This window comes from Streptomyces sp. NPDC001393 (assembly GCF_053597455.1).
Window position 1 is genome coordinate 56,150 of the sequence record NZ_JBSFIH010000022.1, and the last position, 57,671, is coordinate 113,820.

Consider the following 57,671-nt stretch of genomic DNA (forward strand, 5'->3'; position numbering starts at 1 on the left):
CGCACGGCGAGCGTCCCCCTCTACAGGGGCGCGGGGCCGTGGCCGACAGGGGGAGCGGCCGGCCGCAACGGACCCGGACGCGACGACGGATCCCCGAGCCCCCGAACCCCGATCCCCAAACCCCGGGCCGGGACCCGGCCCCCGGCGGGGGGTAGGCTCAACAACCTCCCGCACCCCCGATCCCCGCCACCCCCGGAGGGCCACGTGAACCTGCGCGACAACCTGCGCAGCCTGCTCGTCAGGCTCTACGCACGCCGGGTGGAGGGCCACCTGGACCACGCTCAGGTGCCCAAGCACATCGGCGTCATCATGGACGGCAACCGCCGCTGGGCGAAGGCGTCCGGCTCCACCACCGTCCACGGCCACCGGGCCGGTGCGGACAAGATCGAGGAGTTCCTCGGCTGGTGCTCCGAGACCGACGTCGAGGTCGTCACCCTGTGGCTGCTGTCCACGGACAACTTCGACCGGCCCCAGGACGAGCTCGTCCCGCTGCTCGGCATCATCGAGGACGTCGTCCGCACGCTCGCCGCCGACGGCCGCTGGCGCGTGCACCACGTCGGCACGATGGACCTGCTGCCCGGCGGCATGCAGCGCACCCTGAAGGAGGCCGAGGAGGCCACCGCCCACATCGACGGCATAGTGGTCAATGTCGCGATCGGGTACGGCGGGCGGCAGGAGATCGCCGACGCCGTACGCTCCATGCTGCTCGACGCCCACGACAAGGGCGTGACGATGGAGGACCTCGCCGAGTCCGTCGACATCGACATGATCGGCCGTCATCTGTACACCGGCGACCAGCCCGACCCGGACCTCGTCATCCGCACCAGCGGCGAGCAGCGGCTGTCCGGATTCATGCTGTGGCAGACCGCGCACTCCGAGTACTACTTCTGCGAGGTCTTCTGGCCCGCCTTCCGCAAGGTCGACTTCCTGCGCGCCCTGCGCGACTACGCCGCACGTCACCGCCGTTACGGCGGCTGAGCATCACCGCCACACCGACGCCCCGCCGGCCACCGCGCCGACGGGGCGTTCGGCATACCCGGAATTCGGGCGGACGTAACGAGGAGTTCACCGGCACGCCGGTGGCCACTTTTGCATGGCGGTGCATGTTCGAGGGCATAAGCCAGTCAGGTCGACACCCGAACCACGGGTGTCGGATCTCAGCGGGCGGCACGGGGCCGTCCGCCCGGGAGGCCCGTTGCACCAGCCCGACCGTGCCCTCACTGCACGGAAGCAGACGCGGAGGGCCGGTTCTCGGCCCGCGCGCACGCATCGCGGCCGTCGACCGGTCCAGCTCGATCTCGTCGCTCCCCGACCTCATCCGAGGGGGTACGTCCTTCCGTGGTGACCAGTGCAAAGCGCCACAAGCCAGACCGGCGCACCTATGTTCTCGACACCAGCGTCCTGCTGGCCGACCCGAACGCCCTGACCCGCTTCGACGAGCACGAGGTCGTGCTCCCCATCGTGGTGGTCACGGAACTGGAGGCCAAGCGGCACCATCCGGAGCTCGGCTACTTCGCCCGCCAGGCCCTGCGCCTGCTGGACGACTACCGGGTGAAGAACGGTCGCCTCGACGCCCCCATCCCGATCGGGGAGCTGGGCGGGACCGTCCGTGTCGAGCTCAACCACTCGGACCCCAGCGTGCTGCCCACCGGCTACCGCCTGGGGGACAACGACTCCCGCATCCTCGCGGTGGCCCGCAATCTGCAGGCCGAGGGGTACGACGTCACCGTCGTGTCGAAGGACCTGCCCCTGCGGATCAAGGCGTCCTCGGTCGGCCTGCTCGCCGAGGAGTACCGCGCCGAACTCGCCATCACGGAGAACTCCGGCTGGACCGGAATGTCCGAACTGACGCTCTCCGGCGAGCAGGTGGACATCCTCTTCGAGGAAGGGCATCTCTACGTCCCCGAGGCCACCGAGCTGCCGGTGCACACCGGGCTGACGATCCACTCCGAGCGCGGCAAGGCGCTCGGCCGGGTCACCGCCGAGGGCAACGTCCGCCTGGTGCGCGGCGACCGGGAGGCGTTCGGCATCAAGGGCCGCAGTGCCGAGCAGCGGATCGCGCTCGACCTGCTGCTCGACCCGGACGTCGGGATCGTCTCGATGGGCGGCCGGGCCGGCACCGGCAAGTCGGCGCTGGCGCTGTGCGCGGGCCTGGAGGCGGTCCTGGAGCGCCGCCAGCACCAGAAGGTGATGGTGTTCCGGCCGCTGTACGCGGTAGGCGGGCAGGAGTTGGGCTATCTGCCGGGCACCGAGGCGGAGAAGATGAGCCCGTGGGCGCAGGCCGTCTTCGACACGCTGTCGGCGGTCACCAGCCGCGAGGTCATCGAGGAGGTCACCGCGCGCGGCATGCTGGAGGTCCTCCCGCTCACCCACATCCGGGGCCGCTCGCTGCACGACGCGTTCGTGATCGTGGACGAGGCGCAGTCGCTCGAGCGGAATGTGCTTCTCACCGTTCTGTCCCGAATCGGCGCGAATTCAAGGGTTGTTCTGACCCACGATGTGGCACAAAGGGACAATCTGCGCGTGGGTCGCTACGACGGAGTGGTCGCCGTCGTTGAGAAGCTCAAGGGGCATCCGCTGTTCGCCCATGTCACGCTGACCCGGTCCGAGAGGTCCCAGATTGCGGCGCTTGTGACCGAAATGCTGGAAGACGGTCACATCTGACCCCACCCGTACGGCAGTTGGCGCCGTCCGGCAAAGGCCAAGAGCCTAGCCGGGCGGCGCCTCGGCGTGTGGAGCTTTCCGGAAATCCCCAGGGCCAAACGGGATGTGAGCTTTCACACGCAACACAGAATTGCCACCCGGCGTCCGCTTACGGCAGAGTCTCAGTCCTGTCAGGCCCCGCATACGACACACCTGTTCCCCCAGCGGTACAGCACCACAGCAGCACCACCAACTCCATAGAGTTCGTCGTATGCCGCCCGAGCACTACGCGGCGCTCCCCGAAGGGGGAGTTGCCCACCGGGCCCGTGCCTCCCGTGACCCCGCAGTTGGGAGGCCAGTGCCAGGGGCACGATTGCGTCCGCCAGGGTCACCGAAGCGGGCGATGCTGGAAGGAAACCGTGTGAGCCGGATTTCGGTCCGGGGATTCGCAGTGGCCTCGGCCACCGCGGTCACCGCCGTCGGAAGCGTCGTCGGAGTTGCCTCGGGCAGCGTCGCGCAGAACAACAACGACGCCGAGGCGACGGCAGCCGACACCACGCTCCTCGCGGACATACCCGCGGGTCAGCAGGCCCAGGTCCAGTCCGCGTCCCTGACGCAGCAGGCCGACGCCCAGGCCATCGCCGCGGACGCGAACGCCAAGAAGGACGCCGAGGAGGCGGCCCGCAAGGCGGCCGCGGAGACCGCGATCGCCAAGAAGCAGGCGGCCGAGCAGGCGGCCAAGGACGCCCAGGCGCGCGCCGAGGCCAAGACGGCGGCCAGCCGCGACAGCACCCGCGACTCCTCCAGCTTCCCCGTCCAGAGCAGCTACACCATCGCGCAGATCCAGGCGATGGCGCGTCAGATGGTGGCCGGCGACCAGTTCCAGTGCTTCAGCAACATCGTGAACAACGAGTCCAGCTGGAACTACCAGGCGGTCAACGCCTCCTCCGGCGCCTACGGCCTCTTCCAGGCCCTGCCCGCCGGCAAGTACGCCTCGGCAGGCGCCGACTGGCAGACCAACCCGGCGACCCAGATCAAGTGGGGCCTCAACTACATGAACAGCCGGTACGGCAGCCCCTGCCAGGCCTGGTCGTTCTGGGCCGCCAACCACTGGTACTAGACCCGGCCGGTCCCGCTCAACCTCGCGCAGCCCCTCCCCGTCCATAGGTGAGGGGCTTTCGCCCTGTACGGTCGTACCCGGGCCTCCAGGGGGAGGAGAGGTGGCGAGCACGCGGGGACGCGGGGGAAGAGGACGCATCATGTCGCGAGTGCCAGGGTGGCTCGGCAAGCTCGGTGCCGGTCTCACCGAGATCAGCGAGCGCCTGGACGAGCGGCGTGCGGAGGTGGAGCGCGAGCACATCCCGGAGCCCTCTCGGACCCCGGCGCCCGCGGAGACTCCAGTGCTCTCGGACACCCCGCCCTCGGCCCCTGTGCAGACCCCGCCGCAGCCGGCCGCCCCCGCCGTACCGCACGCCCGTCGGCCCGCACCGCCGGCCGCTCACCGCCCCGACCCCGCCGCGGCCGTGCCCTGGGGGGTGCGGGTCGCGGCCGAGGCCGGCTGGCGGCTGCTGGTCCTCGCCGGCACGGTCTGGGTCCTGATGAAGGTCATCAGCGCGGTCCAGCTGGTGGTCTTCGCCTTCGTCATCGCCCTGCTCGTCACCGCGCTGCTGCAGCCGACGGTCGCCCGGCTCACCCGCCGCGGGGTGCCGCGCGGTCCGGCCACCGCGCTCACCGCGATCAGCGGGTTCGTCGTCATCGGGCTGATGGGCTGGTTCGTGACCTGGCAGGTCATGGAGAACATCGACACGCTCTCCAACCAGATCCAGCACGGCATCGACGACCTGCGCAACTGGTTGCTGAAGAGCCCCTTCCACGTCACCGACAAGCAGATCAACCAGATCGCCAAGAACCTGCGCGAGGCGATCGGGGCCAACACCGACCAGATAACGTCCGCCGGACTGGAGGGCGTCCAGGTCATCGTCGACTTCCTCACCAGCATCCTGCTGGTGTTCTTCTCGACGCTGTTCCTGCTCTACGACGGCAAGCGCATCTGGCAGTGGTTCCTGAAGCTGGTGCCCGCCGCGGCCCGCCCGGCCATCGCCGGCGCCGGCCCGCGCGCCTGGCGCACCCTGACGGCGTACGTCCGCGGCACGGTCCTGGTCGCCCTGATCGACGCGACCTTCATCGGCATCGGCATCTACTTCCTCAACGTGCCGATGGCCGTCCCGCTGGCCGTGTTCATCTTCCTGTTCTCGTTCATCCCGCTGGTCGGCGCGGTCGCCTCCGGCGCGCTCGCGGTGATCGTGGCGCTGGTGACCCAGGGCGTCTTCACGGCCGTCATGACCCTGATCGTCGTCCTCGCGGTCCAGCAGATCGAGGGCCACGTCCTGCAACCGTTCATCCTGGGCCGCGCTGTCCGCGTCCACCCGCTGGCCGTCGTCCTCACGGTCGCGGCCGGCGGCATGGTGGGCGGCATCGGCGGCGCGGTGGTGGCCGTACCGCTGGTGGCGGTGACGAACACGGTGGTGGGGTATCTGCGGCAGTATGCGCAGGAGGGCCAGGGCGCGGCCCCCGGTGCGGATGAGAACGCCGAGAACCCCGCGCACCAAGGGTGAGCGGGGTTCCCTGAGCGACGGCCGGACTACTCGGAGAGAACCGCTTCCGCGTCGAGGGTGACGCCCACGGCCTGCACCACGGAGGCGATCTTGAACGCCTCCTGGACGACCTCGCGCTCCACGCCCGCCTTGCGCAGCACCTGCTCGTGCGAGTCCAGGCACATGCCGCAGCCGTTGATCGCGGAGACCGCGAACGACCACAGCTCGAAGTCGGCCTTCTCCACGCCCGGGTTGCCGATGACGTTCATCCGCAGGCCCGCGCGCAGGGTGCCGTACTCGTGGTCCGACAGCAGGTGGCGCGTCCGGTAGAAGACGTTGTTCATCGCCATGATGGCAGCGGCCGACTTGGCGGCCGTGTACGCCTCCGGCGAGAGGTTCGCCTTCGCCTCCGGCTCCAGCTCACGCAGCACGATCGGGGAACGGGAGGCGATGGCGGTCGCCAGCACCGTGCCCCACAGCGCTTGCGCGGGCAGGTCGGAGTTGCCGATGACCGAGCCCAGGTTGAGCTTCAGGTCCTTGGCGTAGTCCGGGACGCGGGACTTCAGCGAGTCGAGCGACATGGGTCACTCACCGGCCAGCAGCGCGACCGGGTCCAGGGTGTCCTCGCCCTTGGTCCAGTTGCACGGGCACAGCTCGTCGGTCTGCAGGGCGTCCAGGACCCGCAGGACCTCCTTGGGGTTACGGCCCACGGAGCCGGCGGTGACCATGGTGAACTGGATCTCGCGGTTCGGGTCGACGATGAAGACGGCGCGCTGCGCGAAGCCGTCCTCGCCCTCGATGCCCAGGTCGCGCATCAGCTCGTGCTTGGAGTCGGCCATCATCGGGAACGGCAGGTCGGTCAGGTCCGGGTGGTCCTTGCGCCAGGCGTGGTGGACGAACTCGGAGTCACCGGAGAAGCCGAGGATCTGGGCGTCGCGGTCGGCGAACTCGTCGTTCAGCTTCCCGAACGCGGCGATCTCGGTCGGGCAGACGAAGGTGAAGTCCTTCGGCCACGCGAAGACGACCAGCCACTTGCCCTCGTAGGACTTGTGGTGGATCTGCTCGAACTCCTTGCCCTTCTCCAGCGAGACGCAGGCGGTCAGTTCGAACTCGGGGAACTTGTCACCGACAGTGAGCACACGCTCTCCTTGCAGCGAGGAACACCCCTTTTGAGGGCGTTTCCCATGGGTTGGACTTTGTCGATGTTGGCACAGGGTGCATTGATTAGTGAAATAGCTACACTCGGTCATGTTGATCGGAGGGAGTTATCAGTGACCGTGAGTAACGGCAAGCGGAGGCAGCCGAGCCTCGCACAGCTGCGTGCCTTCGCCGCCGTGGCCGAGCATCTGCACTTCCGGGACGCGGCGGCCGCCATCGGGATGAGCCAGCCCGCCCTGTCCGGCGCGGTCTCGGCGCTGGAGGAGACCCTCGGGGTGACCCTCCTCGAGCGTACGACGCGCAAGGTGCTGCTCTCGCCCGCCGGTGAGCGCCTCGCCGTACGGGCGAAGGCGGTGCTGGACGCCGTCGGGGCGCTGCTGGAGGAGGCCGAGGCGGTCCGGGCGCCGTTCACGGGCGCCCTGCGCCTCGGCGTGATCCCGACCGTGGCGCCGTACCTCCTGCCGACCGTGCTGCGGCTGGTCCACGAGCGCTATCCGCACCTCGACCTCCAGGTGCACGAGGAGCAGACCGCCAGCCTGATCGACGGCCTGGGCTCCGGCCGTCTCGACCTGCTGTTGCTGGCGGTGCCGCTCGGTGTGCCCGGAGTCGTCGAACTACCGCTGTTCGACGAGGACTTCGTGCTCGTCACGCCGCTCGACCACTGGCTCGGCGGCCGCGAGGGCATCCCGCGCGAGGCGCTGAAGGAGCTGAACCTGCTGCTCCTGGACGAGGGGCACTGCCTGCGCGACCAGGCCCTGGACATCTGCCGGGAGGCGGGCCGCGCGGACGCCCCGGTGACGACCACGGCCGCCGGGTTGTCCACCCTGGTCCAGCTGGTCGCCGGCGGCCTCGGCTGCACCCTGCTGCCGCGTACGGCCCTGAAGCTGGAGACCACCCGCAGCAGCCAGCTCCTCACCGGCTCCTTCGCGGAGCCGGCCCCGAGCCGCCGGGTCGCCTTCGCGATGCGGGCAGGGGCGGCACGATCCGCGGAGTACGAGGAGCTGGCCGCGGCGCTGCGCGGGGCGCTGGGGGCGTTGCCGGTGCGGGTGCTGGACTGAACTACTCCGTCCGCAGCCCCTCGGGGCGCATCATCCGCACCAGCGGCGGCAGGCTGAGCAGCGTGACCGTGAGGACCACCGCCGCACCCGCCCCCGTCATCGACAGCAGGCTCGGCCAGTCCACGCCCACCGTCGCGCCCACCATCTTCAGCAGCACCGTGCCCAGCGTCAGCCCCACGGCCGCGGCGAGCAGCAGGCCCAGGGCGATCGGGATCGCCGTCTGCCACAGCACCGACATGCTCAGGGTGCGCCGCCGGGTGCCGAAGGCGACCAGCGAGGACAGCAGCTTCCTGCGCTCGCGCAGCTGCTCCAGCTGGGAGACCAGCAGGCTCGCGCCGATCAGCGCCAGCACGCAGATGGCGCCGACGGACGTTCCGGTGCGGATGGAGGTGAACTTGTGCGACAGCTCGGTGGACGACCACACCATCGCGTCCGCGAGCGGGTCGATGCGCGCCGCGGTGTTGCGGACGTACTCGTGCACGTCCGGCACCGACTCGTCGAGCCTGAGGTACACCGCTCCGGTCAACGCGCTGCTCATGCGGCCGGACACCGCGGCCGGGGTCATCAGCACCCCGCTCTCCTTGAGCCCGTCCGGCCCGGTGATCACGCGGGCCTGCTTCAGCCCGCGCGGTACGGCCCACACGACGTCCGGTCCGCCGCCGCTGGCGTCGCTCGTGTCGACGTGGAGGCTGCGGCCCGGCCGGGCGAGCGTGTCCACGTCGGTGTCCCGTTCCCCGCCCTTCGCCGCGAAGACGTCCCCGTCGCGGCAGGACGGCAGGTCGGCCAGCGTGCGCAGGGCGGCGCAGGTGCCGACGGTGAGGCCGACGGTGTGCTCCGGCCCCTTGTCGGGGCTCCAGCGCCCGTCGCCCAGTTCGGTGCTGCCGAGCGCGGTGGCCTCGCGGACCCCCTGCGTCGCGGCGAACGTCTGCGCGGCCGACCCGAAGGGCAGGCCCCGCGAGAGGTTGACCTGCATCTGCACCCGGCCGGTGTCCTTCGCGGTGGACTTGGTGTAGTCGCCCTGGACGCCCGCGAACAGCATCTGCAGCGCGATCGCCCCGGCCACCGCGACCGCGATGCCGTTGACCATGCGGGCCGCCGAACCGCTGCTCAACTGAAGCCGCCGTACGGCCAGTTGCCAGGACGGCCCACCGTGGCCGAGCCGGGCCACGACCGCCTCGACGACCCACGGCAGCAGCGCGGTCACACCGACGAGCAGCAGCAGGACGCCGCCGATCACCAGGTACTCGTTGAAGCTGCCGTTGTTGCGGCCCTGTCCGATCATCGGTGCGAGGCACGCGAGGCCGCCCACGGGCAGCAGCAGCCGCCACCACAGCCGGCGGCGCGCCGGCCGGGCCGTACGGACCACGCCGAGCGGCTCGATGACCACCCCGCGCAGCGCGAACAGCGTCACCAGCACCGCCGCCGCCGGAACGGCGACCGCGGCCAGCGCGGCCAGCGCGGGTGAGGGGTCGAGGTAGCTGGGGAACACGCTGATGCCCACGACCTCGACCGAGCCCGCGAACTGCCGACCGAGCAGGAAGAAGACGGTGCCGAAGGCCAGTCCGACCAGCGATCCGGCGAGTGCCTCGCCGGCCGCGATCCGCCGGGTCATCCGGCTGTCGGAGCCCACCAGCCGCAGCGCCGCCAGCCTGCGGTCGCGCCGCTCGCCGCCGAACCGCACGGCCGTGGCGATGAACACGGCGACCGGCATCAGCAGCACCACGAAGACGACCAGCACCAGCAGGATCAGCACCGGGTCGAGCCCGTCCCGCTGGGACGACTGCGTGGGTCCGAAGTGGGTGATCCGGGCCGTCCGCCAGCCGTTGATGCGCGGGGCGAGGTCCTTCGCCCCGGCGTAGTAGGCGAGTTCCTGCGAGCCGACGAGTCCCGGCTCGGCGATCGTCCCGACGATCCGGTACGGCAGCCGCTCGCGCAGCAGCTTCCCGTCCGCCGAGCCGAGGAGCCGCTTCAGTGCGGGGGAGACGACCATCTCGCCCGGCGCCGGGTACTTCGTAAGGCCCGGTGCGAGCGGTGCCCGCGGCCCCTCGGGCTCCACCAGCCGGCCGCGCACGTCGCTGCCGCGGAAGGTGCTGTCGGCGTCGGAGATCACCAGGGTGTTGGCGGCCTTCGGCCGGTGCGGGCCGTAGGTGTAGTCCAGGCGGTCCTGGTTGCGCTGGTCCCGTACGGCGAGGGCGGTCGGGATCGCGGTCGTCAGCAGCAGCAGCGCCACGCCGAGGCCGACGCCGACCGCCGTCAGCAGCAACCGCACCCAGCCCTCGCGCCCGCCGGTGAAGGCGAAACGGACCCCCATGCCCAGGTCTTTGGACCACTTGGGATTGAAAGGGGCGGCGCGAAGCGCCTCAGGCAGGGTGGTGGTGGGTGACGGGCGGGTACTCATATGGCCCGCTCCATGTCCCGGGACTTGCCGTCGCGTACGACGATCTCCCGGTCGGAGTAGGCGGCCACCCGGGGCTCGTGCGTGACCAGGACGACGGCCGCGTTGGTGGAGCGGGCAGCGTCGGTCAGCAACTCCATCACGCGCTCGCCGTTGAGGGAGTCGAGGGCGCCGGTCGGCTCGTCGGCGAAGATCACCCGTGGCCCGGTGACCAGCGCCCGCGCCACCGCGACGCGCTGTCCCTGGCCGCCGGAGACCTCCCCGGGCCGTTTGGCCTTCAAGTCGTCCACCTCCAGGCGCTCCATCCAGCTCAGCGCGGCCTTCTCGGCCTGCTTGCGGGAGGTGCCGTTCAGCCTGAGCGGCAGGGCCACGTTCTCCACACAGGTCAGCTCGGGCACCAACTGGCCGAACTGGAAGACGAACCCGAACTCGGAGCGCCTGAGGGCGCTGCGCTCGGCGTCGCTCATGCCGGCCAGTTCGCGGCCGTTGTAGACGATGGAGCCGGAGTCGGGTGGCACGATCCCGGCGAGGCAGTGCAGCAGGGTCGACTTGCCGGAGCCGGAGGGGCCCATCACGGCGACGACCTCACCGGGGTGGATGGAGAACCCGGCGCCGTCGAGCGCGACCGTGGGGCCATAGGTCTTGCGCAGGTTCTCCGCGGTGAGCAGCGAGCCGGGCGGAGGGGGAACGCTGGTCATGCGGTCACCTCCGCGCGGAGCTTGTCGAGGCGCGCGGCGGTCAGTTCCAGCCAGCGCAGGTCGGCCTCCAGGTGGAACAGGGCGTGGTCGCAGATCAGCTGGTCCGCGAGGTCGCCCTTGCGCTTGCGGTCGGTCAGGATCCGCATGCTGCGCAGGTGCTCGGCGCGCTGGGTGTCGAGGATGACGGAGGCGTCGCGGTGGGTGAGGAGGGCGAGGACGACCTTGGTGTACAGGGTCGACTGCAGGTACTCCTCGGGCTTCTCCGGGGTGGCGAGCCAGTTCACCACGTCGGTGATGCCGGCGTCGGTGATGGCGTACCGCTTCCGCTCCGGGCCGCCGCCCGCCTCGATCCCGTCGACTTCCACGAGCCCGTGCTTCAGCAGCCGGGACATCGTGGAGTAGACCTGGCCGTAGTGCAGCGGCCGGTCGTGACCGAACTTCTCGTCGAAGGCCCGCTTGAGGTCGTAGCCGTGGCGCGGGCCGGACTCCAGGAGTCCCAGAAGGGTGTGACCTATGGACATGCCAGCACTCTACACACGGTGTATACGCCGCATGTATACACGGAGTGGGGAGATCATGGCGGGGTGTACAGGGGTGCAGGTGGGAGCCGATTGTCACGGTTCCGAAACAGGGGGCCGGCCCCGACGCGGCAGCGGTCCCGTCTCCTTCGGCAGCCGTCCCGCATCCGCCAGCGCCTTGCGCAGCAGGAACTCGATCTGCGCGTTGGCCGACCGCAGCTCGTCCCCGGCCCATCGGGCAAGTGCCTCGTACACCGACGGGTCCAGCCGCAGCAGCACCTGCTTGCGCTGCTGCGGCCGTCGCCTCGGAGTCTGAGAAGGCTCCGTCACTGGTAGAGCGTCCCGGTGTTGAGGACCGGCTGCGGGGCCCGGTCGCCGCACAGCACCACCATCAGGTTGGACACCATCGCCGCCTTGCGCTCCTCGTCCAGTTCCACGATGTCCGCCTCCGCGATCCGGCCGAGCGCCGCCTCGACCATGCCGACCGCGCCGTCCACGATCTGCCGCCGTGCGGCCACGACCGCACCGGCCTGCTGCCGCTGGAGCATCGCCGAGGCGATCTCGGGAGCGTACGCGAGATGCGTGAAGCGCGACTCGACGACCTGCACTCCGGCCGCCTCCACACGCGCCTGGAGTTCGACGGCCAGCTTCTCGGTGATCTCCTCGGCGTTGCCGCGCAGCGACAGGCCGTCCTCCTCGTGGGCGTCGTAGGGGTACTCGATCGCGATGTGCCGTACGGCCGTCTCGGTCTGCGTGGCCACGAACTCGGCGAAGTCGTCCACCTCGAAGGTGGCCTGGGCGGTGTCCTGGACCTTCCAGACCACGACGGCGGCCAGCTCGATCGGGTTGCCGTAGGCGTCGTTGACCTTCAGCACGGCGGTCTCGTGGTTGCGCACCCGGGTGGAGATGCGGGTCCGGGAGGTGAAGGGGTTCACCCAGCGCAGGCCGTCCTGCCGGATGGTGCCCCGGTAGCGCCCGAAGAGCTGGACCACCCGGGCCTCGCCGGGTGCGACGGTGTTCAGTCCGCGCAGCGAGATGATCGCCGCGAGGAAGACGACGATCCCGGCGACGATGAGCCCGGCCTTGGCGCCGGCCGCGGTGACGGCCGAGGCGGTGGCGAGCAGTCCGGCGGTGGCGCCGAGCCCGAGCAGGCCGAGCAGCAGGGCGAGCCCGCCGCCGATGCTGTGCGCGGTGAACTCCCGCACGTGTGGCGCGGGCATCTCGGGTACGTCGAGTGCGGTGTCGTTGGCGGTCATGGTGATCCCCGTTCCGGTCTTGCTTACGCCGATCTAGCTAAGTGATATCACTTTTACGCCTGTCGCTGCCCGGAAGCAACCCTGTGACCTCCTCAGCCGTCGGTTCCCTTGGGGCAGGTGCTGATTCTCACGTCCGTAAAAGAGCGGATCGGACGCCCTTTGTCATATAGACGGGTGTTAGCTTTCGGAGCTGACCACTGAGACGGAAGCGGAGCGAAGGACCCATGGGACGAGCGGAAGAGAGACGAGCGCGACAGCGCGGTGGCCGCCGCGCGGCGCCCAAGCGCCGCCGCTCCACCCCCTCGGCCAGTGCACCGGCCGGCGGCCGGCCTCCCAAGGGCCGAATACGCCGGCTGTTCACGTGGAAGAAGGTGCTCGGCACCTTCTTCGGGCTGTGCCTGCTGGTGATCGCGGCCTTCATCGGGCTGTACATGTACGTGGACATCCCCGAGGGGAACGCCGCCGCCCAACTGCAGAGCAACATCTACAAGTACAGCGACGGCACGATGCTCGCCCGCACCGGCCAGCTCAACCGGGAGAGCGTCGACCTCGCCGAAGTCCCCAAGGACGTCCAGCGCACCTTCGTCGCGGCCGAGAACAAGACCTTCTACCACGACTCCGGCGTCGACCTCAGGGGCACCGCCCGCGGTGTGCTCAACACCCTCATGGGGCACGGCACACAGGGCGGTTCGACGATCACTCAGCAGTACGTCAAGAACTACTACCTGGACCAGAACCAGACCGTTTCGCGCAAGCTCAAGGAACTGGTCATCTCGCTGAAGCTGGACCGCCAGAAGTCCAAGGACTACATCCTCGCGGGATACATCAACACCAGCTACTACGGCCGCGGCGCCTACGGCATCCAGGCCGCGGCACAGGCGTACTACCACAAGGACGCCAAGGACCTCTCGGTCCAGGAGGGCGCCTACCTCGCCGCGCTGCTCCAGGCGCCCAACCAGTACGACTGGGCCATCGCGAGCGACACCGGCAAGAAGCTGGCAGTCGCCCGCTGGAACTACGTCCTGGACAACATGGTCAAGCAGCACTGGCTGGACGCGGGCAAGCGCCAGAGCCTGCAGTTCCCGGTGCCGAAGGCGCCCAAGGCGGCGCCCGGCATGAAGGGGCAGACCGGCTACCTGGTGGACGCGGCCAACGCGCAGCTGGAGAAGCAGCTCGTCGCCCAGGGCCGGGCCAACTCCCTAGGTGACGCCGAGGCGTTGGTGCGCAAGGGCGGCTGGACGATCACGCTCAACATCGACCGGAAGAAACAGCGCGAGCTGGAGCAGTCCGTCACGCAGGAGCTGACCAGCAAGCTGGATGCGACGAAGCGTTCCGTCGACGCCGACGTCCAGCCCGGTGCCGTGTCCGTCGACCCGAACACCGGCAAGGTCCTCGCCATGTACGGCGGCGCGGACTACTTCAAGCACTTCACCAACAACGCGACCCGCCGCGACTACCAGCCCGCCTCCACCTTCAAGCCGGTGATCCTGGCCGCCGCCCTGGCCGAGGGCGCCACGACGCAGAACGGCCAGCCCATCACGGCGAACACGATCTACGACGGCACCAGCGGCCGCCAGGTCGTGGACCACGGCAGCAAGGTCGGCTTCGGTCCGCCGAACGAGGACCACCAGGACTACGGGCCCATCACGGTCCAGACGGCGATGAACGACTCCGTCAACTCCGTCTTCGCGCAGATGGGCGTCGACGTGGGCATGAAGAACGTGATGGATGTGGCCGGCAAGCTCGGCATGGACACCAAGGGCATGGAGGCGGTCCCCGCACAGACCCTGGGCTCCATGGGCGCGAGCCCGCTGGAGATGGCCGGCATCTACGCGACCCTCGACAACCACGGCAAGAAGGTCACCCCGGCGATCATCAAGTCGGCCGAGCACAAGGACACCGACCTCACCCTGCCGGACCCGATCGGCGACCAGGTGATCCCCCGCGAGGCCGCCGACACGGTCACCTCCGTGCTCACCGGCGTGGTCGACGACGGTACGGCCCACGACTCGGTGGCGGGTAACTCGGCGCGCAACGGCCAGCAGGTCGCCGGCAAGACGGGTACGTCCGACAACAACAAGTCGGCCTGGTTCACCGGCTACACGCCCGGTCTGGTCACCTCGGTCGGTCTGTTCGGCGAGGACTCCAGGACCCACGCGCAGGTTCCGCTGACGGGCGCGACCGGTCTGCTCGACCCCAAAACCGGCCTCCCCGCCCGCATCAACGGTGGCAACTACCCGGCGAAGGTCTGGGCCGCGTACACCTTCGAGGCGATGGGCGACGTCAGCACGTTCGACCTGAACACCACCCAGGGCGCGGCCGTCCAGCCGTCCCAGACGCCGACGGCCTCCCTGACCCCGTCGCAGACGCCGTCGCACACGGCGACCAGCAAGCCGCCGACGTCGTCCGCGCCGCCGACCAGCAAGCCGCCGACGTCGTCCGCGCCCCCGACCAGCACGCCGCCGACGAAGCCTCCCACGCAGCCGCCGACGCAGCCGCCGACGGGCGGTGTCACGGACAACCCGCTCGATCCGGGCGGCGGCCAGAACGCCGGCCAGTAGGAGCGCACAAGCGAAGGGCGCCCGGGAACTCCCCGGGCGCCCTTCGCACACCTGACGCTTCCTCAGGCCCGGTGCACCCCTCAGCTCCGGTGCAGCTCGAACCACACCACCTTGCCGGTGCTCAGCCGGGTCGCGCCCCAGCGCCGGGCCAGCTTGTTGACCAGGTACAGGCCGCGCCCGCCCTCGTCGTCGGCCCGGGCCTGCCGCAGTCGCGGCAGCTGCGGCACGTCGTCGCCGACCTCGCAGCGCAGCACGTCCGTGCGCAGCAGCCGCAGCGTCACCGGCCGGGACGCGTACCGTACGGCGTTCGTGACGACCTCGCTGACCAGCAGCTCCACCGAGTCCGTCAGGTCCTCCAGGTCCCAGCGGGCCAGCGCGCGCCGGGCCAGCCGGCGGGCCTGGCCGGGGGCCGTCTCGTCCGGCTCCAGCTTCCAGTACGCGACATCGCTCGGCGCGATCCCGTCGAAGCGGGCCGCGAGCAGCGCGATGTCGTCGTCCCGGTCGCCCGGGCCGAGCATGTCCAGCACCTCGTCGCACAGGGCTTCCAGGGGCGGCGGATGGTCGGGTCCGGTCAACCGGGCGGTCGCGGCGAGCTTCTCCCGCAGCTGCTCTATGCCGGTCCACACGTCCCGCAGCCGGGACTCCACCAGTCCGTCGGTGTACAGCAGCAGCGTGGCCCCTGCGGGCGCGTCCAGCTCCACGGCCTCGAAGTCGACCCCTCCGACGCCGATCGGCGCGCCCGGCGGCACCCGCAGCACCTCGGCCCGGCCGCCCAGGTGCAGCAGCACGGGCGGCGGATGACCCGCGTTGGCGATGGTGATGCGGTGGGTGACCGGGTCGTAGACGGCGTACAGGCAGGTCGCCATCCGGTCGGTGCCGAGCCGCTGCGCCTGCTCGTCCAGGTGGTGCAGCACCTCCTGCGGCGGCAGGTCGAGACCGGCGAGGGTCTGCGCGGTGGTGCGCAGCTGACCCATGATCGCCGCCGAGGTCATGGAGTGGCCCATGACATCGCCGACGACCAGCGCCACCCGGCTGCCGGGCAGCGGGATCGCGTCGTACCAGTCGCCGCCTACCCGCGCGGTCTCGGCGGCCGGCAGATAGCGCGACGCCAGCCGCACACCCGTCGGCCGGGGCAGGGTCTCGGGCAGCATGGTGCGCTGCAGCTCGTCGGCGATGTACGCCTCCCGGCCGTACAGCACCGCCTTGTCGATGCCGAGCGCGCTGTGCGTGGCCAGCTGGGCCGCCACCAGCAGGTCGTCGCCCTCGAACGCCAGCCGCTCCGGACGGCGCAGGAACAGCGCCGCGCCGATCACCCGGCGCCGGCCGCGCAGCGGCGCGAGGATCGCATGCTGCCCGGACGGTACGACCGTCTCGGCCGAGTCGCCGAGCAGCTCGGGCAGCGCGGCCCGGGCGGCGGGCGCGTCGGCGAACACCGGCCGCACCCCGCGCAACACCTCGTTCAGCGCACCGCCGGGGCGCACCTCGCACAGCTCGGTGGTGAGCGAGGACAGCTCGGCCAGCGCGCTCGCCTCCGGCTCGCAGCCGAAGGAGTCGAAGGCGGGCGGCAGCAGCACACCGTCGGTGTCCCGGTCCTCCGGTATCCGGTCGGTACGGCGCAGCCGCAGCACCACCGGACCGGTGGGCCGCTCGTCGCCGACCGGCAGCGGGTCACGCAGATAGACCAGGATCGCGTCCGAGAAGGTCGGCACGGTCGCCCGGCACAGCCCCATCACGATCTCGTCCAGATCGAGGCCGCGCGCGATCCGCCGGGTGGCCGCGCCCACGAACCGCAGCCGGTCGCCGTCGCGCCGCATCGGCATCGGCCGGCCCGGCGGCAGTCCCTGCCCGGTACGGCGCTCCTCACCGCCCGGCGCCCGCTCCTGCTCGGCGCCGGGCTGCGGCGGGATGGCCTCCGGCCCGGGGCGCGGCGAGACGGCCTCGGGCGCGGGCCGCGGGCGGTGCGCGCCGGGTTCGGTGGTGGCGGGCTGGGAGTGCTCGGGGCCGTTGACTTGGGGCTCCTTCCCCTTGTTCCCCCTGCCGCAGGGCGTGGTCGTCCCCGGGCCGGAGGGCGTGCCGTCGGTCCGGGCCTGGACCGGTAAGGCGGCGGGCCCGCCGAGCTGCTTCGAGGTATGCCGGAGCGCCCCGCGGCCCTCCGCGGGGTCGGCGCCCTGGGGGCGCTCGAAAGAGGTGGGCTGCTCCGTCACGCGTGTCGCATCCATCCGTACGGCACTGCGCGCCGGGCGCGCAGTTGCTCCCGCAGAAGTCCCGATACCCGCAATACGTGTCCCAGGAACGGAATTCCCGCGTGGTCAGAGGTGGTTCCTGTGCCCTGGTGCCCCTCGCTCACGTGCTGCCGCCCCTCGATGACGTTCGGTCAAACCCGGTGCATGCTCCGGGAGTTGCACTTGTGCGCCCTCCCGCCACCCCGGCCACCACCCCTCAACGACAGTGCTTCGCACTGACCCTGACTACATGTTTGCGGAGGACGATCCTACGTTTCCGGCCCGGGGGCGCATCAAGGGTCTCATGAGGACACATGCGCGGGCGTACGGTCCCAGTCCTCGGGGAGAGACGGTACCGCCCAGGACGGATCCGGGCGCCAGTGCTGCCAGCCGTCCGGGAACGGCGCCCCCCAGGCCTCGATCACCTCGACCGCGTCCCGCCCGGCCGCCCGGACCCGCTCGGCGGTCCCGGCGTCCATCAGGCCGTCCCGCTGGGCCTGCGCGAACTCGTCCTCGTCGCGCCAGTGCCAGCTGCGGTCGGGCTGCACGGAGATGTCCAGGAAGTAGTCCTCGGAGTCCACTCCGTCCGCCCAACGGGCCAGCGGCTGCTCCAGGTTGACGTACCAGTTCTTGAACCGCCAGCCCGGCTCCCAGAACAGCCACACCGACCAGGGCCGGCCGGGCTGGGCCAGCTTCAGCACACCGGTGCCGAACCAGCGGTCCCGCTGCACCGTGCGCGGCTTGGTGTAGCGGGACCGGAGCGGCTCCAGGTGCACGGGCGTGCCGTCGGCGAGGACCGGCTTCACGCACTCGGTGCCGGGGGCCAGCCACACGGCGAGCAGTTCGGCGTCGTCGCGGACGACGGTGACGGGCCGGGCGATGTGAATGTGCGCGCCGGCGTTCTCCCGGTAGCGCCACAGGATCTGGGTGCCCGGGGTCCAGTGGGCCGCGGGTCCCGTGTCCGCCAGGTCCGCAGAGTCCGCCGAGTCCACGTGTGTCGTCGCTCCGTCGTCCGTCATGGACAGATATTAGGTGCCGCAGGCATACGACGCTGCGGCGCGCGTCACGGTTCCGGGCCGGTGGCCGGAATGGTTCGCTCGTGGTTACGGGTGCGTCATGCGCAGGACATCCAGGGCTTCGTCGAGCTGTTCCAGCGTCAGATCACCGCGCTCGACATAGCCGCTCTCGAGTACGACCTCACGGATCGTCTTCCGCTGCGCGAGGGACTTCTTGGCGACCTTCGCGGCCTCCTCGTACCCGATGTACTTGTTGAGCGGGGTCACCACGGACGGCGACGACTCCGCGTACTCCCGGGTCCGTTCCCGGTCGGCGGTGATGCTGTCGATCGTCCGGTCGGCCAGCAGCCGGGAGACGTTGGCGAGCAGCCGGATGGATTCGAGCACGTTCTTGGCGATGACCGGCAGCATGACGTTCAGCTCGAAGTTCCCGGCCGCACCGGCGGTGGCGATGGTGGCGTCGTTGCCGATGACCTGGGCGGCCACCATGAGGACGGCTTCGGGGATCACCGGGTTGACCTTGCCCGGCATGATGGACGACCCCGGCTGGAGGTCGGGCAGCCGGATCTCGGCGAGCCCGGTGCGCGGGCCCGACGCCATCCACCGCAGATCGTTCGCGATCTTGGTCAGCCCGACCGCGATGGTCCTCAGCTGCCCGCTGGTCTCCACGATCCCGTCCCGGGCACCCTGCGCCTCGAAGTGGTCCCGGGCCTCGGTGAGCGGCAGCCCGGTGGCCCGGGCGACCTCCTGGATGACGGCGGCGGAGAAGCCGGGCGGGGTGTTGATGCCGGTGCCGACGGCGGTGCCGCCGAGGGGGAGTTCGGCGAGCCGCGGCAGGGACGCCTCCAGCCGCTCGACACCGTGACGGACCTGTGCGGCGTACCCGCCGAACTCCTGGCCGAGCGTCACGGGGGTGGCGTCCATGAGGTGGGTCCGCCCGGACTTCACGACATCGGCGAACTCCTCCGCCTTGCGGGAGAGGGAGGCGGCGAGGTGGTCCAGGGCCGGGATCAGGTCGTGGGTGACGGCGGCGGTGGCGGCGATGTGGAGGGAGGACGGGAAGACGTCGTTGGAGGACTGGGAGGCGTTGACGTGGTCGTTCGGGTGCACGTCCCGGCCGAGCCGCTCGGTCGCCAGGGTGGCGACGACCTCGTTGGTGTTCATGTTGGAGGAGGTGCCGGAACCGGTCTGGAAGACGTCGACGGGGAAGTGCTCGTCCCACCGGCCTTCGGCGACCTCCGCCGCGGCCTCCTGGATCGCTTCGGCCGTTTCCTTGTCGAGCACACCGAGTTCGGCGTTCACCTTGGCGGCGGCGCCCTTGATCCGGGCCAGCGCTTCGATGTGCGCGCGTTCCAGTCGCTGACCGGAGACCGGGAAGTTCTCGACGGCCCGCTGGGTCTGGGCCCGCCACTTGGCATGCGCGGGGACCCGGACCTCGCCCATGGAGTCGTGCTCGATGCGGTATTCGCTCATGCGAGTCATAGCGACCGGGCACGCCGGGTTGTTCCCGCTCATTACGCTGAGTGAGGATGTGACTGCCTACTGGGGCAGGCCGGGGTCCAGGGGCGGAGCCCCTGGGGATGGGACGGGCAGGGGCGGCGGGGGTGCAGTATCCATCAGCGGCTTCGCCGCGGGCATTCCCCGCCGCACCACAGGCACTACGCCAGCCCGGGACCCCGCACCGGGATCGAGGTGAACGTCGGCTGGGGCGCGGGATCCTGGAAGAAGTCGTTGCCCTTGTCGTCCACGACGATGAACGCCGGGAAGTCCTCGACCTCGATCTTCCAGACGGCCTCCATGCCCAGCTCCTCGTACTCCAGGACCTCGACCTTCTTGATGCAGTCCTGGGCGAGGCGGGCGGCCGGGCCGCCGATGGAACCGAGGTAGAAGCCGCCGTGGGCGTTGCAGGCGTCGGTGACCTGCTTGGAGCGGTTGCCCTTCGCCAGCATCACCTTGGAGCCGCCCGCCGCCTGGAACTGCTCGACGTAGGAGTCCATGCGGCCGGCCGTCGTCGGGCCGAAGGAACCGGAGGCGTAGCCCTCGGGGGTCTTCGCCGGACCCGCGTAGTACACCGGGTGGTCCTTCAGGTACTGCGGCATCTCCTCGCCCGCGTCCAGCCGCTCCTTGATCTTGGCGTGCGCGATGTCACGGGCCACGACCAGCGGGCCGGTCAGGGACAGGCGGGTCTTCACCGGGTACTTCGTCAGCTCGGCGAGGATCGTGTCCATCGGCTGGTTGAGGTCGATCCTGACGACGTCCGAGGACTCGTCCAGGTGCTCGTCCGTCGTCTCCGGCAGGAAGCGCGCCGGGTCGGTCTCCAGCTGCTCCAGGAAGACGCCCTCGGCGGTGATCTTCGCCACGGCCTGGCGGTCGGCCGAGCAGGAGACGGCGATGGCGACGGGGCAGGAGGCGCCGTGCCGGGGCAGGCGGACCACGCGGACGTCGTGGCAGAAGTACTTGCCGCCGAACTGCGCACCGATGCCGATCTTCTGGGTCAGCTCGAAGACCTTCTGCTCGAGCTCCTTGTCACGGAAGCCGTGGCCGAGCTCCGAGCCCTCCGCGGGGATCTCGTCCAGGTAGTGCGCGGAGGCGTACTTCGCGGTCTTCAGGGCGTACTCGGCGCTCGTGCCGCCGACGACGATCGCCAGGTGGTACGGCGGACAGGCGGCCGTACCGAGCGAACGGATCTTCTCCTCCAGGAACTTCATCATGGAGGCCTCGTTCAGGACGGCCTTGGTCTCCTGGTAGAGGAAGGACTTGTTGGCGCTGCCGCCACCCTTGGCCATGAACAGGAACTTGTACGCGCCGCCGTCGGTGGCGTACAGCTCGATCTGCGCGGGCAGGTTGGAGCCGGTGTTCTTCTCCTCCCACATGGTGAGCGGAGCCATCTGCGAGTAGCGCAGGTTGAGCTTGGTGTAGGCGTCGTAGATGCCGTGGGAGAGGTGCTTCTCGTCCTCGCCCGCCGTCAGCACGTTCTGGCCGCGCTTGCCCATGACGATCGCCGTGCCGGTGTCCTGGCACATCGGCAGCACCCCGGCCGCCGCGATGTTCGCGTTCTTCAGCAGGTCCAGGGCCACGAACTTGTCGTTGCCGGAGGCCTCGGGGTCGTCGATGATGCGGCGCAGCTGGGCGAGGTGGGCCGGGCGCAGGTAGTGCTGGATGTCGTGGATGGCCTCCTCGGCCAGCTTGCGCAGCGCCTCCGGCTCCACCTTGAGGAACGTCCGCCCGTCCGGGCCCTCGACGGTGGAGACGCCCTCGGACGTCACCAGCCGGTACGGGGTGGTGTCCTCTCCCTGGGGGAGCAGATCGGTGTACGCGAACTCAGGCATCGCAGCCCATTCCTCACTCTGACGGACGGCGCCCGCCGACGCTGGCGGGCCTCACCAGCCTAGAACCTGCCGCCGACACGGAACCTGTGAGGTAAGGCTCAGTTCGGCACGCCGGGGCCGCAGAGGGTTTTCCACAGTCCCTAGTCGCGATCTATCGCGTTTCGGTACGCTGTCTTTCGTGGACCTTCAGAAGCACACCGACGCACCCGTCGCCGAGCTGCGTGCCTCGGACGCCGACCGTGACCGCATCGCCGAGATCCTCCGTGAGGCCCTGGCAGAGGGCCGGCTGACCGCCGACGAGCACGCCGAGCGGGTCGAGGGTGTCCTCGCCGCCAAGACGGTGGGCGAGCTGGAGGTCTTCATCCGGGACCTGCCCGCGGCCCACCAGCGCGCGGCCGGCCCCGCCTACACGCCCGTGCCGCCCCGCCCCACCCCGGGCGCGATCCCGCCCGAGGCCGACGCCAACGTTGTCGCCGTCTTCAGCAGCGCCGTGCGCCGGGGCCGATGGCGCGCCGGCCGCCGGATCCACGCGTACTCGGTCTTCGGCAGCGTCGAGATCGACCTCAGCGAGGCGATCTTCGAGTACCAGCAGGTCGTGATCAAGGCGGTCTCGGTCTTCGGCGACGTCCAGATCCGCGTCCCGGAGAACGTGTCGCTGCGCGGCACCGGAGGCGGCGTCCTCGGCAACTTCGAGGTGGACACGCTGGACTCGGTCGAGTCGGACGCGCCGGTCGTCTACGTCGACGGCTGGGCCGTACTCGGCAATGTCGAGGCGCACCCCAGGCGCGGCAAGCGCGTGGCGGACATCCTGGAGCGGGTGCAGAGCAGGGTCGACCGGAAGCTGGAGCGAGTCCAGGACAAGGTCGACCGGAAGCTGCGCAAACACCTGGGGCATTGACGGTCGCGAATCCGCCGGTGAGCGGAAGGTTCCGCTCCTCCCGGATGACCGCACAGGGGGCGCGAACGAGCCGCCGCGCGCCCGCGGCTGGGAACGCTGTGCATAGGCGCGCGCACAGCGGGTAGGGCTTGCTGCATCGTCTCTCGCTCGCGAAGCCGTCGTCAGGAGTAGACCCGTGCTGCAACCGCCGCATTCGTCCCTGCAGGTAGCTGCCCTTCCGGTGCAGCGGGTGCCAGCGCGAGACAGGGACCAAGACGCTCCCTGGCACACCGAGGCCGTGTGCCGGCGCGACGAGGCGGGCCTGTTCTTCGCGCCGTCGAAGGAGCCGACCGCTGCGCGGCTGTCCCGGGAGGAGGCGGCCAAGCGTGTCTGCGCCCGCTGCCCGGTGATGGTCGAGTGCCGCGAACACGCCCTCCTCCAGCCCGAGCCGTACGGCGTCTGGGGCGGCCTCACGGCAGCGGAACGCCGGGTGGTCCTGGCGAGGCGCCGCCGCAGGGAGATGGAGCTGAAGAAGGCGGCGCGGGCGACGGCGGCGAATCGCATAGCTGGTTAGCAGAGCGGAGGGAGGGGCGCCCTCTCCGCACAGAGGGCGTGTCCCTGCCTCAGGGGCGCGGGCCGTGTTCGACATGCGGTTCCGCGGCGCGGTCGCGACCAGCCACGGACGAACCACACGCGCCGACGGCCCCGCAGCCCCCTTTGATCAGGTGCTGCCCGCCGCCGGAACTACTTGGCGCGGTCGAAGTCGATCGCGCTGTAGGCCCGCAGCTTGCTCAGCCGGTGCTCGGAGTAGATCCTCCGCACCGTCCCGGACTTCGACCGCATCACGATCGACTCGGTGAGCGCGGTCTCCGACCGGTACTGAACACCCCGCAGCAGCTCACCGTCGGTGATACCGGTCGCGACGAAGAACACGTTCTCGCCCGACACCAGGTCGTCGGTCGTCAGCACCCGGTCCAGATCGTGCCCGGCGTCGATGGCCCGCGCACGCTCCTCGTCGTCCTTGGGCCACAGCTTGCCCTGGATGGTTCCGCCCAGGCACTTCACGGCGCAGGCCGAGATGATGCCCTCCGGCGTACCGCCGATGCCGAGCAGCAGGTCGACGCCCGTGCCCTCGCGCAGTGCGTAGATCGAGCCCGCCACGTCACCGTCGGAGATCAGCTTGATGCGCGCACCGGCCTCGCGGACCTCCCGGATCAGACCCTCGTGCCGCGGCCGGTCGAGGATGACGACCGTGACGTCCTCGGGCGTGGCCTTCTTCGCCTTGGCGATCCGCTTGATGTTCACGGCCACGGGCGCGTCGATGTCGACGAACTCGGCTGCCTCCGGGCCGGTGACCAGCTTGTCCATGTAGAACACGGCGGACGGGTCGAACATGGCGCCCCGCTCGGCCGCGGCGAGCACGGCGATCGCGTTGGGCATGCCCTTGGCGGTCAGCGTGGTGCCGTCGATCGGGTCGACCGCGATGTCCACCTCGGGACCGGTGCCGTCGCCCACGTGCTCCCCGTTGAAGAGCATCGGGGCCTCGTCCTTCTCGCCCTCGCCGATGACGACGACGCCGTTCATCGACACGGTGGAGACGAGGGTCCGCATGGCGCGCACCGCGGCACCGTCGGCGCCGTTCTTGTCACCGCGCCCCACCCAGCGGCCGGCGGCCATGGCGGCGGCTTCGGTCACCCGGACGAGTTCCAGGGCGAGGTTGCGGTCGGGAGCCTCGGAGGGAACATCGAGCTCGGACGGCAGGTGATGATTTTCGGTCATCGGAGCGCACCTTTCTGATACGACGACGGCCGGATGAGGGTGTTGCCCCCGACTCTATCGTTAGGCAGACAAAATGAGCAGGGGACCCCACGGATGAGCGCTTGGGGCACCTGCGACGATAGGGGGCGTGGCAGGTTCGAACGGCAAGCAGAAGACGGCCCGGGACATGATTCTCTCCCTGGCCCTGATCGGCATCGCGGCGTTGGTCGTCTACTTCCTCGCCATCCCGCACGACGATCACTCTCCGGACCTCAAGCGGGTCGACTACCGGGTCGAGCTGCTCACGGCCCGTCGCGCGGCGAGCTACCCGGTGGCCGCGCCCGAGGGCCTGCCGAGTACGTGGAAGGCGACCTCCGTGCGCTTCCAGGGCGAGAGCGGCGACCGCTGGCACCTGGGCTTCCAGACCCCGGACAGCCAGTACGTGCAGATCGAGCAGTCCACGCAGAAGCCGGCCGAGTTCGTCGACCAGGCCAGCCAGGGCGCGTCGGCGACGAAGCGGACCGAGACGATCGGCGGCCGCACCTGGACCCGCTACACCGGCGGCCGCTACGACGCCCTGGTCCTGAACGGCACGCCCGGCTCCACCACGGTGGTGGCCGGCACGGCGTCCTTCGCGGAGCTGACGACGTTCGCGGCGGCGCTGAAGATGCAGTGACCTCCCGCAGGACCTGCGCCGTCCCGCAGGGCATGCGCCCTCCCGCAGGGCATGCGAAGAGGCCCCCGGCGGTACTGGGGGCCTCTCGTCGTACCGGGGTGGCTCAGACGGTCGTGACGACGTCGTCGTACGCCAGGCGGGGCGAGCGCGGGAACCAGGCGTCCGGGCCCGGCTTGCCGATGTTGACCACCATCAGCGGGGTGTGGTCGTCGTCCAGGAACTCCTTCTGGACGCCCGCGAAGTCGAGGCCGGTCATCGGGCCGGCGGCGAGGCCCGCGGCCCGGACGCCGATGATGAAGTAGGCGGCCTGGAGGGCGGCGTTCAGGGAGGCGGCGCCCTCACGGGCCGGACGCTCGCTGAAGAACACGTCCTTGGCCTGGGGGAAGTGCGGGAAGAGGGTCGGCAGCTCCTCGTGGAACTCGTTGTCCGCGGAGAGGATCGCGACCAGCGGGGCGGCGGCCGTCTTCGGCTGGTTGCCCTCGGCCATGTGCTTCACCAGGCGCTCGCGGGCCTCGGGGGAGCGGACCAGGGTGATGCGCAGCGGGCTCTGGTTGAAGGCGGTGGGGCCGTACTTGACCAGGTCGTAGATCGCCTGGACCTGCTCCTCGGTCACCGGCTCGTCGGTGAAGGTGTTCGCGGTGCGGGCCTCACGGAACAGCAGGTCCTGGGCGGCGGCGTCGAGTGCGAGAGACATGCGTGAACTTTCTGGGTGGCGCCTTGATCCGACGTACCGGACCACGGTCCGGATCGGCTGACGACATGACCCTACGGCAATGAAGTTCAACCTTCAACAAAGGTCCGGTTGTGGTGACCCGCTTCACAGCCGTCGGACCGGCGCCTACTCCGCTGCGTCCTCCTCCTCTTCTTCCGCCTCCTCCTCGGCCAGCGCCGCGTCCAGCCGGGCCCGCGCCCCCTCCAGCCAGCGCCGGCACACCCTGGCCAGCTCCTCGCCGCGCTCCCACAGTGCCAGGGACTCCTCGAGTGTCGTACCGCCCGCCTCCAGGCGCCGTACGACCTCGATCAACTCGTCCCGCGCCTGCTCGTAGGAGAGAGCCTCGTCCACCTTGCCGGTCATTCGCCCACCTTCACTGTGAAATCGCCGTCGGCGACGCGGGCCCGCAGAGCCTCGCCCTCCGTCACCTCGTCCGGATCGCGCACCACGTGCCCGTCCACCTTCTGCAGCACCGCGTAGCCGCGCTTGAGCGTCGCCGCGGGGGAGAGGGCCACCACGCGCGCGTGCGTGTGCGACAGCTCCGAGTCCGCGCGGTCGAGGAGATGGCCGAGGGTCCGCCGGCCGCGCTCGACCAGGGAGGCCACATGGTCGGCGCGCTCGTCGATCATCCGGTGCGGATCCTCTATCGAGGGGCGGGCCAGCGCGTGCGCCAGCCCCCGCTCCTCCCGTTCGACGAGCGCGTTCATGCAGCGCCGGGCCCGGTCCCGCAGCATTTGCACCCGCTCGAACTCCTCGCCCACGTCCGGCACCACCTTCTTGGCCGCGTCGGTCGGGGTGGAGGCGCGCAGGTCGGCCACGTGGTCGAGCAACGGGTTGTCCGGCTCGTGGCCGATGGCGGAGACGACGGGCGTACGGCACTCGGCCACGGCCCGCACCAGCTGCTCGTCGGAGAAGGGCAGCAGATCCTCGACGCTCCCGCCCCCACGGGCGACGATGATCACATCGACCTCCTCGATCTCGTCCAGCTCCTTCACCGCCTGCACGACCTGCGGCACCGCGTGCACCCCCTGCACCGGCACGTTGCGCACCTCGAAGCGGACGGCGGGCCAGCGGTGGCGGGCGTTCTCCAGCACGTCCCGCTCCGCGGCGGAGGCGCGACCGCAGACGAGGCCGATCAGCTGCGGCAGAAACGGCAGCGGCTTCTTCCGCTCCGGCGCGAACAGTCCCTCGGCCGCGAGCGCCTTCTTCAGCCGCTCCAGCCGGGCCAGCAGCTCACCGACGCCGACGGGCCTTATCTCGGCGGCGCGAAGGGACAGCTGCCCCCTGGGCGCGTACCACTCCGGTTTCGCCAGTACGACGATCCGGGCGCCCTCCCCGACGACATCGGCGACGGCATCGAACACCTGCCGGTAGCACGTCACGCTCACGGAGATGTCGTACGACGGGTCGCGCAGCGTCAGGAACACGACCCCGGCGCCGGGCCGCCGCGACAACTGCGTGATCTGCCCCTCGACCCACACCGCCCCGAGCCGGTCGATCCAGCCCCCGATCAGCCGGGAGACCTCACCGACGGGGAGGGGGGCTTCGGGGGTGGTTTTCGCAGCCATGCGGTTGAGAGTAACGGGGGGCACTGACAGGGGAGCGCCGTCGAGCCCGCGTGGCCTGCCGCGCTCGCGCGCAGCGGCGTGAACGCCGTCAGCGCGCCGATGTCCACCACGGACACCGGCGGTCACCGGACACGCGATCCCGGCGCCGCCGAACGCGGCCTTACGATGGGACGCATGACCGCTTCGCCTGGCCGCCGTGTCCTGCTCGCCGCCCCCCGAGGCTACTGCGCGGGTGTGGACCGCGCCGTGATCGCCGTCGAGAAGGCCCTCGAACAGTACGGGGCCCCGATCTACGTCCGGCACGAGATCGTTCACAACAAGTACGTCGTGCAGACCCTGGAGAAGAAGGGCGCGATCTTCGTCGAGCGGACGGAGGAGGTGCCGCCCGGCAACATCGTCATGTTCTCGGCGCACGGCGTCGCCCCGGTCGTGCACGAGGAGGCCGAGCGGGGCCGCCTCGCCACCATCGACGCCACCTGCCCGCTGGTCACCAAGGTCCACAAGGAAGCCGTCCGCTACGCCAAGGAGGACTACGACATCCTCCTGATCGGCCACGAGGGCCACGAGGAGGTCATCGGCACCTCCGGCGAGGCCCCCGAGCACATCCAGCTCGTCGACGGCCCCGGCGACGTCGCCAAGGTCGAGGTCCGTGACCCGTCGAAGGTGGTCTGGCTGTCCCAGACCACCCTGTCCGTGGACGAGACCATGGAGACCGTCGACGCCCTGAAGACGAAGTTCCCCGGTCTCGTCTCCCCGCCCAGCGACGACATCTGCTACGCCACGCAGAACCGCCAGCTCGCCGTGAAGCAGATGGGCGCCGAGGCCGAGCTGGTCATCGTCGTCGGCTCCCGCAACTCCTCCAACTCCAAGCGTCTGGTCGAGGTCGCCAAGCTCGCCGGCGCCCGCGAGGCCTACCTGGTGGACTTCGCCGACGAGATCGACGAGGCCTGGCTGGAGGACGTGACGACGGTCGGCGTCACCTCCGGTGCCTCCGTGCCCGAGGTGCTGGTCGAGCAGGTGCTGGAGTGGCTCGCCGAGCGCGGCTACGGCGACGTGGAGATCGTCAAGGCCGCCGAGGAGTCCATCACCTTCTCCCTCCCCAAGGAGCTCCGCCGTGACCTGCGCGAGGAGGCCGCCGCCCTGGCCGCCGAGCGCGGCGGAAGCGGTACGACCGAGGCGTGACTGTCAGTGGTCCGTCGTAACGTGGTGCCATGCAGATCTTCGGCGTGGACATCGGCGGATCCGGGATCAAGGGCGCCCCTGTGGACCTGGACAGGGGCGACCTGGCCCAGGAGCGCTGCAAGGTGCTCACCCCCCACCCGGCGACGCCGGAGGGCGTGGCCGACGGGGTCAAGCAGGTCATCGACCACTTCGGCTGGACCGGCCCGGTCGGCCTGACCTTCCCCGGAGTGGTCACCGGCGGCGCCACGGTCCGCACGGCGGCGAACGTCGACAAGAGCTGGATCGACACGGACGCGCGCGCGTTGTTCAGTGGCAAGCTGGGCGGCCTGCCGGTGACGGTCGTCAACGACGCGGACGCGGCGGGCGTCGCCGAGATGCAGTTCGGCGCCGGCCGGGACCGCGGGGGCACGGTCATCCTGCTCACCTTCGGCACCGGCATCGGCAGCGCCGTCTTCGTGGACGGCCTCCTCGTCCCGAACACGGAACTGGGCCACCTGGAGCTGAACGGCCACGACGCCGAGAGACGAGCCTCCAGCAAGGCCAAGGACGACCACGACCTGAGCTGGGAGCAGTGGGCCCAGCGCGTCCAGAAGTACCTGGCGCACGTGGAGATGCTGTTCTCGCCGGAGCTGTTCATCATCGGCGGCGGGGTCAGCCGCAAGGCCGACAAGTTCCTGCGCTTCATCGACGGCATCAAGGCCGAGATCGTCCCGGCGCAGCTGCAGAACAACGCGGGAATCGTGGGGGCGGCGATGAGAGCGGCCCAGGAGAGATGACCGGGGGCGGCCGGGGCGTCGGCTCAGCTCCGCCGCCGGCGCCGCCGCACCCACTGCACCCGGCGTACCAGCACGATCAGCCCGGCGACCAGCGTCCCGCCGTACAGCCAGCCGGCCTGGGTCGCGAGCCCGGTGAACAGCCCCATCAGCCGGCCGAGCAGCCCCCCGCCGCCGTCGGCGACGGGCAGCAGCCCCACGGCGAACGCGATCGGCAGGACCACGGCCGCGGTCAGCACGTCCGCGGCCCGCACCCACAGCGCGGTCAGGACGCACACCGGCACGAACAGCACGCCGTACACCGGCAGCGCCCCGTCGACCAGCAGCTCGTCCAGGCAGCCGAGCAGGAACATCACCACGGCGCAGAACAGTCCGCTGCCGAGCCCGGTGAGCCGTGGCCCCGGCAGCCGAGGCCCGGGCGGGAAAGGCCGGGCGGCGGCCCCCGCCTGCCGCCCGCCGTGCTCCTGGCGCCCCGACGGCCGCGTCCCCTGCCCCTGCCCCTGGCCCGGCCTGCGCTCGCCGGGCCCACGCCGGGCCTGCGGGGGCAGGTGCGCGGGCTGGTGCGGCCCGCCGCGTCGCGGTCCGTCGTTCGGGGGTCGCGATCTGTGTTGCTCCACTGGACCAACTTAGGTCTGTTTATGTGCCGAATAGCCCATCAGACACGCCGGTGGGAAGAGCTTGGCCAGGCGTTCGAAGCTCCCGCGAGCCGCCCGGTGCGGACGCCGTAGACTGGTGGATCGGCCAGTGTCTCTGGCCCCTGGCAGCCCCTGGCCCACTCATCTACGGGAAGTCGCAACGTGTCGCTCACGATCGGAATCGTCGGCCTGCCGAATGTCGGCAAGTCGACCCTGTTCAACGCCCTGACCAAGAACGACGTGCTGGCGGCCAACTACCCGTTCGCCACGATCGAGCCCAACGTCGGCGTGGTGGGCGTCCCGGACGCCCGCCTGGCCAAGCTGGCGTCGATCTTCGGCTCGGAGCGCATCCTCCCGGCCACGGTCGACTTCGTCGACATCGCCGGCATCGTGCGCGGCGCCTCCGAGGGTGAGGGACTCGGCAACAAGTTCCTCGCGAACATCCGTGAGTCCGACGCGATCTGCCAGGTCATCCGCGCCTTCAAGGACGAGAACGTCGTGCACGTCGACGGCAAGGTCTCGCCGAAGGACGACATCGAGACGATCAACACCGAGCTGATCCTCGCCGACCTCCAGACCATCGAGAAGGTCCTCCCGCGCCTGCAGAAGGAGTCGCGGATCAAGAAGGACGTCGCTCCCAAGGTCAAGGCGGTCGAGGAGGCCAAGGAGATCCTGGAGAAGGGCGACACGCTCTTCGCGCACGGCATCGTGCAGGGCACCGAGCGCAACGAACTCCTCCATGACCTGCACCTGCTCACCACCAAGCCCTTCCTCTACGTCTTCAATGTCGACGAGGACGAACTGATCGACGAGGACTTCAAGAACGAGCAGCGCGCCCTGGTCGCCCCCGCCGAGGCGATCTTCCTCAACGCCAAGCTGGAGGCGGACCTCGCCGAGCTGGACGAGGAGGAGGCCCTGGAGCTGCTGGAGTCCGTCGGCCAGCACGAGCCGGGCCTGGCCACCCTCGCCCGCGTCGGCTTCGCCACCCTCGGCCTGCAGACCTACCTGACGGCCGGCCCCAAGGAGTCCCGCGCCTGGACGATCAAGAAGGGTGCCACGGCCCCCGAGGCGGCCGGCGTGATCCACACCGACTTCCAGAAGGGCTTCATCAAGGCCGAGGTCATCTCCTTCGACGACCTGGTCGAGACCGGCTCGGTGGCCGAGGCCCGAGCCAAGGGCAAGGCCCGCATGGAGGGCAAGGAGTACGTGATGCAGGACGGGGACGTGGTGGAGTTCCGCTTCAACGTCTAATACGTTCGGCGAAAGGCCGTCTGACCTGTGACGGAGCGGGTTGGGCGGCCTTTACTGTCCGCACAGAGTCCGCAGCGTGCTGACTACGGTCACCGGGCGGGGGAGCGGCTACGCCGCTTCGTCGACCGCCGTCTCGCCGTCCGCGGGGCGGTCCGCGTACGCCTTGTCGACGGCGGCCCGGGTCCGCTCCTCGGAGTCGGGCCATAGGTGGGTATAGATGTTCAGCGTCATGGCCGCGTTGGTGTGGCCGAGGCGCTCGGAGACCGTCTTCACGGACTCGCCGTGCTTGATCAGCAGGCTGGCGTAGTGATGCCGGAGGGCGTGGGGTCCGGTGCCCTTCGGTATGCCGGCCTTCGCGCAGGCGGGCCGCCAGGACCCGTCCATGAAGTGCGTGTAGACCACGGGCCCGCCTTGCGGCGCCGTGAAGATCCAGCCCTCGGGCCCATCGGCGGGGAAGTCCCGCAGGTGGGCCTTCATCGCATCCACCGCCATGCGGGGGAGCGGAACCGTGCGGTGCGAGCGAGCGGTCTTGGGCGGGCAGACGTACACGCCGTGCTTGGCGGTCTGCTGGATCTGCTGCTCGACCGAGACGGTCGCGTGCAGCAGGTCCAGGTGCCGGAGCTGGAGGCCGAACAGCTCGCCGGGGCGGAGCCCGGTCGCCGCGCCGAGAAGTACGAGGCCCTTGTATCGGGCGGGTATCTCCTCGGACAGTGTCCGCACCTGCTCGACGGCCAGTGGCACGATCTTCTTCCGTGGCACCGAGGGCAGCTTCGCCTCGGCGCAGGGGTTGTGGGGGATGATCCGGTCACGAACGGCCGCCCGGAAGACGGCGTTGACCGTGTTGAAGACCGTCCGTGAGGTGCTGGCGGCCAGCCCGTGCGTGGTGGTCAGGCTGGTGACCCAGCTCTGTACGTCGCCGGGCTTGATCGCGCCGAGTGCCCGCTTGTCCCAGGCCGGGTAGACGTAGCAGCGCAGGTGCTGGGCCACCGCCTTGGCCGTGGAAGGTCGGTGCGGCTGGATGGCCCGCCATTCCTCCGCGTACTCCTTGAAGGGCTTCTTCGCCGATCGCGGGTCGACGTACTGGCCGGTGACCAGGCTGGTAGTGACCTCGTCGAGCCAGCGTTGGGCGTCGATCTTGCGCTCGAAGTGGCGGGCGTGCTCCTTGCCGTCGAGGTCGCGGTAGCGGGCTCGCCATTTGCCGTTGGGGCGCTTCTGGATGTTGGCCAAGTGGCCTCTCCTTCGTGTCGGTTGTCAGTAGTGGCCACCGTCCTCGATGTCGCCGCTGAGGGTGCGAGCGTCCCGCTCGTCGCCCATGAGGCGGAGGCACTGCTCGTGGATCGCCCGCGAGCTGTCGGGATGGGCCTTGATGTGGTTAGCGATGGCGACCACGGCGTGGTGGAGGCGGTCGCGCGCGTCTCGGGCCTCGTAGAACGCTTCGACGGCCTCTTGGACGAGGCGCCGACTGTCGATGTCGAGCCCCTCCAGGGGCGGGGACATCAGTTCTTCGAGGGGGAGCTCGAAGACGCGGGAGAAGGCGAGGGCCTCGTCGAGGTTGATGCGTCGGCGAGGGGTGCCGTTCTCGATGCGCCAGACCGCTGTCTGGTTCATCTTGATGCCGGCTCTGGTCACCCGCTCGGCCAGCTCGGTCGTGCTCCACCCTCTGACCTCGCGCTCCAGTGCCACGCGCGCGGCCACGTTCCCCTCGCTGTAGAGCAGCGGCACCTCGCCGCCCTCGGGCCTGTCGCCTGCCATCGAACCTCCATCGTCACCATCACTATCCCAATTGAAACATGGACTTCCCGATTTGGTTAACCGCCGATCCCGGGGTACAACTCTATGCAGATCGAATCGCCATCTAGCCGAATGGGAATGTATGCGATACCTGACCACCGCCGAGGTCGCCGAGCGCTACCGCACAGCCGAGAGCACCGTCCGCTACTGGCGCCACATGGGGAAGGGGCCGCGCGGCATCAAGGTCGGCAAGCGGGTGCTGTACCCCGAGGCCGAGCTGCTGCGCTACGAGCGCACGCTGATCGACGGCCAGGACGAGTGGGACCTGGCCTCGTGAGCCGCTGGCAGCCCCGGACACAGCAACGGCCCCCGGCGCGCCAACGCCGAGGGCCGGAGATTCCCCTGCACGTCGCTCATCCCTGAACGAACGAACCGGTGAGGGGCGGGACCTTGCCCGTCCCGTCCCTCACCTGAGAGGAACGTCGATGGAGGACTCTACGTCCCCCGCTACCTCGAACACATCTCCACAAGGTCGTCTGGCCTGCCGCTGCGGTCCCCGGCCAGGGCGTCCCCTGGCGCAATGGGGACCGAAGCGGGGACCGAACGGGGTCACGGTCCCCGGCTGCACCCGCCAGCGGCGCTGCTTCGACGGGTGTTCCGGTCGGGGACCGAGATTCCCCCAGCACGGAACATGCGCAGGTCAGCGCCTTGGGGACCGGTCCCGCCGGAGCGGAAGCCGGGGACCGGGTGGAGACTTTTGGTCTGCCGGTCCCCGAATCCCGGGCGAGCGCGGCGCGCCCCGAGCTGATGGTGAGAGCCACGGTCCCCACGCATCTGCGGGGACTGTGGTCCCCGACGGCGGATCGGGGACCGGGGACCGTGCCGGTGCGAGCGGCGAGACGGCCGACGAGGGAGCCGCGCTGCTGGACGACCTGCGCACCGCGATCGGCCGCTACGTGGTGCTGCCGAGCGAGGAGGCCCTGACCGCGGTCACCCTGTGGGTGGCGGCCTCCCATATCCAGCCCGAACTCCAGCACGCGCCGCGCCTGGCGGTGGTGGGGCCGACCAAGGGGTGCGGCAAGTCCCGGGTCTTGGACGTGCTCCACGAAACCGTGTGTCGGCCGATGATGACGGTGAACACCTCGCCGGCGGTGGTCTTCCGGATCATTGGCGAGGACCCGCCGACGCTGCTGGTGGACGAGGCAGACACCATTTTCGGCCCGAAGGCGGGCGACAAGGAGGACCTGCGTGGCCTGCTGAATGCCGGACACCAGCGCAACCGCCCCGCCTGGCGGATATCCGGCCCGGAACACAAGCCGACCGCGTTCCCGACCTTCGCGATGGCCGCGCTGGGAGGCATCGGCGACCTGCCGGACACGATCATGGACCGCGCGGTCGTGCTCCGCATGCAGAAGCGCAAGCCCGGCGAGAAGGTCGCTCCCTTCCGCTCCCGGCACTCCGTCCCGGAACTGAACGCGCTGCGCGACCGGCTGTCCGCGTGGCTGACCCCGCTGCGCGGGGCAGCGCACCGACTGGCGCCACCGATGCCTGTCGAGGACCGGGCCGCAGACACCTGGGAGCCCCTGGTCATCGTCGCCGACCTGGCTGGCGGCCACTGGCCCGCCCAGGCCCGCGCCGCCTGCCTGGCGATGACCCGGAACGAAGTGGTCCAGGACGAACAGACGACGCTGAAGACCCGGTTGCTCCGGGACATCCGACGAGTCTTCGAGCAACAGGGCGACACGGAGGCGCTGCGCAGCCACGACCTGCTCGCCTCCCTCATTCAGGACGCCGAGGCGCCGTGGGCCGAGTACGGGACGAAGGGCCTGAACGCCTACCACCTGGCCAACCTGCTTCGCGACTTCGGCATCAGCCCGGCCAACCACCGCTTCGAGAACGGCAGGCAGGCCAAGGCATACGCCCGCAACCAGTTCCTCGACGCCTGGGCCCGCTACTGCCCCGACCCTGCCCAGCCGACCCGCGCAGCCGGCGAGACCGTGGTCGCACGTCGAGCCCAGGGCAAGCCACCGGCCCCTCCGTCGGGGACGTTGCCCATCGGCCCGCCAGGCGGGCCTGCCGGCCCCAGGTCCACTCGCTGACACCAGCTCCGTATCAATCCGTCGCATCCGTCCCCGCGCAGGTCAGCGCGGGGACGGACTTCCTCGCCGATACGGATCACTCCGTACCTGCGACCGCCTCCGTACCTGTCCTGACCAGCTACGGGACGGATGCAACGGACGTGACGAAGCCCCACCCCACACGACCACCGGAGCACCACCATGCCCGAAACGAGCACCAGCAACTCCCCCACCCGCCGCCGCAAGGGATTCTTCGGCCTGACCCGCCGATCAGCAGCAAGCTGGAGCGAACGAGCCTCTAACGAGGCTTCGTCCGCGCTTGCCCCCGCCCCAGGGGTGGCGGAGGAGAAGGCCGAGCGCCAGGGGGCGCCCGAGCCGGAGGAGGGTGCAGCCGAGACCAGCTGCCCGCCCGCAGCCGACTCCGCCGCCCCGAGCCCTCAGCCGCCGACCGATATCCCGCCGCCCGCTGAGCAGCCCTCCTGGCGGGATCTCGACGCCCCCGTCCTGCCCGCGCTGATGAACCGCAAGCGCACCGTGGAGAAGCGCGACCAGGAGAAGACCATCCGCTTCACCCGCACTGCGGTCCGCGTGATCAGCGCCGCCGCTCACCAGCGCGGTCAGAAGTTCGCCGGATTCGTCGGCGACGCCGCCCTCGCCGTCGCCCTCGGCAAGGCGGGGCTGGTCGGCAGCCTGGAGGACGACTCGGTCCACCCACTGGTCGAGGCCGTCGAGGCACAGACGGTCGCGTTGAACCGCATCGGCGGCAACCTCAACCAGATCACCGCGGCCATCCACCGAGGAACCGTGCCCGAGCGTGCCGAGGCGGTGCTGGATCGCGTCGAGCAAGCCGCCGAGAGCAGCTACCGACTGATCGACCAGCTCCTGACGGAAGGCACCGCGCATGGTTCCTGACGTCTCCACCGGCTCCGACACTCGCGGACTGATCGCCTATCTCTTCGGCCCCGGCCGCCGCGACGAGCACACCGACCCTCACATCGTCGCCGCCTGGGACATGGCCGGCGCCCCCGACCCCGGCCGCGACCCGGCAGCCACCTACTCCCGGCTTGCCAAGCGCCTCGACCACCATGTCGACCTGCGCACCCGCGAGCTGGGCGGCAAGAAGCCACCTCAGCATGTCTGGCACTGCCCGGTCCGCACCGCGCCCGGCGACCGCTACCTCACCGACGCCGAGTGGGCCGCGGTCGCCCGCCGCATCGTTCACGCCACAGGCATCGCCCCCGAAGGCGACGAGAAGGCATGCCGGTGGATCGCGGTGCGTCACGCTGACGACCACATCCACATCATGGCCACCACTGTCCGCGCCGACGGGCGCCGCCCGCGCACCCACCGCGATGGACAGCGGGCTCAAGCCGAGTGCCGCAAGATCGAGGTCGAGTTCGGCCTGCGCCGTCTGAAGTCCGGTGACCTGACCGCGCCCCGCACTCCCACCGGCGCCGAACGCGCCAAGGCGGAACGCCAGGGACAGTCGGTCACGGCACGGCACTGGCTGCGTGAGCAGGCGTACGCGGTCGCCGCCGCCGTACACAAAGAAGCCGACTACTTCACCGTGCTGCAGTCCCTCGGCATCAAGGTCAAGACGCGCCTCGGCCCCGAGACCGGTGACGTGATCGGCTACAGCCTCGCCGCCCCCGGCGACACCAACGCGGCCGGCGAACCCGTCTGGTACGGCGGCTCCAAACTCGCCCCCGACCTCTCCATTAACCGCCTACGCGAACGCCTCCCCGACCAGGAGATGGCCGACCGCCCCCGGTATGCGGCGGACCCCGCCGCCCCATGGCGGCACACCACCACCGCCATACACGCGGCACGCACCGTCCTCGACTCCGGTGACGATGCCGCCGCCCAGGGCCACCTGGCCGCCTTCGGCGATGCCCGTACAACATCGCCAGCGCCACGACCGGCCCACACCGGGCAGAACTGCGGGCGGCGGCGATGGCGTTCAACCGCGCCCGCCGCTCCGCCACCCGCGCCGACCACCAAGCCGCCACCGCCCTGCGCAAGGCCGCCAAGGAACTCGCCTACGCCTCCAACGAGCCGGGCGGGCTCGCCATCGCCCTGCTCTTCGCCACCGTGCATCTGGCCCGCGCCGCTGCCAAGTGGCACGAGCAGCGCGGCCACGAACAGCAGGCCGCTGCGGCCGAGGAAGCCTTGGGCCACCTCCAGGCGGGCTACCAGCAGGCCGCCACCCTCGTCCTGGCGGACTTGGCCCGCCGCGCACCACGAGCCGCAACTGCCAGCCGCTACGAGCAGGACGTTCGCGCGGCCCTCCCCGACCACGCCGACCGGATCCTCACCGACCCCACTTGGACCGCCCTCACCACAACCCTCGCCCACGCCGAGACCGCCGGCCACAACCCCCGACGTCTCCTGACCGAGGTGAGCGCCCAACGAGAGCTCGACAGCGCCGAGCACCCCGCCGAGGTCCTCAACTGGCGCATCACCGCTCGACCGAACCGGCGGACGCAAGCGGCCCGCAGCCGAAGCACCGTCAGCGGCACCTCGGTTATGTCCGCTACGCCACACCCTCCGGCCACACCAGTGGCCATGAGGCCCGAAGAGCACAGTCGGCACCGCTGACCCCGGCCCGATGCCCCGCCACGCCTCGTGGCGGGGCATCGGGCCCCGGCTCAACGGCAGAGCTTCATGATGGTGTCGTCGAAGTCAGGAAACTCCTGTGTGGCTTGCGCGATGATCGCCGTTGCCGACGCGCGGCGGTCCGGAGCGAATTGCTCCGCGATGGCCGTCAGGTCGCGATTGACCTGGGGAGCCCAATCAGGCTCGGGCTCATACGAGGTGGCTGCTTCCCACGGGCCGAAGCCGTCAGCCAGCAGCCACAGGAAGGCACCCAGGTCGCGAGCGACAACGCCTGTCTCTCCTTCGGACCCCAGAAAGACAACGGGCTGCTCCACCAGTTCCCGACCTGGACGAACCAGCCAGAACGCTGCGTTCCCGCCGGTGCCGTCCTGTCCAAATACGCGGAAGCCGTCGCCGTTCAGCTCGCTGTTGCCTGTCCACGCGCGGAACCACTCGGTGGTCTCATCGGCAGTCAGAAAGGACTCGTAGGGTTCGAAGTCGACACCATCCTCGCCAATGCACTCGAGTCGGACCGCCATGGCAGCGGCGAGCGCGGTGGGGAACTGGCGATCTCCGTTCACGGTCATGCGAACAGAGTAGCGATCGGCTTGGGCTGCCAAGCTGCTGATAGTGCTGGCGGATCTCCAACCGAGGTACGCGTGGGGCATGCTGTCACGGTGAGTGAATCCTCAAACGAGTGGCAGGCTTGGTTGAACAGTCTGGACGCGCGTGGAAGGGCGGCAGCGGAGTCGCTGCGCGCGCGATTCGAAGCACTCGGCGCAGCCGATGCTGGCGACTGGGCCAAGTCGGAGATCTGCGAGGACCTTCCACACCTCGCGCGGTTCATGCTGCTGCGAAGTCTGTGGCACGGTCCGATCGGCGGTTGGGCCGATCCGGATGCCATCGATCAGCTTCCTGTTGCCCAGCGGCTCCTTGCTGCTGGGGCGAACAAGGAGGATCTCACTCGCCTGGCGCGAGCGGTCGCCTATGAGGCAGTGTTCGCAACGCTCGATGAGCTCGACACCGGGAGTGATGTGAACGTATCGGGCATCGATGTCGGCTGGCTCGTCATGGAGTCAGCCGAAGACGGCGCCCCGACTGGTCGAGCCCTCTCGGGCCTGCACGAAGATCTCTTGGCCATGGACCCGAGTGGGCGCGATGGAGCGGACTTGTGGCAGTAGCCCTGGTGCAGGGCCCACAGCGCACCCTGATGCCCTCGCTGTTCGTGGCAGCGAGGGCATCAGTCGTCAGGTGGCGTGGGCTGTGCGTAACTGCGCGACCCACCTCGTGACCTCGTTCAGGTGCTCGGGCTGCAGCCCAAGGTACGGGTCGGGCTGAACAAGGAGTGTTGGCGTTCCCTTGGCGGTGCGCTCCGCCGCCCAGGCGAGGTCAAGACCGGTGAAGTCGTCGTCGATCCAGACGACGGGTGCGTCTGCCAGCCAGGCGTCGACGTGGTCGCGCTTCCAGAGGTAGCCGTTGGGGTGGCTGGTGGTGATCTGCGGACGCGGCAGGTCGACGTGCGGCAGGTCCGGGAGGCCCAGGAGCGGGCCGATGAGGGTTGTGGCGTCCTGCCGCCAGCTGGTGCACCAGACGGGGGTGACCAGGCCGGTACGGATCACGTCCATGAGCAGGCGGCCGTGGGCAGGGTGGAGCCAGATGGTCACCGGGTTGTCGGCGCTGCGGCCGGCGGGGACGACGTCGTGACGGGCGTGCGTGGCCGGGGTCGAGCGGTGCTCGTCGGGGAAGGGTATGAGGACGCCGTCGATGTCGAGGAGCAGGTAGGGCGGGCGCATCGGTCCTCCAGAGGCCGGATGAACGCGGCTGTCAGAGCTTGCGGGCGCGGATCAGCAGGGTGGTGGGCCAGTGGCCCATGCGGGGGTCGTGGAACTCCTGGGCCGAGGTGAGCCAGAAGCCCGCTCGGCTGAGGTGCCTCTCCCAGCGGTCCGTGGAGAACTCCCAGCGGGCGATGGGGAGCCGGGAGCGGTCGGGCAGGGTGACGTGGTCGCGGCGGGGCCGGTCATCGCCCGAGGGGCTTCGGCCACCACGCTGCGGGTGGGGGACGGAGAAGGCGAGCACTCGTCCGGGCGTGAGGCGCTGCGCGATGGCTGGCAGCAGAAGCTCAGGGGCGACGAGGCCGATGGCCCCGAAGACGGAGTAGATCGCGTCGAACTGCTCGTCGGAGGCGTGCAGGTAGTGCAGGGCGTGACCGGCGACGAAGGTGAGGTTGTTCAGCCGTCCGTAATGGGAGCGGGCGCGGCGGACCTGGAGGCCGACCAGGTCGACGCCGGTGGCACGGGCGCCATGGCGGGTGGCGAGGTGGGCGGCGTTGTGGCCAGGGCCGCAACCGAGTTCCAGGAGTCGCTTGCCGCGCAGGTCGGGGCCGAGGACGTCGGCGCCGGGACCTTGGCCGGGTCTCGTCGTCCACTCCATCCGGGCGGGTACTGCCAGAGGTTCGGCGAGTCCGGCGGCGGTGCGTTGGTGGGCGTGGGCGTGCCAGGGGGATGCCTGGGCGAGCACGTCAGATCTCCAGGAGGTGGAGGACGTCGGTGAGGTGGCGGCGGACGGCCTTGATGTAGGCGGGGTCGGTTGCCGGGTCGTTGATCCAGCGGATGGCCTGCTCCATGAACCACTCGACGGCCCACATGCGGTGCCAGCCCAGGGCCCAGTTCTCGGCGGTGAGCCCGCCGCGCGGAGCGAGGGCGTCGGGGGTGCCGCCGGCGGTGACGTACTGCTCCAGGAAGACGCGCAGGCGCACGGGGTGCGGGGGATCGATGGTTCCGTGCCAGCTGGCGAGGTCGAGCAGGCCGGGACCCGTGAAGGCGCGGGCGAAGTCGAGCAGCCGCCAGCCGCGCTCGCCGATGTGGAGGCTGGTGGGGTGGAACTCGGAGTGCACCCAGCCGAACGGTTCCAGCGATGCTCCGGCCGAGCGGGCCTCGGCGGCCTGGGCGATCCGGTCGAGCGCGTCCGCGACGTCGTCGGCGTCCTGCCACCGGTCGCCCTTGCGCAGCCGTTCGAGATGCTCCAGCGACCTGGCCGGCAGCGTGCGCAGCCGGTCCTGGTCGAGGACGGGCAAGGATGGAGCCGTACGGGTGCCGTGCAGGACCACGGCCGCGGCGACGCCGTCGAGGTCGTCGGCCTCGCGTACGGAGGGTCCGAGGTCCTCCATAAGCATGCCGAGCCAGCCGTCCAGGACGGCGGAGGCGTGGACCTGGGGGACGGGTACGCCGAGGGTGTGGGCCAGGCGGAGGGCCTGGTCCTCGCTGTCGAAGGGCTTCTTGGCGTACTTGAAGATCGCCGTGGTGCCGTCGGGGAAGGTGACGCGCTCGACTCCGGACATGGACCACACGCGTACCTCCTCCCGTACGGCGGTGGTCCGGCCGGTTGCGGTGAGCAGGTTGTCGAGGAGTTCGGCGCTGGGGTTTGTGGTCACGGGAGGGCTCCGGGGAGGGGTGGTGGCGTCCGGGGCGGGCGAGGGATGCCGGCCCGCCCCGGAGCCTGATCGGGAGGTGGGTTACGCGGCGGGGTTCACGCGGTGGGCGTAGACCTGCTCGATCCAGCTCGCCTTGAACGCGGCGAGGTCGTCGCGGAAGTTGGCCATCGAGGCACCGTAGGGCGCGACCACGCCGCCGGACTGGTCCGGCACGGACTGACAGCCGTGCACGAGCCGGCCGCCGAGCGCGGCGTGGGCCTTGATGGACTCGATCCGGCGGTGCTCGTTGAACCAGCCGCCGTGGTAGACCTCGTCGAGCATCCCGCCCGTCTCGTCGTCGAGGTCGAAGACGACGGAGGTGGCGGCGGGGAAGAACCAGCACGGGCCGACGTTGGAGATGTGCCCATCCAGCTCGACCTTGTTGAGCGCCATGAGCGTGGCGGCCTCGCGGAGCATCCGCAGGTGGTCGGCGGTGATCTGCGGCAGGCCGAGGCCGGCCAGGTGCTCGTCGCGGAAGAGGTACGCGTACACCTCGTACGCGGTTGCCAGGACGCGGGCTGCGTCGGAGGTGGACTCGCTGTGCTGCTTGATGAAGTCCAGCGCGAGCTGCTCGACCGCGCTCTCGGTCGTCTCGTCCACGTCCAGGAGCTGGGACTTGACCAGCTCCCAGTCGGCGACGAGCCAGGTGCTCGACTCGAAGCGGAAGAAGTACTCGGCCGGGTCGATCGTGATGCGCCGGCCGTCGACCTGGATGCCGGGCAGGCGGCTCCAGCGCGGGTCGAACGCCTCGGGCAGCTCGACCGTGATGGCCGTGGTGTCGATGGTGGTCACCGTGTCTCCGTCTCTGATCGGCCGGGTCCAGGCACAGGAATGCCCGAGCCCGGTGTGGGCGTACGGAACTTCGGGGTGCCGCCCGGACCAAGGGGGGGCCTGGATCACGGTCGCGCCGTTCCGGGCGGCTGCTGATAAGTGAACCGGTGGTCACGCTGAGTGGGTACGGTGGAAGGCAGTTGAAGCGGTATACGCGGTTTACAGCTCCAGGGCGGAGGCGATCGTGGCGGCGCAGAGAGAACCCAACTCCCGTCTGCGTGACGTCATCGCGGCGGCCGACTGCACCTACGAGGCCCTCGCCAGAGACGTGCGGCGCATCGCCGCCGAGAACGGCGAGATGCTCCAGACCAACAAGTCGGCCATCTCACACTGGGTGAACGGCACCCGCGCCCCGTCGGGCTGGGTAGGTCAGTACCTGGCCGAGGCGCTGTCCCGCCGAGCGGGGCGCACGGTCACCCAGACCGAGATTGGCCTCCAGGCCGGCGGTGACGAAGAGCCGGCGGAATCCGACCCCGTCCTCGCCGTCACCGACCTGGGCCGCGCCGACGTCGAACGTCGCCGCTTCCTCGCCATCGCGGCCTTCACCACCGCCGGCGTGGCCATGCCGCTCGGCTACGACCACGAAGCCACCACCCGCATGCTCCGCGCCCGCACCGGCACGTCCCTGGTCGGGGCGGAGGACGTGGACGTCGTACGCCAGATCACCGCGGCCTTCAGCGCCGCCGACGAACGCCTCGGCGGCGGGCACGGCCTGACCACCGTCACCGCGTACCTCGCCGACACCGCCGCCCCCATGCTGCGCGGACGCTTCCCCAGCGAAGCCTTACGCCGCGCCGCCTTCGGCGCCGTCGCCGAACTCGCCTACCTCGCAGGGTGGAAGCACCACGACCTCGGCCAGGAAGGCGCCGCCCAGCGCTACTACCAGGTCGGCTACAAGCTCGCCTGCGAAGCCGACCCCCACGGCCACGCCGCCTGGATGATGCGCGCCCTCGCCCACCAGGCACTCAGCCTCAAACAGCCCCACCACTGCGTCGACCTCGTCGAAGGCGCCCTGCGCCGCGGCCTCGGCCACGTCGACGGCCAGACCGAGGCCCTCCTTCACATCACCCACGCCCGCGCCTACGCCGCCACCGACGAGAACTCGTCGGCCGCACGCGCCCTGCTCGCCGCCGAGGACGCCCTCCTACGGGACGACGGTCCCCAGCCCAGCTACTCCCGTGTGAGCGGCCCGGCCGCCGGCACCGTCGCTAGCCACACCGCTCGCACCCTGACCGACCTCGCCGACCACATCGGCACCGAACAGCAGCACCGCGACGCCCTCACCCGCTGGGACCCCGAGAAGTACAGGCGGGTCCATGCGCTCACGCACGCCGACCTCGGCGACAGCCTCGCCGCCCAGATCCGCGCCGACGAGGCGGTTGCCGCCTGGACCCAGGCCCTGGTCCTCATGGAGGGCATGACCTCCGACCGGACCCGTAAGGCAATCACCTCAATCCGCTCCACGCTCGCGGTCTACCAGCGCCGCCGCGTTCCCGGTGCCGCCGATCTCGCCCGCCGCGCCCGCGAGGCCCTCGCCTAACATGCCCAACAACCCGCCCGACGAAGGGAACGCCGTGACCCAGCAGACTGACGACCAGCCCAAGGCCCTCAAGCCGGCGCTCGAATCGATGACCCTGCTGGTCGCGGCCGTCATCGTCCACGACAAGGCCACCAACCGCGTCGTCCTCCTCCAGCGCAGCGAGAACGCGAAGTTCGCCCAGGGCCTGTGGGACCTCCCCGTCGGCAAAAGCGAGCCGGGCGAACCCGTCACCGAAACCGCGGTCCGCGAGCTCTACGAGGAGACGGGCCTCACGGTGAAGCCCGAGTCCCTCAAGGTCGCCCACATCATCCACGGCGCCTGGGGCGTCGAGGCCCCCAACGGCTTCCTGACGGTCGTCTTCGCCGCCCATGAATGGACCGGTGAACCCGAGAACCGCGAACCCCGCAAGCACTCCCGGGTCTGCTGGGTTGATGCCAACGCCATCCCTGACACCTTTGTCGACACGACTGCCAGTGCTCTCCATCAGTACCTGCGCGGCAGCTCTCAGGTGTCACTTAACGGGTGGCGTTAGTTGCGCGTCCTGAGTGTGGGTGCAGCGCCTTCCGCCGCCTCCGGCTTGATGGCGACGGGCTGGTTAGGCTACTCACCCGGGAACATCGTGGCTGGGAAGTAGCAACTTCCGGTCTCATTTGCATGACGCTTCTTGCGTCGCAAAAGTTCGTCGAGCGTGAGGCGCCCGTCGAGAACATAGAAGAAATCGAGTCCCTCCATCGTTAGGAACGGCGTACTCTCTCTGTATGCTTCTCGGGCTCCGCTAGTGAATCCACGCTGATAAATATTCCAAGCGAGTTTTTTCCCTTGCGCCTCACCTTCTCATTGAAGCTGTAGAGGTGGTGCGGCTGGATCGCCTCCTGCCACCACTTGGCCTCAACGATGTAGTCGTCCGTGTCGAAAGTAAGCGAGCCGTCGATTTGCTCGTACTCCAGGCTGTATGACAGGCGAGGTTCCATGTCGAACAGCCTGAAGATGTCATTCAGGAATGGCTCGAAAAGTCTGCCAGCCTTCTGGCGATTATCCATACGCTCCAGTTCGAGGAAGCGTTCTTTAAGGGCGGAAAGCTTAGCTTCAAAGCTATGCTGGGCCTCTACCACGGCGCGGTACGTGAGAAGTTCATCATCGAAATTCGACTGTTGCTCGTGGGCAACGCGCTGGCGGTCCACCAGCACCCTGAGATGGTCGACTGCTTCCTTTGCCTCGGCGATCAGGGATTCGGCGTTCTCGTGTCGTTTCAGTGCAGGGAAGCTCGTCAGCTGAGAAACTTCCGCCATCATTCGAAGCGAAAGGTCGCGGTATTGGCGCTCATTTGCCATCAACCGGTCCACGAACTCATCTGCGGTGGCCCACTTGTAGCCGCTGAAGTCCATATGTGCCAGCAGTGAAGGGTGGTCTGTGGCCCACAAGCGGATGAATCGTTCGAGGTCGCGCTTGTACCAGAAGATCGACTTAAGCGCGCCGGCCAGGGCTCCGTAGGCGGCTGGGCTGATCGGCTGCGCTGGTTTCGGCGTGCTCGTCATCCCTCGTCCGGCCTTCCAGTCTCTGTGTGGGGCTGCTAACGCCTGGTCAGATGATGCTACAGAGGGGAGTCGGGTGCTTACCTGCCTCCGCGTCGGATTGCCCGTCCTGTGCGGCGCCGCAGGGCAGGGTTGGTCCGCAGACATTCTGCTTCCGTGTCTGAGCTTCCGCCAGGAACGCTGCTCAGCAGTCAAGCAGCGGTCTGGTTGGTGCCGGTCGGTCGGCTTTGAACACCTCGTTCTACTGGCGGCGCCGCAGCTGCTGGATGGTCGGCACGATGGCCAGACAGAGCAGAGCGGTCCCGCCGAAGGCGGCGCCGCCTGCGAGCAGGGCGTCCACCGGCGTGCTCCCACCGAGGCGCTTGAGGAAGCCGGTGCACGCCGCGACGAGTAGCGAGAACAACAGCATGACCAGCAGCCAGGGGAACCACGTGCCGCCTGTGGTGTCGGTGGGCCGGGGCGGGCTCGGAGGGGGAGTCACGGCGGAGTTCCTTGTCAGATCGACTACTTGACGCGTTGAAATCGCGTTGGGATTTCTAAGTTCTAGCGCAAGAGTGCATGGTTACGCATCCAAGTCCACATATTTCATTGAAGTTGGGCAGATTCTCGTGTTAGACGCTCAACATTCAACGGCAACCGGTCATTTTCGTTCATTTTGTAGCATCGGCTTCGTATTTCCAATGTGACGCGTAAGCATGGATTCGACGGACTGGCCTGGCGAGATCGATCGGCTTGGAAAAGAGAAGCCTGAAGGGCGTGGTCGATCTCGCCTGGCAGCGGTCTCGGTGAACCCGATGATGTGATGGGGAGAAACGGTGGTTGAGAACGCTCAGGCGGGGCCATTTCCTCGCCCTGCGTCTTTGGAAATGCAGCGCAATTGGGTGGAAGCGGGTCTGAACACGCCCGGGGTGAACGTTCCACGTGAGGCACTGCTCAATTTTGCCCCATTCGTGGTCGATCCGGAGTCTATGCTGACCGAACAAGATCAGGTCGGGGCACGAATGTGGCGACCGGATGCCCTGCGGCAGCTCCACACCGATGCAGGGGACATGCTGATCGCGGCGGTACGGATGCATGGCGCTGGGGGAAGCGTCTGGGAACACAACGAGCGGATCAGCTCGTTGTGGCACTCGCCCGCCAATCCGGCACCGGTGCGGGAGGGCGAGAGCTCGCTGTCCGCAGTGCGTCCCTACGTCCAGCAGGTGGCTGGCGGCTCGACTCAGGAGTTTGCGGCCGTGGAGAGCGTGGCCGAGAACCGCGAGTCACTGGTCGCGAATCTGGAGAAGGCCGCGTCGGGGCTGCGCGAACGGGAAGGCCACCGTTCCTACGATCTCAGGCAGGACTTGATCCTTAACGGGCAATTGGAGCCGGGCCTTTACGTCGCGCAGCACATCCTTATCAAGGAAGCGCCGCTACAGGCTCGGGATGGACGTCCGCTGCATCCGTCCGAACACTGGCAGTGGATGGCGGTCCGGGGCAACAACCGGACGCAGCGGCGCCACGACATTTTCCGGATTTCGTCCGCCGATGTGGTCGCGGGTGTCCCGGTCAAGAAGATCGGAGGGAGCGGGGAAGGCGTTGTCTTTGATCCGAACGACTGGCTCACGCGCCTCTCCGACCTGCTGAACGAGGAGTACGCATCGCTCTCCGCCGCCACGAGCCCTGCCGATCCTGACGACGACTCCCGTGCCATGCAGGCTGCCAGGCTCGCGGTGGTGGAGTCCCACCTGGTCGTGGGCACCTCGGCACCACGCAGGCTCTACCGCATCGCACAGATGAGCAATCGGCGTGACCACGTTCATATGCCGCTGGAGTTCACCCCGAACGACCGAGGACGGGCGCTCGGTCGCAGCGTGCTCGGAATGTATGCAGCGGAGGGATTGCTCGACGAAAGGATCGCGGAGGTTTTGTCAGGAGACGTGCCTATTACAGGGTTGCCAGGGCTGCCGGCGGACGCGGCGGTATCGGAGCTGCGGGACATCCGTTCGATGATGCTTGTCCGGGAGCTGTTTCCGGTGGAGCGGCGCAAGCGGCTGCTGATCCGACGGGCACTCAGCGAGGCGCCGCCGTCCCAACTGAGCGCTCCGGAGGCCAACCGGCGGGCGCGGGTCTGGTCAGCCATGACCTCGGAGAGTTTTCCAAGCCCGTGGAACCCGCGGATCGCGGAGGTCTTCCAGCTCGGCGATGTTCGGGACGGCCTCAATCCCTCGGACCGCCGGTTGCCGGAGCTGCTTGCCCAGGCGGACACTGATGATGTGGCATTCGAGGAACTCATCTCCTTCCGGGCGGCACATTGGCTCGCGGCCTTCGACATCATCGACGCGGACCGGGGATCGCTGACCGGGCAGAAGACCGACGACGACGGAGCCAAGGCGGACCGCGTCCGACGGTCAGTCAAGAACAGCCTGATGGCCATGCGGAACAACCGCCGCAAGGCGGTGGGTGTCCTGCGGGAACTGGCAGCCGCGATGGACGAGGGGGACCGTCGCCCACGGAAGGTCTCGGCGACCGGTGAACCCTTGCTGGAACCGATGAACCGGGCTTGGTTCAACCGGGAGTTCCCCAAAGAGGCGGGAATTCGTGGGCGTGGGGTGCCGAAACCACGGGGCAACTCCGCTGTGCCGCGGTCAACCGCGCAGTCCGTTCGGCTGGCGGATAGCAACGGTGCTATGGCGGTGCCCGGCGAGGAGCGGACGGCACCTGCAGCGAAGAATGGGCCTCTTCAGTCTCCGAAGATCGTACCGACCCGTCCGGCGCCGGATGAGGTTCAGCCGCCGAGCCTCGAAAGTGCCCCTGCGACCGACCCGGCGCCCGATTTGGCGGTGAACCTGGAGCAGCAGGTGGGGGCGCTTCTCCACGACGTCGGGAGATGTCAAGAGCTTGCCGCGTCTCTGGCCGCGCTTGCGAAGCCTGGAGGCCGCTCACTGACTCGGGACCAGGCGGACAGCATGACACTGGGCTTGATGACGGCTGAAGTGGAGATCCGCCGATTGCGGGCGAAGCTGGAAGGACTTGCCGAGCCGCTTGCAGGTCCGTGAGACGCTACTGGGTCCGTTCGGGCCGTGTATGCAGCTACGGACGAGAGTCGAGAGGCAGCTTCTTCCGAGGAGGCGGGGTCGAGTCCGAGGGCGTGCAGGAGGTGGTCGCGCTCGGTGTTGAAGGGCCATCACCGCCCATTCCCGGCGGCGTACGAGGCGTCGTTATCGCCGTCGAGCTGTTGGAGGAGGGCCCCGATGGGGTACGTCATGATGCAGCCGAGTGGCCGCGGCGCCAGGAGGTGGGCAGCCACCAGCAGAGCACCGAGCGGTCGTCGGGCCACGGGGCGCGGTCCTCGGCTGCCCAGTCCTCGAAAGAGTCGCTTGTCAGGTCGATGGGGCGGCAGGCGGGATCGAGCGGCTCGTCCTCGGCCGGTGGGCGGACGTACCGGCGGTCGTGCTCGTCGCAGGCGCCGAAGTCCTGGTAGTTGCGCTGGGCCTCGGTCAGGGAGACCCGCCCGCCATGGTCGGCCAGCGGAACTGGACCCCGTCGTCCTCCCAGAAGCAGACGGGGCAGATCTCGTACGAGCCGGGCATCGCGCTCAGCACGCGGTGTCCGCAGCACGGGCAGGGGTAGGAGTCGCTCACCTGCGCAGTTTCGTTGCAGCCCGTGTGCGATGGATTTCTCAGCCCCGGGACCCCCGACCAGTCCGCAGCCAGTCCGCAGGACACCCGTAAACGGCCGTCGGGAGCCAACGTATGCCAACGAGGAAATCCCTGGTCAGAGCCCTGGAGGGCACTCCGCCGCAGGTCAGGATCGGGCTTCAGGCATTCCGCTTCAATGTATAAGCCACGCATTACCGTGGATCCGGCGAGTTAGCAAACCGCCAGGTCAGGCGGGGTCGACCCGGATTCGGGTCGACCCCGTTCGCATGCCCGTAGCCGGATCTCGGCTGGATGATCTGACGCTTCGTCACCTGTCGTCATCCGTCGCTCTCTGCACGCCGGCTAGAACATCCAGGCCCCCAGGACGAACGGCCCTGTCGTCGCCCGCACGGGCAGGTTGGCCGGACGTCATGGCGTCCGCGGGCGCGCCTGGCCGCAGGTTCGAGTCAGGAGCCGTGATACACCCGTCCGGCGTGCGAAGCCACGTCCCGACGACCACTCCCGCTCTTGCGAGCGGGGATCGGCAGCCCCGGCCCCGCGAGACCGCCAGTCGCCGCTTGCGCCCGACCACCTACCGGTCCAACGGACAACGAGTTGGACCGAGTACCGCAAACCGGTGTCCGGCTGTCGAGGCGATGCCGGAGGTCGTGCGATAGCGTTCCCCGATCCTGAGCCGAGTCTTCATCGCAAGATGATCGCTTCGGTCCGTGCTGCCTTCAAGGGGGTAGTCCATGACGTCATTGCAGAAAGGTCGCGGTTCCATCGGCGGTGATGGCCGACGGAAGTGCGTCCTGAAGTGGGTGAGCCGGTGCCTGCTGGCGCTTGTGCCGCTGGGCAGTGCCGGTCTGCTGTGTCCGGTGCCGTCGGCTGTTGTCGCCGCACGGCGGCGGAGGCGGGCGGACTGGGTTGCCTTCGCAGGCTTCACGGTGCTGTGGCTGCTGTGGATAGCAGACCTGGCCGAGTCGCCGGACGGCGGGACGGGTTTGGCGTTCGCCGGCAGTTTCGTGCTGTTGGTGGTGAGCACGGTGGGCGCGGCACTGCACTCTCTGCTCGCCTGGTCGGACCGGCCGCAAGGGGAGTTGTGATGCTGAGAATGCGGGGTCGTGCCCGGTGGATCACTGGTTCGGCGGCCGTACTGGTTGTTGCCGCTGTCGCTGTGGCGTTCTGGCTCGGGGGAGGAGGTTCGAACGCGCCGCAGGTGAGGGCGCGCCAGTACACCTCGTCGGAGGCGTGTCTGCTGACGGACGATCGAGGGATCGCCGGTAGGCAGGCGGCGGTGGTGTGGGCGGGCATGGAGGATGCTTCGCTGGCCACGCACGGGAAGGTGTCGTACCTCCAGGTGGCCGGCCCGGCGACGGTGCCGAACGCGATCCCGTATGCCAACTCCCTTCTTCAGCGGCACTGCGACATGGTGCTCGGGGTCGGAGCCGCGCAGGCCGGGGCCGTCGCTCAGGTGGCCCAGAAGGCATCCAGGGCGCGGTTCGTCGTGGTGCGCAACGGCGGTGGGCCTGAGTGGCGGAATGTGACAGCGGTGAGCCTGTCCGCTGACACCCGCAGGGAAGTCGCACACGTGGTGGAAGCTGCGCTGCGTCGGTAGTCGGGGGAAATCACCCCACAGCCCGTCAAATCGCATGAGCCGAGGGCTTCGTGGCTGGTTCCGTTCCTTATCTAAAGTTTACTCAGATGATCTAGCTGCTTGGTGATCATTCCTGCCAGGGTTTGGCTCGTTTCTGCGCCTATCTTGTGCGGAGTTGGTGACCATGCGGCGTCGTTCCTTGTACCGCTCGCGTCGGCGGTTTGTCTTGCCCCGACGCTTGCGGCGCGCTGTGGCAGTTGTGACGCTGGTCGGCTTCGCGCTGATGCTGACGACGCAGGACGCGATGGCGATGGGAGGGAGTCTCCCGTCGCTGTCGATGCCCAGCCTGAGCGGATTCGTCGACTGGCTGACGGCGGGTCCGTCGGGTTGGGGCAAGGTGCCGCGGCAGGCCTCGGGCACGGCGGCGGGCCACGGTCACCACGCCTCCGTGTCGGCCACCAAGGCCCACCGTGGGGCGGGGCACCGGCCGGGCAAGGGCAAGGGAGAACTGCCCTCCTATGCGCCCTACGCCCGCCACGCGGGTCGAGGCCTGAGCCACACGGTGACCGGGTTCTCGGCCAAGACGAGCCGCCGTATCGCCGCCAAGTCCTCGGCAACCTCCGACTACTTCGCGAACGCCGACGGTTCGATCACCCGGAAGATCGCCCAGCGGCCGATCAACTACCGGGATGCATCGGGCTCTTGGCAGGCCATCGACACCAGTGTGCAGAAGGAGACATCGGACGGGCGCTGGCACGAAAAGGCCAACTCCCTGTCGGTCGACTTCGCTTCGTCGGCGAACGACAAGGTTCTGACCTCCTTCGCGGTGGACGGCAGCCACTCGCTGTCCTACAGCCTGCAGGGTGCGGCCAGGGTTGCCGGAACGGCTTCCCGCGCGAGGGTCACCTATCCGGGTGTGCTGCCGGAGACCGACCTGTCGCTGGCTCCGCTGGCGACCGGGGTGAAGGAGTGGATCGTTCTCCACTCCGCGCAGGCGGCCAACGCCTGGACCTTCCCGCTCGCACTCAAGGGCCTGACGCCGGTCCAGAAGAAGGACGGCTCCATCGCCCTGGTCGACGCCTCCGGCAAGACGGTGGCGGAGATCCCGCATGCCTACGCCTACGACTCCAAGGTCGACCCCCGCTCCGGGGATCCGGCCACCACGCACGCCGTGACCTACCGACTGGTGCACACCGGCGGGCAGTGGGCGCTGAAGGTGATCTTGGACGCCGCGTGGCTGCACAGCCCGGCCCGAGTCTTCCCGGTCACCGTGGACCCCGAGGTTCAAGACGGCTGGACGACGACGTATGCCGAGTCGGGCTCCGGCAACGGCGGGGACCACTCCTATGAGGAGTTCCTGAAGATCGGCTCGTACGACTCGGGGACGACCAAGGCCAACAGCTTCGTCAACCACTGGTACACCAGCTGGGACGGCTCCGGCGTCACGGTGACGGCCGCTTCGCTGAACCTGTTCGACACGTGGGCGTCGACCTGTACCGCGGAGCGTTTCGATGTCGCGCAGATCACGCAGTCGTGGACGCCGAGTTCGGTGACGGCCTACCCCGGTCCTTCCTACGGGGCGTCGATCGGTAATGCCACCCCGACGGTTTCCCACGCCTGTGCGAACACCTCGTCGGACCCGACTGTCGGTGACTGGGTGAACGTGCCGCTGTCCACCTCCGCGATCCAGGGCTGGATGAACGGCACGACGGCCGACTACGGCCTGGCGGTGTACGCGTCCACCGCGGACAACCTGCACTGGAAGAAGTTCGGCTCCTTCATGGACCCGAGAAACGGCCCGTGGCTGGACGTGACCTACACCGGCAACTCCGGTCCGCAGCTGTACCAGCAGTACCCGAACAACAACGCGGTCGCCTACACCACCACCCCGGAGCTGACCGCCTGGGCGGCCGGGGCGAACGCGACGGGCAGCAGCAGCACCCTCAAGTACGACTTCACGGTCTACGACAACACCAACACCAAGCTCGCCGACTCGGGCCTGATATCCACCGGGGACTGGACCGTCCCTGGGGGCACGCTGACCTGGGGGCAGACCTACTACTGGCGAGTGCAGGCCTACGACGCCTCGATCTGGTCGCCCGCGCTGCCGCTGTCGGCGCTGAACATCCAGGTTCCGCAGCCGTTGATCACCTCCGGTCTCTCGCAGAACAGCAGCGAGCACGGCTTCGATCCGGCGATCGGGAACTACACCACCTCCGACATCGATGCGAGCGTGTCCAACTCGGGCCCCGCCCTGGATGTGGACCGCGACTACAACTCACGTGACCCTCGATGGACGGGCGCGTTCGGCGCGGGCTGGTCGAGCGTGTTCGACGCTCAGGCGAGCGAGCAGTACAACGCCGCTGGGTCCGTCACCGGGGTCACGGTCACCTATCCGGATGGCTCCCAGGTCGGCTTCGGCAAGAACGGCGACGGCTCGTTCTCGCCGCCGTCGGGCCGGTGGGCCACGTTCAAGTCCATCACGGGCGGCTATACGCTGACCGACAAGAACGACACCGTCTACACGTTCACCCAGCCGCTGGGTTCCGGGGCTTACGGGATCAATTCGATCACCGACGCAAACGGCCGGGCCCTGAACTTCACCTGGTCCGGCGGCCACGTCAGCCAGATGGCCTCCGCGGTCTCCGGCCGGTCCTTGCATCTGACGTGGTCCACCCCGACGGGCGCGAACGCGGCGCATGTGGCGACCGTGTACACCGACCCGGTCGCCGGCACGGACCAGAGCACCGACCTGACCTGGACCTACGGCTACTCCGGCGACCAACTGACCTCGGTGTGCGCGCCGACCGACGGCACGAAGTGCACGACCTACGCCTACGGCTCCGGCTCGCAGTACCAGAACGCCTCCTTGGACCTGGCCCCGTACACCCTGTGGCCGATGTCCGAGGCTTCGGGCACCACTGCCAAGGACGCGGTGCTGGCCAACGAGGGCACGACGAATGCCACCTACAACAACGTCACGCTGGGCCAGCCGGGTCCGTTGACCGGGGGGTCCGCGACGGCGGCGGGCTTCAACGGCACTTCCTCGGACATGGTGCTGCCGAACAACCTGGGCAACAACACCAGTTCCGGTGCGCTGTCCTTGTGGTTCAAGACCTCTGCCGGTCCTGGGGTGCTCTACTCCTACGCTTCGACGCCCGTCTCCGCGGGCAGTGCCGCCGGGTATTACACCCCTTCCATATACGTGGGCTCGGACGGCAAGCTGAATGCCGAGTTCTGGTACAGCGGTGGCGCCGCGCCCATCGTCAGCTCGTCGGCGGTGACGGACGGCAAGTGGCATCACGTGGTGCTGTCGGCGGCGGGCAACTCCCAGTCGCTGTTCCTGGACAACACCAAGGTCGGCACCCTGTCCGGCACGGTCTCCATTCAGAGTGGGGTGGCGTTCGGCGCCAATCAGCCGTTCAACTACATCGGCGCCGGCTTCCTCGGCGGCGGCTGGCCGGACGAGCCGAACTACAGCACCACCAGCAAGACCGGCTACGCCACCTACTTCAACGGTTCGATCGCCGATGTCGCCTGGTACAACCGGCCGTTGGTCGCCGCCGACGTCAACGCCCTGTATCGGTACGGCACGCACGCGGCGAGCCTGCTGACCACGATCACCCGGCCCTCCGGCAACAAGTTCGCGCAGGTGGCCTACGACCCGGCCACCACCACTGTCACCCAGCTCACGGATGAGAACGGCGGGGTGTGGAAGCTCGCCGCCCCGTCCGTGACCGGCTCCTCGCAGACCTACCGCGGCGCGGTGCTCGGCGGCGGCCCGGCGGGGTACTGGCGGCTCGGGGACGCCGCCGGATCCAGCGCCGCAGCGGACGAGGTCCGCGGCGGCACCGCCACCTACAACGCGGTCACCCTCGGCGCAGCCGGCCCGTTCAGCGACCAGAGTGCCGCCTCGTTCAACGGCACCTCCTCCTACCTGCAGCTGCCTGCTTCCACCGCGACGGTGACCACGGGGCCGAACTCGGTGGAGATGTGGTTCAAGATGCCGTCCGGTAACACCGCCGGCGGTGTGCTCTTCGACCAGGAGCAGTGTGCGATCACCAACAACCCGATCGGTTGCGGTGGTTACAACCCGGCGCTGTATGTCGGGACCGACGGCAAGCTGTACGGCAAGTTCTGGGACAGCCACGGAACCAGCAACCAGATCGTCACCTCCGCCAAGGTGAACGACGGGCAGTGGCACCACGTCATCCTCGCCGCGTCCACCAGTGCCCAGGTCCTGTACCTCGACGGCAACCAGGCGGGAACCACGTCCGGCACCCTGTCGGCCACCGGCCAGGGCTACACCTACATCGGTGCCGGGGCAGCGGGCGGCAGCTGGACCAACCACCCCACCAACACCCTGGGCTACTTCCCCGGCTCCATCGCCGAGGTCGCCTTCTACCGGTCGCAGTTGACGGCGCAGGACACTCAGACGCACTTCGCGGCCGGCAAGAACTCCACCGGTCTCCTCCCGGTCTCCACGGTCACCGTCACCGACCCGGGCAACGCCACCCTCACGTACCGCTATGACGTGGTCAACGGCTACCGGAAGTTGTCCGAGACGGACGGACTGGGCAACACCACCAGCTACGGATACGACACCTCCGGGTTCGAGCACACCGTCACCGACCCGAACGGAGCGACGACCACCACCGGGCACGATGTGCGTGGCAACACGGTGTCGACGACCACCTGCCAGAACCAGGCCGCCAACACCTGCTCCACGGAGTACTTCAGCTACTACCCCGACGACACCACGGCGCAGCTGACGACCGCCGATCCGCGCAACGACCTGCTGCTGACGCGGCGGGACGGCCGGTCCAGCTCGGCCACCGACAACACCTACCTGACCAGTTACGGCTACGACACCAAGGGCAACCAGACCACGGAGACCACGCCCGCGGTGGCGGGGTTCCCCTCCGGGCGGACCACGACCACCACCTACAGCGACGGCACCTCCACCTACCCGGCAGCAGACTCCGGCAACGTCCCGGCCGGCCTGCCCGTGAAGACGGTGAGCCCGGGCGGCGCGGTCAACACCATCGCCTACCTCCACAACGGCGACGTCGCCTCCACCACGGACGCCGACGGCCTGGTCACCCAGTACACCTACGACGGCATCGGCCGGGTGCTGACCAAGACCGTCGTCTCGGACACCTATCCGTCGGGCCTGAAGACCTCCTACGTCTACGACGGTGCGGGCAAGGTCACGCAGGAGACCGAGCCGACCCTGACCGACCGTGTCACCGGTGCCCAGCACACCCCCGTCACCAGCACGACCTACGACGCGGACGGCAACGTCACCTCCCAGACGGTGTCGGACGCCACGGGCGGAGACGCCTCGCGCACCATCTCCTCCACCTACAACCAGTACGACCAGGTCGCCGGCGAGAAGGACGCCAACGCCAACGCCAACGCGAGCAACGGCGCGACGACCACCTACTCCTACGACGCCTACGGCAACAGGACCCAGGAGACCCATCAGGACGGCACCACCACCGCCTACTCCTACGACGCCGAGGGGCATCTGCTCACCCAGACCCTGAAGGGGTACACCGGCGACCCGGTCAACCCGGCAACGGCAAGGGACCTGGTGGAGTCCTCCCGTGCGTATGACCCGGCGGGGCGTCTGGCGTCGATCACCGACGCGATGGGCAACACCACCTCGTACACCTACCTGGACGACGGGTTGGTCGCGACCATCACCAAGAAGGACTCGTCCGGACAGAACCCGTTCGTGGTGGTGTCGAACCAGTACGACGCGGCCGGGAACCTCACCCAGCGCACCACCAACAACGGCGCGACGGTCACCCAGTACCAGGTGGATGCGGCATCCCGCACCACCTCGACCACGCTGGACCCGAGCGGTGTGAACCGGGTCACCCAGGTCTCCTACACCCCCGACGACCTGGCAGCCACCACCAACGAGCACGACTCCTCCGGAGCCGAACGCGTCACCACCGCCGCCTACGACCCGATGGGCCATGTCACCTCGCGAACGGTCTACGGTGACGCCTCCGGGCACCCTTCCGGCTGGTGGAAGCTCGACCAGACCTCGGGCACCACGGTCGCCGACGCATCCGGCACCGGCAACACCGCCTCGGCCACAGGCGCGACCTGGGGCAACAGCGCGGCGACCTTCAGCGGTGGCACGGGTCAGCAGATCGCGACCAACGGGCCGGTGGTCAACACCACCGGGTCCTACACGGTGTCCGCGTGGGTGAACATGTCGTCGCTGCCCACCCACAACGCCGCCATCGTCGCCCAGACGGGCACGCAGAACAGCGCGTTCATGCTCCAGTACAACTACGCGCACACCAATGCGCCGCTGTGGGGTCTGGTCGACACCAGCACCGACACCGCCAATCCGGCCAGCTTCCCGGCCGCGTACTCCACCTCCGCACCGACCACCGGTAGTTGGACGCACCTGGTAGGCGTGTACAACGTCAGCACCGGGGCGATGCAGCTCTACGTCAACGGCGCGCTCGCCGGGACGGGCACCAACACCAGCCCGTGGAACGCCGGCGGTCCGCTGACGATCGGGGCCGACAAGTACAACGGCGCGGCAAGTGACCCGCTGCCCGGCTCGGTCTCCAATGTGCAGGTCTATCCGAGGGCGCTGTCCGCGTCCGAGGTCGGCACGCTGTACGGCAACGGCCGCAGTGGCGGCACCGTCGGCTCGTCCAACCAGCAGACCACCACGTGGACGTACGACAAGCGCGGTCTGCCGACCTCGATGACCGACCCGAACACCAACACCACCAACTACTCCTACGACGAGGCCGGAAACCTCGCCGTGACCACGGCGCCCGCGATCTCGGTGGAAACCGGCGGCGGCACCCCGGTCACCGAGCACCCGGTCACCACCAGCGGCTTCAACACCTTCGGTGAGGCCGTCGAAGAGACCGACCCGAACAGGAACGAGACCGTCACCGCCTACGACGCCAACGGCAACAAGGTCTCCGAAACCCAACCCGACTACACGCCGCCCGGCTCTCAGACACCGATCACGGCGACCAGTACCTGGGCGTACGACAGCGACGGAAACGTCACCTCCGAAACCCAGCCGGACGGCGAGTCGGTCCAGTACCTGTACGACCAGTTGGGTGACCTCGCCCAGGTCACCGACCCGAACGGCGCCAAGACCCACACCACGTACGACACCAACGGCGATCCGCTGTCGGTGACGGACGGCACCGGCGCGCAGACCCAGGCCACCTACGACTGGCTGGGCCGCAAGATCACCGAGACCACACTGGAGCGCTTCCCGTCCTCGCGGACGCTGACCTCCACGCTGTCGTACGCGGCCGGCAGCACCAACCCGGGCGGCGCGTTCCTGGCCAGCCGGACCTCGCCGGAAGGCCGGATCACCTCGTACGGCTACGACAACATCGGCGAGCCGACCGCGCTCACCGACGGCGCCGGAAACACCACCCGGTTCAGCTACGACTTCGCGGGCCGCAAACAGAAGACGACCCTGCCGGACGGCACGTACAGCACCACCGACTACAACGCCTCCGACCTGCCCACGGCTGCCAAGCAGTACGACGCCTCGGGCACGCTGCTGGCGCAGACCTCGCAGGGTTACGACGGCAACGGCAACGTCACCTCGGCCACGGACGCGAACGGCCACACATCGACGTTCACCTATGACGCCACGGGGATGGTGACGCAGGAGGTCCAGCCGGTCGACGCCAGCACCTCCATCACCACTTCGTTCGGCTACGACGCGGCAGGCCACCGGACCCGCTTCACCGACGGACGCGGCAACAGCTGGATCACCAACTACAACTCC

The 57,671-nt window shown here is 69.3% G+C and carries 47 protein-coding genes and 2 pseudogenes (1 of these 49 cut by a window edge); 23 read left to right on the forward strand and 26 right to left on the reverse strand.

The window, feature by feature from the left end; translation table 11 throughout:
* The first annotated feature begins 204 nt into the window (after positions 1–204).
* The 4 genes from ACWC2T_RS23455 (at position 205) to ACWC2T_RS23470 (ending at position 5,258) form a co-directional block, all read left to right on the forward strand.
* Positions 205–978, forward strand: coding sequence for an isoprenyl transferase (locus tag ACWC2T_RS23455; RefSeq protein ID WP_450672293.1), 774 nt, complete (start codon positions 205–207; stop codon positions 976–978).
* 360 nt (positions 979–1,338) lie between these two features.
* The gene (locus ACWC2T_RS23460) at positions 1,339–2,664 is read left to right on the forward strand and encodes a PhoH family protein (RefSeq protein WP_450672294.1); all 1,326 of its coding nucleotides are present in this window, start codon (positions 1,339–1,341) and stop codon (positions 2,662–2,664) included.
* A gap of 400 nt (positions 2,665–3,064) precedes the next feature.
* On the forward strand, positions 3,065–3,763 hold the full coding sequence (locus ACWC2T_RS23465; protein ID WP_450672295.1) for an aggregation-promoting factor C-terminal-like domain-containing protein: 699 nt from the start codon (positions 3,065–3,067) through the stop codon (positions 3,761–3,763).
* Positions 3,764–3,902: 139 nt separating this feature from the next.
* The gene (locus tag ACWC2T_RS23470; RefSeq protein WP_450672296.1) at positions 3,903–5,258 is read left to right on the forward strand and encodes an AI-2E family transporter; all 1,356 of its coding nucleotides are present in this window, start codon (positions 3,903–3,905) and stop codon (positions 5,256–5,258) included.
* 26 nt (positions 5,259–5,284) lie between these two features.
* On the opposite strand, the gene ACWC2T_RS23475 is transcribed toward ACWC2T_RS23470, so the two are convergent.
* Both ACWC2T_RS23475 and ACWC2T_RS23480 read right to left on the reverse strand, forming a co-directional pair.
* Complete coding sequence (locus ACWC2T_RS23475) at positions 5,285–5,818, reverse strand: alkyl hydroperoxide reductase (protein ID WP_450672297.1); 534 nt, start codon at positions 5,816–5,818, stop codon at positions 5,285–5,287.
* Between the two features lie 3 nt (positions 5,819–5,821).
* Positions 5,822–6,376 (reverse strand): peroxiredoxin, encoded by a 555-nt coding sequence (locus ACWC2T_RS23480; protein ID WP_055704786.1) that lies wholly within the window; start codon positions 6,374–6,376, stop codon positions 5,822–5,824.
* Between the two features lie 132 nt (positions 6,377–6,508).
* Between ACWC2T_RS23480 and ACWC2T_RS23485 the strand changes: the two genes are divergently transcribed.
* Positions 6,509–7,453 carry a LysR substrate-binding domain-containing protein gene (locus ACWC2T_RS23485; RefSeq protein WP_450672298.1) on the forward strand — a complete coding sequence of 315 codons (945 nt, stop codon included), beginning with the start codon at positions 6,509–6,511 and terminating at the stop codon, positions 7,451–7,453.
* 1 nt (position 7,454) lies between these two features.
* Here ACWC2T_RS23485 and ACWC2T_RS23490 read toward each other — a convergent pair whose 3' ends face one another.
* From ACWC2T_RS23490 to ACWC2T_RS23510, 5 genes are all read right to left on the reverse strand, one after another.
* Entirely contained in the window at positions 7,455–9,764 is a 2,310-nt protein-coding gene (locus tag ACWC2T_RS23490; RefSeq protein WP_450672299.1) for an FtsX-like permease family protein, read from the reverse strand.
* Positions 9,765–9,847: 83 nt separating this feature from the next.
* Positions 9,848–10,546, reverse strand: a complete 699-nt coding sequence (locus tag ACWC2T_RS23495) for an ABC transporter ATP-binding protein (RefSeq protein WP_450672300.1) — start codon at positions 10,544–10,546, stop codon at positions 9,848–9,850.
* Positions 10,543–11,067, reverse strand: coding sequence for a PadR family transcriptional regulator (locus ACWC2T_RS23500; RefSeq protein ID WP_450672301.1), 525 nt, complete (start codon positions 11,065–11,067; stop codon positions 10,543–10,545). Before ACWC2T_RS23500 ends, ACWC2T_RS23495 begins: the two co-directional genes overlap by 4 nt.
* A 93-nt stretch (positions 11,068–11,160) precedes the next feature.
* Positions 11,161–11,394: a hypothetical protein gene (locus tag ACWC2T_RS23505; protein WP_450672302.1), complete on the reverse strand. Its 234-nt coding sequence runs from the start codon at positions 11,392–11,394 to the stop codon at positions 11,161–11,163.
* Positions 11,391–12,320: an SPFH domain-containing protein gene (locus ACWC2T_RS23510; protein ID WP_450672303.1), complete on the reverse strand. Its 930-nt coding sequence runs from the start codon at positions 12,318–12,320 to the stop codon at positions 11,391–11,393. Before ACWC2T_RS23510 ends, ACWC2T_RS23505 begins: the two co-directional genes overlap by 4 nt.
* A gap of 224 nt (positions 12,321–12,544) precedes the next feature.
* Between ACWC2T_RS23510 and ACWC2T_RS23515 the strand changes: the two genes are divergently transcribed.
* Positions 12,545–14,881, forward strand: coding sequence for a transglycosylase domain-containing protein (locus tag ACWC2T_RS23515; RefSeq protein ID WP_450672304.1), 2,337 nt, complete (start codon positions 12,545–12,547; stop codon positions 14,879–14,881).
* Positions 14,882–14,961: 80 nt separating this feature from the next.
* Here the strand turns inward: ACWC2T_RS23515 and ACWC2T_RS23520 are convergent, their stop codons facing one another.
* The 4 genes from ACWC2T_RS23520 to ACWC2T_RS23535 form a co-directional block, all read right to left on the reverse strand.
* Complete coding sequence (locus ACWC2T_RS23520; RefSeq protein ID WP_450672305.1) at positions 14,962–17,100, reverse strand: SpoIIE family protein phosphatase; 2,139 nt, start codon at positions 17,098–17,100, stop codon at positions 14,962–14,964.
* Positions 17,101–17,405: 305 nt separating this feature from the next.
* Positions 17,406–18,122 carry a cytidylyl-2-hydroxypropylphosphonate hydrolase gene (fomD, locus tag ACWC2T_RS23525; RefSeq protein ID WP_450672306.1) on the reverse strand — a complete coding sequence of 239 codons (717 nt, stop codon included), beginning with the start codon at positions 18,120–18,122 and terminating at the stop codon, positions 17,406–17,408.
* Between the two features lie 84 nt (positions 18,123–18,206).
* Complete coding sequence (locus ACWC2T_RS23530) at positions 18,207–19,592, reverse strand: class II fumarate hydratase (RefSeq protein WP_450672307.1); 1,386 nt, start codon at positions 19,590–19,592, stop codon at positions 18,207–18,209.
* A gap of 185 nt (positions 19,593–19,777) precedes the next feature.
* Complete coding sequence (locus ACWC2T_RS23535; protein WP_450672308.1) at positions 19,778–21,448, reverse strand: fumarate hydratase; 1,671 nt, start codon at positions 21,446–21,448, stop codon at positions 19,778–19,780.
* 178 nt (positions 21,449–21,626) lie between these two features.
* Here ACWC2T_RS23535 and ACWC2T_RS23540 point away from each other — a divergent pair, with 178 nt between their 5' ends.
* Positions 21,627–22,346 (forward strand): DUF1707 SHOCT-like domain-containing protein, encoded by a 720-nt coding sequence (locus ACWC2T_RS23540; RefSeq protein ID WP_450672309.1) that lies wholly within the window; start codon positions 21,627–21,629, stop codon positions 22,344–22,346.
* A gap of 175 nt (positions 22,347–22,521) precedes the next feature.
* Positions 22,522–22,899, forward strand: a complete 378-nt coding sequence (locus ACWC2T_RS23545) for a WhiB family transcriptional regulator (protein ID WP_450672310.1) — start codon at positions 22,522–22,524, stop codon at positions 22,897–22,899.
* A gap of 170 nt (positions 22,900–23,069) precedes the next feature.
* On the opposite strand, the gene glpX is transcribed toward ACWC2T_RS23545, so the two are convergent.
* On the reverse strand, positions 23,070–24,104 hold the full coding sequence (glpX, locus tag ACWC2T_RS23550; RefSeq protein ID WP_351209090.1) for a class II fructose-bisphosphatase: 1,035 nt from the start codon (positions 24,102–24,104) through the stop codon (positions 23,070–23,072).
* Between the two features lie 127 nt (positions 24,105–24,231).
* Here glpX and ACWC2T_RS23555 point away from each other — a divergent pair, with 127 nt between their 5' ends.
* Entirely contained in the window at positions 24,232–24,759 is a 528-nt protein-coding gene (locus ACWC2T_RS23555; protein ID WP_450672311.1) for a DUF4245 domain-containing protein, read from the forward strand.
* A gap of 103 nt (positions 24,760–24,862) precedes the next feature.
* Here the strand turns inward: ACWC2T_RS23555 and ACWC2T_RS23560 are convergent, their stop codons facing one another.
* From ACWC2T_RS23560 to xseA, 3 genes are all read right to left on the reverse strand, one after another.
* Positions 24,863–25,453, reverse strand: coding sequence for a malonic semialdehyde reductase (locus tag ACWC2T_RS23560; RefSeq protein WP_450672312.1), 591 nt, complete (start codon positions 25,451–25,453; stop codon positions 24,863–24,865).
* Between the two features lie 144 nt (positions 25,454–25,597).
* Positions 25,598–25,834, reverse strand: a complete 237-nt coding sequence (locus ACWC2T_RS23565; protein ID WP_450672313.1) for an exodeoxyribonuclease VII small subunit — start codon at positions 25,832–25,834, stop codon at positions 25,598–25,600.
* Positions 25,831–27,039, reverse strand: a complete 1,209-nt coding sequence (xseA, locus tag ACWC2T_RS23570) for an exodeoxyribonuclease VII large subunit (RefSeq protein WP_450672314.1) — start codon at positions 27,037–27,039, stop codon at positions 25,831–25,833. The genes ACWC2T_RS23565 and xseA overlap by 4 nt, the downstream gene beginning before the upstream one ends.
* Positions 27,040–27,213: 174 nt before the next feature.
* On the opposite strand from xseA, the gene ACWC2T_RS23575 reads away from it, so the two are divergent.
* Both ACWC2T_RS23575 and ppgK read left to right on the forward strand, forming a co-directional pair.
* Positions 27,214–28,221 (forward strand): 4-hydroxy-3-methylbut-2-enyl diphosphate reductase, encoded by a 1,008-nt coding sequence (locus tag ACWC2T_RS23575; RefSeq protein ID WP_450672315.1) that lies wholly within the window; start codon positions 27,214–27,216, stop codon positions 28,219–28,221.
* Positions 28,222–28,250: 29 nt separating this feature from the next.
* Positions 28,251–28,997, forward strand: a complete 747-nt coding sequence (ppgK, locus tag ACWC2T_RS23580) for a polyphosphate--glucose phosphotransferase (RefSeq protein WP_450672316.1) — start codon at positions 28,251–28,253, stop codon at positions 28,995–28,997.
* A 23-nt stretch (positions 28,998–29,020) separates the two neighbouring features.
* On the opposite strand, the gene ACWC2T_RS23585 is transcribed toward ppgK, so the two are convergent.
* Positions 29,021–29,347, reverse strand: coding sequence for a DUF6542 domain-containing protein (locus tag ACWC2T_RS23585; protein ID WP_450672359.1), 327 nt, complete (start codon positions 29,345–29,347; stop codon positions 29,021–29,023).
* Between the two features lie 444 nt (positions 29,348–29,791).
* On the opposite strand from ACWC2T_RS23585, the gene ychF reads away from it, so the two are divergent.
* On the forward strand, positions 29,792–30,880 hold the full coding sequence (gene ychF / locus ACWC2T_RS23590) for a redox-regulated ATPase YchF (RefSeq protein WP_351209082.1): 1,089 nt from the start codon (positions 29,792–29,794) through the stop codon (positions 30,878–30,880).
* 108 nt (positions 30,881–30,988) lie between these two features.
* Here the strand turns inward: ychF and ACWC2T_RS23595 are convergent, their stop codons facing one another.
* On the reverse strand, positions 30,989–32,107 hold the full coding sequence (locus ACWC2T_RS23595) for a tyrosine-type recombinase/integrase (RefSeq protein WP_450672317.1): 1,119 nt from the start codon (positions 32,105–32,107) through the stop codon (positions 30,989–30,991).
* A 24-nt stretch (positions 32,108–32,131) separates the two neighbouring features.
* Positions 32,132–32,632 (reverse strand): helix-turn-helix transcriptional regulator, encoded by a 501-nt coding sequence (locus tag ACWC2T_RS23600; protein WP_450672318.1) that lies wholly within the window; start codon positions 32,630–32,632, stop codon positions 32,132–32,134.
* Between the two features lie 121 nt (positions 32,633–32,753).
* Here ACWC2T_RS23600 and ACWC2T_RS23605 point away from each other — a divergent pair, with 121 nt between their 5' ends.
* The 4 genes and pseudogenes from ACWC2T_RS23605 to ACWC2T_RS23620 all read left to right on the forward strand — a co-directional run bounded on the left by ACWC2T_RS23605 (position 32,754) and on the right by ACWC2T_RS23620 (position 37,287).
* Positions 32,754–32,948, forward strand: coding sequence for a helix-turn-helix transcriptional regulator (locus ACWC2T_RS23605; protein ID WP_450672319.1), 195 nt, complete (start codon positions 32,754–32,756; stop codon positions 32,946–32,948).
* 508 nt (positions 32,949–33,456) lie between these two features.
* Complete coding sequence (locus ACWC2T_RS23610) at positions 33,457–34,710, forward strand: DUF3631 domain-containing protein (RefSeq protein WP_450672320.1); 1,254 nt, start codon at positions 33,457–33,459, stop codon at positions 34,708–34,710.
* 315 nt (positions 34,711–35,025) lie between these two features.
* Positions 35,026–35,601: a hypothetical protein gene (locus tag ACWC2T_RS23615; protein WP_450672360.1), complete on the forward strand. Its 576-nt coding sequence runs from the start codon at positions 35,026–35,028 to the stop codon at positions 35,599–35,601.
* Positions 35,591–37,287, forward strand: a pseudogene (locus ACWC2T_RS23620) (relaxase/mobilization nuclease domain-containing protein). The gene ACWC2T_RS23615 and the pseudogene ACWC2T_RS23620 overlap by 11 nt, the downstream one beginning before the upstream one ends.
* Positions 37,288–37,337: 50 nt before the next feature.
* On the opposite strand, the gene ACWC2T_RS23625 reads toward ACWC2T_RS23620, so the two are convergent.
* A complete protein-coding gene (locus tag ACWC2T_RS23625) occupies positions 37,338–37,871 on the reverse strand; it encodes an SMI1/KNR4 family protein (RefSeq protein WP_450672321.1) in 534 nt (177 codons plus the stop codon).
* Positions 37,872–37,961: 90 nt separating this feature from the next.
* On the opposite strand from ACWC2T_RS23625, the gene ACWC2T_RS23630 reads away from it, so the two are divergent.
* Positions 37,962–38,465: a hypothetical protein gene (locus tag ACWC2T_RS23630; protein WP_450672322.1), complete on the forward strand. Its 504-nt coding sequence runs from the start codon at positions 37,962–37,964 to the stop codon at positions 38,463–38,465.
* Between the two features lie 66 nt (positions 38,466–38,531).
* On the opposite strand, the gene ACWC2T_RS23635 is transcribed toward ACWC2T_RS23630, so the two are convergent.
* The 4 genes from ACWC2T_RS23635 to ACWC2T_RS23650 all read right to left on the reverse strand — a co-directional run bounded on the left by ACWC2T_RS23635 (position 38,532) and on the right by ACWC2T_RS23650 (position 41,545).
* Positions 38,532–39,077, reverse strand: coding sequence for an HAD domain-containing protein (locus ACWC2T_RS23635; RefSeq protein WP_450672323.1), 546 nt, complete (start codon positions 39,075–39,077; stop codon positions 38,532–38,534).
* Between the two features lie 31 nt (positions 39,078–39,108).
* Positions 39,109–39,801 (reverse strand): class I SAM-dependent methyltransferase, encoded by a 693-nt coding sequence (locus ACWC2T_RS23640; RefSeq protein WP_450672324.1) that lies wholly within the window; start codon positions 39,799–39,801, stop codon positions 39,109–39,111.
* A gap of 1 nt (position 39,802) precedes the next feature.
* Positions 39,803–40,714, reverse strand: coding sequence for an aminoglycoside phosphotransferase family protein (locus tag ACWC2T_RS23645; protein ID WP_450672325.1), 912 nt, complete (start codon positions 40,712–40,714; stop codon positions 39,803–39,805).
* Between the two features lie 81 nt (positions 40,715–40,795).
* Positions 40,796–41,545, reverse strand: a complete 750-nt coding sequence (locus tag ACWC2T_RS23650) for a hypothetical protein (RefSeq protein WP_450672326.1) — start codon at positions 41,543–41,545, stop codon at positions 40,796–40,798.
* A 223-nt stretch (positions 41,546–41,768) separates the two neighbouring features.
* Between ACWC2T_RS23650 and ACWC2T_RS23655 the strand changes: the two genes are divergently transcribed.
* Both ACWC2T_RS23655 and ACWC2T_RS23660 read left to right on the forward strand, forming a co-directional pair.
* On the forward strand, positions 41,769–43,124 hold the full coding sequence (locus ACWC2T_RS23655) for a tetratricopeptide repeat protein (RefSeq protein WP_450672327.1): 1,356 nt from the start codon (positions 41,769–41,771) through the stop codon (positions 43,122–43,124).
* Position 43,125: 1 nt separating this feature from the next.
* A complete protein-coding gene (locus ACWC2T_RS23660) occupies positions 43,126–43,656 on the forward strand; it encodes an NUDIX domain-containing protein (protein WP_450672328.1) in 531 nt (176 codons plus the stop codon).
* A 202-nt stretch (positions 43,657–43,858) separates the two neighbouring features.
* Here the strand turns inward: ACWC2T_RS23660 and ACWC2T_RS23665 are convergent, their stop codons facing one another.
* Positions 43,859–44,659 carry a restriction endonuclease gene (locus ACWC2T_RS23665; protein ID WP_450672329.1) on the reverse strand — a complete coding sequence of 267 codons (801 nt, stop codon included), beginning with the start codon at positions 44,657–44,659 and terminating at the stop codon, positions 43,859–43,861.
* Between the two features lie 238 nt (positions 44,660–44,897).
* Positions 44,898–45,137 carry a hypothetical protein gene (locus ACWC2T_RS23670; protein WP_352137775.1) on the reverse strand — a complete coding sequence of 80 codons (240 nt, stop codon included), beginning with the start codon at positions 45,135–45,137 and terminating at the stop codon, positions 44,898–44,900.
* A gap of 334 nt (positions 45,138–45,471) precedes the next feature.
* Here ACWC2T_RS23670 and ACWC2T_RS23675 point away from each other — a divergent pair, with 334 nt between their 5' ends.
* The gene (locus ACWC2T_RS23675; protein ID WP_450672330.1) at positions 45,472–47,694 is read left to right on the forward strand and encodes a hypothetical protein; all 2,223 of its coding nucleotides are present in this window, start codon (positions 45,472–45,474) and stop codon (positions 47,692–47,694) included.
* 205 nt (positions 47,695–47,899) lie between these two features.
* On the opposite strand, the pseudogene ACWC2T_RS23680 reads toward ACWC2T_RS23675, so the two are convergent.
* Positions 47,900–48,489, reverse strand: a pseudogene (locus ACWC2T_RS23680) (CPCC family cysteine-rich protein).
* Positions 48,490–49,028: 539 nt separating this feature from the next.
* Here ACWC2T_RS23680 and ACWC2T_RS23685 point away from each other — a divergent pair.
* The 3 genes from ACWC2T_RS23685 to ACWC2T_RS23695 all read left to right on the forward strand — a co-directional run.
* The gene (locus ACWC2T_RS23685) at positions 49,029–49,382 is read left to right on the forward strand and encodes a hypothetical protein (protein WP_450672331.1); all 354 of its coding nucleotides are present in this window, start codon (positions 49,029–49,031) and stop codon (positions 49,380–49,382) included.
* 206 nt (positions 49,383–49,588) lie between these two features.
* Complete coding sequence (locus ACWC2T_RS23690) at positions 49,589–49,894, forward strand: hypothetical protein (protein WP_450672332.1); 306 nt, start codon at positions 49,589–49,591, stop codon at positions 49,892–49,894.
* Between the two features lie 229 nt (positions 49,895–50,123).
* Positions 50,124–57,671 carry the 5' portion of a LamG-like jellyroll fold domain-containing protein gene (locus ACWC2T_RS23695; protein WP_450672333.1) on the forward strand. 3,540 nt of this gene lie beyond the right edge of the window, so only the first 7,548 of its 11,088 coding nucleotides appear in the window; its start codon is at positions 50,124–50,126; its stop codon lies off the right edge, out of view.

Bases quoted from the DNA above. Each gene is read 5' to 3' on its own strand.
- ACWC2T_RS23470 (WP_450672296.1), top strand. From the start codon at position 3,903: ATGTCGCGAGTGCCAGGGTGGCTCGGCAAGCTCGGTGCCGGTCTCACC.
- ACWC2T_RS23475 (WP_450672297.1), bottom strand. From the start codon at position 5,818: ATGTCGCTCGACTCGCTGAAGTCCCGCGTCCCGGACTACGCCAAGGAC.
- ACWC2T_RS23490 (WP_450672299.1), bottom strand. From the start codon at position 9,764: ATGGGGGTCCGTTTCGCCTTCACCGGCGGGCGCGAGGGCTGGGTGCGG.
- ACWC2T_RS23495 (WP_450672300.1), bottom strand. From the start codon at position 10,546: ATGACCAGCGTTCCCCCTCCGCCCGGCTCGCTGCTCACCGCGGAGAAC.
- ACWC2T_RS23500 (WP_450672301.1), bottom strand. From the start codon at position 11,067: ATGTCCATAGGTCACACCCTTCTGGGACTCCTGGAGTCCGGCCCGCGC.
- ACWC2T_RS23510 (WP_450672303.1), bottom strand. From the start codon at position 12,320: ATGACCGCCAACGACACCGCACTCGACGTACCCGAGATGCCCGCGCCA.
- ACWC2T_RS23515 (WP_450672304.1), top strand. From the start codon at position 12,545: ATGGGACGAGCGGAAGAGAGACGAGCGCGACAGCGCGGTGGCCGCCGC.
- ACWC2T_RS23520 (WP_450672305.1), bottom strand. From the start codon at position 17,100: ATGGATGCGACACGCGTGACGGAGCAGCCCACCTCTTTCGAGCGCCCC.
- fomD (WP_450672306.1), bottom strand. From the start codon at position 18,122: ATGACGGACGACGGAGCGACGACACACGTGGACTCGGCGGACTCTGCG.
- ACWC2T_RS23530 (WP_450672307.1), bottom strand. From the start codon at position 19,592: ATGAGCGAATACCGCATCGAGCACGACTCCATGGGCGAGGTCCGGGTC.
- ACWC2T_RS23535 (WP_450672308.1), bottom strand. From the start codon at position 21,448: ATGCCTGAGTTCGCGTACACCGATCTGCTCCCCCAGGGAGAGGACACC.
- glpX (WP_351209090.1), bottom strand. From the start codon at position 24,104: ATGACCGAAAATCATCACCTGCCGTCCGAGCTCGATGTTCCCTCCGAG.
- ACWC2T_RS23560 (WP_450672312.1), bottom strand. From the start codon at position 25,453: ATGTCTCTCGCACTCGACGCCGCCGCCCAGGACCTGCTGTTCCGTGAG.
- ACWC2T_RS23565 (WP_450672313.1), bottom strand. From the start codon at position 25,834: ATGACCGGCAAGGTGGACGAGGCTCTCTCCTACGAGCAGGCGCGGGAC.
- xseA (WP_450672314.1), bottom strand. From the start codon at position 27,039: ATGGCTGCGAAAACCACCCCCGAAGCCCCCCTCCCCGTCGGTGAGGTC.
- ACWC2T_RS23575 (WP_450672315.1), top strand. From the start codon at position 27,214: ATGACCGCTTCGCCTGGCCGCCGTGTCCTGCTCGCCGCCCCCCGAGGC.
- ppgK (WP_450672316.1), top strand. From the start codon at position 28,251: ATGCAGATCTTCGGCGTGGACATCGGCGGATCCGGGATCAAGGGCGCC.
- ACWC2T_RS23585 (WP_450672359.1), bottom strand. From the start codon at position 29,347: ATGTTCCTGCTCGGCTGCCTGGACGAGCTGCTGGTCGACGGGGCGCTG.
- ACWC2T_RS23600 (WP_450672318.1), bottom strand. From the start codon at position 32,632: ATGGCAGGCGACAGGCCCGAGGGCGGCGAGGTGCCGCTGCTCTACAGC.
- ACWC2T_RS23605 (WP_450672319.1), top strand. From the start codon at position 32,754: ATGCGATACCTGACCACCGCCGAGGTCGCCGAGCGCTACCGCACAGCC.
- ACWC2T_RS23625 (WP_450672321.1), bottom strand. From the start codon at position 37,871: ATGACCGTGAACGGAGATCGCCAGTTCCCCACCGCGCTCGCCGCTGCC.
- ACWC2T_RS23635 (WP_450672323.1), bottom strand. From the start codon at position 39,077: ATGCGCCCGCCCTACCTGCTCCTCGACATCGACGGCGTCCTCATACCC.
- ACWC2T_RS23660 (WP_450672328.1), top strand. From the start codon at position 43,126: ATGCCCAACAACCCGCCCGACGAAGGGAACGCCGTGACCCAGCAGACT.
- ACWC2T_RS23665 (WP_450672329.1), bottom strand. From the start codon at position 44,659: ATGACGAGCACGCCGAAACCAGCGCAGCCGATCAGCCCAGCCGCCTAC.
- ACWC2T_RS23685 (WP_450672331.1), top strand. From the start codon at position 49,029: ATGACGTCATTGCAGAAAGGTCGCGGTTCCATCGGCGGTGATGGCCGA.
- ACWC2T_RS23690 (WP_450672332.1), top strand. From the start codon at position 49,589: ATGGAGGATGCTTCGCTGGCCACGCACGGGAAGGTGTCGTACCTCCAG.